The organism is Kitasatospora sp. NPDC033851, assembly GCF_055576085.1.
In genome coordinates this window covers 1-52,249 of record NZ_JBVIRL010000037.1, presented here as the reverse complement: position 1 = coordinate 52,249, position 52,249 = coordinate 1, and the positions used below count along the sequence as shown (strand labels likewise).

72 protein-coding genes, 2 pseudogenes and 1 riboswitch (1 of these 75 cut by a window edge) are annotated in these 52,249 nt (G+C 70.3%); of the genes and pseudogenes, 60 read left to right on the top strand and 14 right to left on the bottom strand.

The window, feature by feature from the left end:
- Window positions 1-8: the final stretch of a M56 family metallopeptidase gene (locus ACZ51D_RS39130; RefSeq protein ID WP_465665056.1), read on the top strand. Its footprint begins 940 nt before the window's first position; the window shows 8 of its 948 coding nt (coding positions 941-948); its start codon lies beyond the left edge, outside the window; it ends in the stop codon at window positions 6-8.
- 56 nt (window positions 9-64) lie between these two features.
- Here ACZ51D_RS39130 and ACZ51D_RS39125 read toward each other — a convergent pair whose 3' ends face one another.
- Complete coding sequence (locus ACZ51D_RS39125; RefSeq protein ID WP_360509738.1) at window positions 65-499, bottom strand: MarR family winged helix-turn-helix transcriptional regulator; 435 nt, start codon at window positions 497-499, stop codon at window positions 65-67.
- 87 nt (window positions 500-586) lie between these two features.
- On the opposite strand from ACZ51D_RS39125, the gene ACZ51D_RS39120 reads away from it, so the two are divergent.
- Window positions 587-2,101: an MFS transporter gene (locus tag ACZ51D_RS39120; RefSeq protein ID WP_465619993.1), complete on the top strand. Its 1,515-nt coding sequence runs from the start codon at window positions 587-589 to the stop codon at window positions 2,099-2,101.
- Window positions 2,102-2,375: 274 nt separating this feature from the next.
- A complete protein-coding gene (locus ACZ51D_RS39115) occupies window positions 2,376-3,041 on the top strand; it encodes a TetR/AcrR family transcriptional regulator (RefSeq protein ID WP_465665054.1) in 666 nt (221 codons plus the stop codon).
- Between the two features lie 85 nt (window positions 3,042-3,126).
- Here ACZ51D_RS39115 and ACZ51D_RS39110 read toward each other — a convergent pair whose 3' ends face one another.
- Window positions 3,127-3,993: a helix-turn-helix domain-containing protein gene (locus ACZ51D_RS39110; RefSeq protein WP_360509744.1), complete on the bottom strand. Its 867-nt coding sequence runs from the start codon at window positions 3,991-3,993 to the stop codon at window positions 3,127-3,129.
- A 419-nt stretch (window positions 3,994-4,412) separates the two neighbouring features.
- Here ACZ51D_RS39110 and ACZ51D_RS39105 point away from each other — a divergent pair.
- Window positions 4,413-4,886 (top strand): annotated as a pseudogene (locus tag ACZ51D_RS39105) (ATP-binding protein); the annotation flags it as partial.
- A gap of 427 nt (window positions 4,887-5,313) precedes the next feature.
- On the opposite strand, the gene ACZ51D_RS39100 reads toward ACZ51D_RS39105, so the two are convergent.
- Window positions 5,314-5,586, bottom strand: a complete 273-nt coding sequence (locus tag ACZ51D_RS39100) for a DUF397 domain-containing protein (protein WP_360509746.1) — start codon at window positions 5,584-5,586, stop codon at window positions 5,314-5,316.
- A gap of 557 nt (window positions 5,587-6,143) precedes the next feature.
- On the opposite strand from ACZ51D_RS39100, the gene ACZ51D_RS39095 reads away from it, so the two are divergent.
- From ACZ51D_RS39095 to ACZ51D_RS39085, 3 genes are all read left to right on the top strand, one after another.
- Window positions 6,144-7,103 carry a sirohydrochlorin chelatase family protein gene (locus ACZ51D_RS39095; protein ID WP_465619990.1) on the top strand — a complete coding sequence of 320 codons (960 nt, stop codon included), beginning with the start codon at window positions 6,144-6,146 and terminating at the stop codon, window positions 7,101-7,103.
- Between the two features lie 497 nt (window positions 7,104-7,600).
- A riboswitch (cyclic di-AMP (ydaO/yuaA leader) is annotated at window positions 7,601-7,769 on the top strand.
- Window positions 7,770-7,776: 7 nt separating this feature from the next.
- Entirely contained in the window at window positions 7,777-9,075 is a 1,299-nt protein-coding gene (locus ACZ51D_RS39090) for a transglycosylase family protein (protein WP_465665068.1), read from the top strand.
- A 221-nt stretch (window positions 9,076-9,296) separates the two neighbouring features.
- On the top strand, window positions 9,297-9,497 hold the full coding sequence (locus ACZ51D_RS39085) for a hypothetical protein (RefSeq protein ID WP_465619988.1): 201 nt from the start codon (window positions 9,297-9,299) through the stop codon (window positions 9,495-9,497).
- Window positions 9,498-9,569: 72 nt separating this feature from the next.
- Here ACZ51D_RS39085 and ACZ51D_RS39080 read toward each other — a convergent pair whose 3' ends face one another.
- The 5 genes from ACZ51D_RS39080 to ACZ51D_RS39060 all read right to left on the bottom strand — a co-directional run bounded on the left by ACZ51D_RS39080 (window position 9,570) and on the right by ACZ51D_RS39060 (window position 15,806).
- A complete protein-coding gene (locus tag ACZ51D_RS39080; protein WP_360489696.1) occupies window positions 9,570-10,589 on the bottom strand; it encodes a LacI family DNA-binding transcriptional regulator in 1,020 nt (339 codons plus the stop codon).
- 25 nt (window positions 10,590-10,614) lie between these two features.
- Window positions 10,615-12,330 carry a glycoside hydrolase family 13 protein gene (locus ACZ51D_RS39075; RefSeq protein WP_465665052.1) on the bottom strand — a complete coding sequence of 572 codons (1,716 nt, stop codon included), beginning with the start codon at window positions 12,328-12,330 and terminating at the stop codon, window positions 10,615-10,617.
- 65 nt (window positions 12,331-12,395) lie between these two features.
- Window positions 12,396-13,301, bottom strand: a complete 906-nt coding sequence (locus tag ACZ51D_RS39070) for a sugar ABC transporter permease (RefSeq protein WP_360489700.1) — start codon at window positions 13,299-13,301, stop codon at window positions 12,396-12,398.
- 40 nt (window positions 13,302-13,341) lie between these two features.
- Window positions 13,342-14,343: a carbohydrate ABC transporter permease gene (locus ACZ51D_RS39065; protein ID WP_360489702.1), complete on the bottom strand. Its 1,002-nt coding sequence runs from the start codon at window positions 14,341-14,343 to the stop codon at window positions 13,342-13,344.
- Window positions 14,344-14,528: 185 nt separating this feature from the next.
- Complete coding sequence (locus ACZ51D_RS39060; protein WP_465665050.1) at window positions 14,529-15,806, bottom strand: extracellular solute-binding protein; 1,278 nt, start codon at window positions 15,804-15,806, stop codon at window positions 14,529-14,531.
- Between the two features lie 310 nt (window positions 15,807-16,116).
- Here ACZ51D_RS39060 and ACZ51D_RS39055 point away from each other — a divergent pair, with 310 nt between their 5' ends.
- Window positions 16,117-16,635, top strand: a complete 519-nt coding sequence (locus ACZ51D_RS39055; protein WP_465665048.1) for a GNAT family N-acetyltransferase — start codon at window positions 16,117-16,119, stop codon at window positions 16,633-16,635.
- A 64-nt stretch (window positions 16,636-16,699) separates the two neighbouring features.
- Here ACZ51D_RS39055 and ACZ51D_RS39050 read toward each other — a convergent pair whose 3' ends face one another.
- Window positions 16,700-17,779: an aldose epimerase family protein gene (locus tag ACZ51D_RS39050; protein ID WP_465665046.1), complete on the bottom strand. Its 1,080-nt coding sequence runs from the start codon at window positions 17,777-17,779 to the stop codon at window positions 16,700-16,702.
- Between the two features lie 267 nt (window positions 17,780-18,046).
- On the bottom strand, window positions 18,047-21,058 hold the full coding sequence (locus tag ACZ51D_RS39045; protein ID WP_465665045.1) for an ATP-binding protein: 3,012 nt from the start codon (window positions 21,056-21,058) through the stop codon (window positions 18,047-18,049).
- Between the two features lie 310 nt (window positions 21,059-21,368).
- Between ACZ51D_RS39045 and ACZ51D_RS39040 the strand changes: the two genes are divergently transcribed.
- From ACZ51D_RS39040 to ACZ51D_RS38940, 21 genes and pseudogenes are all read left to right on the top strand, one after another.
- Window positions 21,369-22,316, top strand: a complete 948-nt coding sequence (locus tag ACZ51D_RS39040) for a terpene synthase family protein (RefSeq protein WP_465619973.1) — start codon at window positions 21,369-21,371, stop codon at window positions 22,314-22,316.
- A gap of 393 nt (window positions 22,317-22,709) precedes the next feature.
- A pseudogene (locus tag ACZ51D_RS39035) lies at window positions 22,710-24,116 on the top strand (aldehyde dehydrogenase family protein); the annotation flags it as partial.
- A 47-nt stretch (window positions 24,117-24,163) separates the two neighbouring features.
- Entirely contained in the window at window positions 24,164-25,756 is a 1,593-nt protein-coding gene (locus tag ACZ51D_RS39030; RefSeq protein ID WP_465665043.1) for a recombinase family protein, read from the top strand.
- Window positions 25,757-26,858: 1,102 nt separating this feature from the next.
- Window positions 26,859-27,116, top strand: coding sequence for a helix-turn-helix domain-containing protein (locus ACZ51D_RS39025; protein ID WP_465665041.1), 258 nt, complete (start codon window positions 26,859-26,861; stop codon window positions 27,114-27,116).
- Window positions 27,117-27,405: 289 nt separating this feature from the next.
- Window positions 27,406-27,861: a hypothetical protein gene (locus tag ACZ51D_RS39020; protein WP_465665039.1), complete on the top strand. Its 456-nt coding sequence runs from the start codon at window positions 27,406-27,408 to the stop codon at window positions 27,859-27,861.
- On the top strand, window positions 27,858-28,301 hold the full coding sequence (locus tag ACZ51D_RS39015) for a hypothetical protein (protein ID WP_465665037.1): 444 nt from the start codon (window positions 27,858-27,860) through the stop codon (window positions 28,299-28,301). Before ACZ51D_RS39020 ends, ACZ51D_RS39015 begins: the two co-directional genes overlap by 4 nt.
- Window positions 28,298-29,182: a PD-(D/E)XK nuclease-like domain-containing protein gene (locus tag ACZ51D_RS39010; protein ID WP_465665035.1), complete on the top strand. Its 885-nt coding sequence runs from the start codon at window positions 28,298-28,300 to the stop codon at window positions 29,180-29,182. Before ACZ51D_RS39015 ends, ACZ51D_RS39010 begins: the two co-directional genes overlap by 4 nt.
- A gap of 31 nt (window positions 29,183-29,213) precedes the next feature.
- Window positions 29,214-30,113 carry a hypothetical protein gene (locus tag ACZ51D_RS39005; RefSeq protein ID WP_465665033.1) on the top strand — a complete coding sequence of 300 codons (900 nt, stop codon included), beginning with the start codon at window positions 29,214-29,216 and terminating at the stop codon, window positions 30,111-30,113.
- The gene (locus ACZ51D_RS39000) at window positions 30,110-30,697 is read left to right on the top strand and encodes a phiSA1p31-related protein (protein ID WP_465665031.1); all 588 of its coding nucleotides are present in this window, start codon (window positions 30,110-30,112) and stop codon (window positions 30,695-30,697) included. The genes ACZ51D_RS39005 and ACZ51D_RS39000 overlap by 4 nt, the downstream gene beginning before the upstream one ends.
- Before the next feature lie 80 nt (window positions 30,698-30,777).
- Window positions 30,778-31,527, top strand: a complete 750-nt coding sequence (locus ACZ51D_RS38995) for an exonuclease domain-containing protein (RefSeq protein WP_465665029.1) — start codon at window positions 30,778-30,780, stop codon at window positions 31,525-31,527.
- Window positions 31,524-31,790, top strand: a complete 267-nt coding sequence (locus tag ACZ51D_RS38990) for a helix-turn-helix transcriptional regulator (RefSeq protein ID WP_465665027.1) — start codon at window positions 31,524-31,526, stop codon at window positions 31,788-31,790. Before ACZ51D_RS38995 ends, ACZ51D_RS38990 begins: the two co-directional genes overlap by 4 nt.
- A complete protein-coding gene (locus tag ACZ51D_RS38985) occupies window positions 31,780-32,229 on the top strand; it encodes a hypothetical protein (protein ID WP_465665025.1) in 450 nt (149 codons plus the stop codon). The genes ACZ51D_RS38990 and ACZ51D_RS38985 overlap by 11 nt, the downstream gene beginning before the upstream one ends.
- Window positions 32,226-32,414 (top strand): hypothetical protein, encoded by a 189-nt coding sequence (locus ACZ51D_RS38980; protein ID WP_465665024.1) that lies wholly within the window; start codon window positions 32,226-32,228, stop codon window positions 32,412-32,414. The genes ACZ51D_RS38985 and ACZ51D_RS38980 overlap by 4 nt, the downstream gene beginning before the upstream one ends.
- Window positions 32,407-32,868, top strand: a complete 462-nt coding sequence (locus ACZ51D_RS38975; protein WP_465665023.1) for a RusA family crossover junction endodeoxyribonuclease — start codon at window positions 32,407-32,409, stop codon at window positions 32,866-32,868. Before ACZ51D_RS38980 ends, ACZ51D_RS38975 begins: the two co-directional genes overlap by 8 nt.
- Window positions 32,865-33,134 (top strand): WhiB family transcriptional regulator, encoded by a 270-nt coding sequence (locus tag ACZ51D_RS38970; protein ID WP_465665021.1) that lies wholly within the window; start codon window positions 32,865-32,867, stop codon window positions 33,132-33,134. The genes ACZ51D_RS38975 and ACZ51D_RS38970 overlap by 4 nt, the downstream gene beginning before the upstream one ends.
- A gap of 120 nt (window positions 33,135-33,254) precedes the next feature.
- Window positions 33,255-33,725, top strand: a complete 471-nt coding sequence (locus tag ACZ51D_RS38965) for a single-stranded DNA-binding protein (protein ID WP_465665019.1) — start codon at window positions 33,255-33,257, stop codon at window positions 33,723-33,725.
- Between the two features lie 56 nt (window positions 33,726-33,781).
- Complete coding sequence (locus ACZ51D_RS38960; RefSeq protein WP_465665017.1) at window positions 33,782-34,753, top strand: hypothetical protein; 972 nt, start codon at window positions 33,782-33,784, stop codon at window positions 34,751-34,753.
- Complete coding sequence (locus ACZ51D_RS38955; protein ID WP_465665015.1) at window positions 34,753-36,090, top strand: AAA family ATPase; 1,338 nt, start codon at window positions 34,753-34,755, stop codon at window positions 36,088-36,090. Before ACZ51D_RS38960 ends, ACZ51D_RS38955 begins: the two co-directional genes overlap by 1 nt.
- A gap of 424 nt (window positions 36,091-36,514) precedes the next feature.
- Window positions 36,515-36,829 (top strand): hypothetical protein, encoded by a 315-nt coding sequence (locus ACZ51D_RS38950; RefSeq protein WP_465665013.1) that lies wholly within the window; start codon window positions 36,515-36,517, stop codon window positions 36,827-36,829.
- Window positions 36,826-37,146 (top strand): helix-turn-helix domain-containing protein, encoded by a 321-nt coding sequence (locus tag ACZ51D_RS38945; protein ID WP_465665011.1) that lies wholly within the window; start codon window positions 36,826-36,828, stop codon window positions 37,144-37,146. The genes ACZ51D_RS38950 and ACZ51D_RS38945 overlap by 4 nt, the downstream gene beginning before the upstream one ends.
- Window positions 37,143-37,487 carry an SLOG family protein gene (locus tag ACZ51D_RS38940; RefSeq protein WP_465665009.1) on the top strand — a complete coding sequence of 115 codons (345 nt, stop codon included), beginning with the start codon at window positions 37,143-37,145 and terminating at the stop codon, window positions 37,485-37,487. Before ACZ51D_RS38945 ends, ACZ51D_RS38940 begins: the two co-directional genes overlap by 4 nt.
- A 62-nt stretch (window positions 37,488-37,549) precedes the next feature.
- Here ACZ51D_RS38940 and ACZ51D_RS38935 read toward each other — a convergent pair whose 3' ends face one another.
- A complete protein-coding gene (locus ACZ51D_RS38935) occupies window positions 37,550-37,768 on the bottom strand; it encodes a prevent-host-death family protein (RefSeq protein WP_465665008.1) in 219 nt (72 codons plus the stop codon).
- A 57-nt stretch (window positions 37,769-37,825) separates the two neighbouring features.
- On the opposite strand from ACZ51D_RS38935, the gene ACZ51D_RS38930 reads away from it, so the two are divergent.
- The 12 genes from ACZ51D_RS38930 (at window position 37,826) to ACZ51D_RS38875 (ending at window position 42,561) form a co-directional block, all read left to right on the top strand.
- Window positions 37,826-38,245: an endonuclease domain-containing protein gene (locus ACZ51D_RS38930; RefSeq protein WP_465665006.1), complete on the top strand. Its 420-nt coding sequence runs from the start codon at window positions 37,826-37,828 to the stop codon at window positions 38,243-38,245.
- Between the two features lie 87 nt (window positions 38,246-38,332).
- Window positions 38,333-38,683 (top strand): hypothetical protein, encoded by a 351-nt coding sequence (locus tag ACZ51D_RS38925; RefSeq protein WP_465665004.1) that lies wholly within the window; start codon window positions 38,333-38,335, stop codon window positions 38,681-38,683.
- 60 nt (window positions 38,684-38,743) lie between these two features.
- Window positions 38,744-38,983 carry a hypothetical protein gene (locus tag ACZ51D_RS38920; RefSeq protein ID WP_465665002.1) on the top strand — a complete coding sequence of 80 codons (240 nt, stop codon included), beginning with the start codon at window positions 38,744-38,746 and terminating at the stop codon, window positions 38,981-38,983.
- A 379-nt stretch (window positions 38,984-39,362) separates the two neighbouring features.
- Window positions 39,363-39,704 (top strand): hypothetical protein, encoded by a 342-nt coding sequence (locus tag ACZ51D_RS38915; protein WP_465665000.1) that lies wholly within the window; start codon window positions 39,363-39,365, stop codon window positions 39,702-39,704.
- A gap of 12 nt (window positions 39,705-39,716) precedes the next feature.
- The gene (locus tag ACZ51D_RS38910; protein ID WP_465664998.1) at window positions 39,717-39,920 is read left to right on the top strand and encodes a hypothetical protein; all 204 of its coding nucleotides are present in this window, start codon (window positions 39,717-39,719) and stop codon (window positions 39,918-39,920) included.
- A 39-nt stretch (window positions 39,921-39,959) separates the two neighbouring features.
- The gene (locus ACZ51D_RS38905; RefSeq protein WP_465664996.1) at window positions 39,960-40,364 is read left to right on the top strand and encodes a hypothetical protein; all 405 of its coding nucleotides are present in this window, start codon (window positions 39,960-39,962) and stop codon (window positions 40,362-40,364) included.
- Window positions 40,361-40,534, top strand: a complete 174-nt coding sequence (locus ACZ51D_RS38900; protein WP_465664994.1) for a hypothetical protein — start codon at window positions 40,361-40,363, stop codon at window positions 40,532-40,534. The genes ACZ51D_RS38905 and ACZ51D_RS38900 overlap by 4 nt, the downstream gene beginning before the upstream one ends.
- Entirely contained in the window at window positions 40,531-40,719 is a 189-nt protein-coding gene (locus tag ACZ51D_RS38895; RefSeq protein ID WP_465664992.1) for a hypothetical protein, read from the top strand. Before ACZ51D_RS38900 ends, ACZ51D_RS38895 begins: the two co-directional genes overlap by 4 nt.
- On the top strand, window positions 40,716-41,054 hold the full coding sequence (locus ACZ51D_RS38890) for a hypothetical protein (protein WP_465664990.1): 339 nt from the start codon (window positions 40,716-40,718) through the stop codon (window positions 41,052-41,054). Before ACZ51D_RS38895 ends, ACZ51D_RS38890 begins: the two co-directional genes overlap by 4 nt.
- A gap of 19 nt (window positions 41,055-41,073) precedes the next feature.
- The gene (locus ACZ51D_RS38885; protein WP_465664988.1) at window positions 41,074-41,532 is read left to right on the top strand and encodes a hypothetical protein; all 459 of its coding nucleotides are present in this window, start codon (window positions 41,074-41,076) and stop codon (window positions 41,530-41,532) included.
- Window positions 41,533-41,535: 3 nt separating this feature from the next.
- Complete coding sequence (locus ACZ51D_RS38880) at window positions 41,536-41,820, top strand: hypothetical protein (protein WP_465664986.1); 285 nt, start codon at window positions 41,536-41,538, stop codon at window positions 41,818-41,820.
- Between the two features lie 3 nt (window positions 41,821-41,823).
- Complete coding sequence (locus ACZ51D_RS38875; RefSeq protein ID WP_465664984.1) at window positions 41,824-42,561, top strand: hypothetical protein; 738 nt, start codon at window positions 41,824-41,826, stop codon at window positions 42,559-42,561.
- 201 nt (window positions 42,562-42,762) lie between these two features.
- Here ACZ51D_RS38875 and ACZ51D_RS38870 read toward each other — a convergent pair whose 3' ends face one another.
- Window positions 42,763-42,951 (bottom strand): hypothetical protein, encoded by a 189-nt coding sequence (locus ACZ51D_RS38870; protein ID WP_465664982.1) that lies wholly within the window; start codon window positions 42,949-42,951, stop codon window positions 42,763-42,765.
- An 85-nt stretch (window positions 42,952-43,036) separates the two neighbouring features.
- On the opposite strand from ACZ51D_RS38870, the gene ACZ51D_RS38865 reads away from it, so the two are divergent.
- From ACZ51D_RS38865 to ACZ51D_RS38785, 17 genes are all read left to right on the top strand, one after another.
- Window positions 43,037-43,630: a hypothetical protein gene (locus ACZ51D_RS38865; RefSeq protein WP_465664980.1), complete on the top strand. Its 594-nt coding sequence runs from the start codon at window positions 43,037-43,039 to the stop codon at window positions 43,628-43,630.
- Between the two features lie 59 nt (window positions 43,631-43,689).
- Entirely contained in the window at window positions 43,690-43,845 is a 156-nt protein-coding gene (locus ACZ51D_RS38860; RefSeq protein ID WP_465664978.1) for a hypothetical protein, read from the top strand.
- Window positions 43,842-44,027 (top strand): hypothetical protein, encoded by a 186-nt coding sequence (locus ACZ51D_RS38855; protein WP_465664976.1) that lies wholly within the window; start codon window positions 43,842-43,844, stop codon window positions 44,025-44,027. The genes ACZ51D_RS38860 and ACZ51D_RS38855 overlap by 4 nt, the downstream gene beginning before the upstream one ends.
- A 9-nt stretch (window positions 44,028-44,036) precedes the next feature.
- On the top strand, window positions 44,037-44,213 hold the full coding sequence (locus ACZ51D_RS38850) for a hypothetical protein (RefSeq protein ID WP_465664974.1): 177 nt from the start codon (window positions 44,037-44,039) through the stop codon (window positions 44,211-44,213).
- A gap of 5 nt (window positions 44,214-44,218) precedes the next feature.
- Window positions 44,219-44,584 carry a helix-turn-helix domain-containing protein gene (locus tag ACZ51D_RS38845; RefSeq protein ID WP_465664972.1) on the top strand — a complete coding sequence of 122 codons (366 nt, stop codon included), beginning with the start codon at window positions 44,219-44,221 and terminating at the stop codon, window positions 44,582-44,584.
- A 50-nt stretch (window positions 44,585-44,634) separates the two neighbouring features.
- Window positions 44,635-44,895 carry a hypothetical protein gene (locus ACZ51D_RS38840; protein WP_465664970.1) on the top strand — a complete coding sequence of 87 codons (261 nt, stop codon included), beginning with the start codon at window positions 44,635-44,637 and terminating at the stop codon, window positions 44,893-44,895.
- A gap of 58 nt (window positions 44,896-44,953) precedes the next feature.
- Window positions 44,954-45,118: a hypothetical protein gene (locus ACZ51D_RS38835; RefSeq protein ID WP_465664969.1), complete on the top strand. Its 165-nt coding sequence runs from the start codon at window positions 44,954-44,956 to the stop codon at window positions 45,116-45,118.
- Window positions 45,119-45,148: 30 nt separating this feature from the next.
- On the top strand, window positions 45,149-45,796 hold the full coding sequence (locus tag ACZ51D_RS38830; protein WP_465664967.1) for a hypothetical protein: 648 nt from the start codon (window positions 45,149-45,151) through the stop codon (window positions 45,794-45,796).
- Window positions 45,797-45,799: 3 nt separating this feature from the next.
- Complete coding sequence (locus tag ACZ51D_RS38825) at window positions 45,800-46,147, top strand: hypothetical protein (protein ID WP_465664965.1); 348 nt, start codon at window positions 45,800-45,802, stop codon at window positions 46,145-46,147.
- On the top strand, window positions 46,144-46,377 hold the full coding sequence (locus tag ACZ51D_RS38820) for a hypothetical protein (RefSeq protein WP_465664963.1): 234 nt from the start codon (window positions 46,144-46,146) through the stop codon (window positions 46,375-46,377). Before ACZ51D_RS38825 ends, ACZ51D_RS38820 begins: the two co-directional genes overlap by 4 nt.
- Window positions 46,374-46,778 carry a hypothetical protein gene (locus ACZ51D_RS38815; protein ID WP_465664961.1) on the top strand — a complete coding sequence of 135 codons (405 nt, stop codon included), beginning with the start codon at window positions 46,374-46,376 and terminating at the stop codon, window positions 46,776-46,778. Before ACZ51D_RS38820 ends, ACZ51D_RS38815 begins: the two co-directional genes overlap by 4 nt.
- Entirely contained in the window at window positions 46,775-47,005 is a 231-nt protein-coding gene (locus ACZ51D_RS38810; protein WP_465664959.1) for a hypothetical protein, read from the top strand. Before ACZ51D_RS38815 ends, ACZ51D_RS38810 begins: the two co-directional genes overlap by 4 nt.
- Complete coding sequence (locus ACZ51D_RS38805; protein ID WP_465664957.1) at window positions 47,002-47,253, top strand: hypothetical protein; 252 nt, start codon at window positions 47,002-47,004, stop codon at window positions 47,251-47,253. The genes ACZ51D_RS38810 and ACZ51D_RS38805 overlap by 4 nt, the downstream gene beginning before the upstream one ends.
- The gene (locus ACZ51D_RS38800; protein WP_465664955.1) at window positions 47,250-47,627 is read left to right on the top strand and encodes a response regulator transcription factor; all 378 of its coding nucleotides are present in this window, start codon (window positions 47,250-47,252) and stop codon (window positions 47,625-47,627) included. The genes ACZ51D_RS38805 and ACZ51D_RS38800 overlap by 4 nt, the downstream gene beginning before the upstream one ends.
- On the top strand, window positions 47,624-48,358 hold the full coding sequence (locus ACZ51D_RS38795) for a hypothetical protein (RefSeq protein ID WP_465664953.1): 735 nt from the start codon (window positions 47,624-47,626) through the stop codon (window positions 48,356-48,358). Before ACZ51D_RS38800 ends, ACZ51D_RS38795 begins: the two co-directional genes overlap by 4 nt.
- On the top strand, window positions 48,355-48,519 hold the full coding sequence (locus tag ACZ51D_RS38790; RefSeq protein WP_465664951.1) for a hypothetical protein: 165 nt from the start codon (window positions 48,355-48,357) through the stop codon (window positions 48,517-48,519). The genes ACZ51D_RS38795 and ACZ51D_RS38790 overlap by 4 nt, the downstream gene beginning before the upstream one ends.
- 130 nt (window positions 48,520-48,649) lie before the next feature.
- Window positions 48,650-48,847 (top strand): hypothetical protein, encoded by a 198-nt coding sequence (locus ACZ51D_RS38785; RefSeq protein WP_465664949.1) that lies wholly within the window; start codon window positions 48,650-48,652, stop codon window positions 48,845-48,847.
- 353 nt (window positions 48,848-49,200) lie between these two features.
- Here ACZ51D_RS38785 and ACZ51D_RS38780 read toward each other — a convergent pair whose 3' ends face one another.
- Window positions 49,201-49,713 carry a hypothetical protein gene (locus tag ACZ51D_RS38780; RefSeq protein WP_465664947.1) on the bottom strand — a complete coding sequence of 171 codons (513 nt, stop codon included), beginning with the start codon at window positions 49,711-49,713 and terminating at the stop codon, window positions 49,201-49,203.
- A 147-nt stretch (window positions 49,714-49,860) separates the two neighbouring features.
- On the opposite strand from ACZ51D_RS38780, the gene ACZ51D_RS38775 reads away from it, so the two are divergent.
- Window positions 49,861-50,151 carry a hypothetical protein gene (locus ACZ51D_RS38775; RefSeq protein WP_465664945.1) on the top strand — a complete coding sequence of 97 codons (291 nt, stop codon included), beginning with the start codon at window positions 49,861-49,863 and terminating at the stop codon, window positions 50,149-50,151.
- Between the two features lie 26 nt (window positions 50,152-50,177).
- On the opposite strand, the gene ku is transcribed toward ACZ51D_RS38775, so the two are convergent.
- Window positions 50,178-51,080, bottom strand: coding sequence for a non-homologous end joining protein Ku (gene ku / locus ACZ51D_RS38770; RefSeq protein WP_465664943.1), 903 nt, complete (start codon window positions 51,078-51,080; stop codon window positions 50,178-50,180).
- Window positions 51,081-51,293: 213 nt separating this feature from the next.
- Here ku and ACZ51D_RS38765 point away from each other — a divergent pair, with 213 nt between their 5' ends.
- Window positions 51,294-51,737 (top strand): GIY-YIG nuclease family protein, encoded by a 444-nt coding sequence (locus ACZ51D_RS38765; RefSeq protein ID WP_465664941.1) that lies wholly within the window; start codon window positions 51,294-51,296, stop codon window positions 51,735-51,737.
- Window positions 51,738-52,249 lie beyond the last annotated feature (512 nt).

Here is a 52,249-nt window from a genome sequence, read left to right as displayed (position 1 = left end):
TCCTCTGAGCCAACCCGGGCCGGGCAGAAGGAATGTGACGCAAAGTCAGCCAAGCGCGGCCAGGTCAGGCCGACGGGACTTCGCCGGCGTTGCCGAGCTCGCCGCCGAGGGTCAGCTCCAGCACCTCGCGGTGGAGCGGCCTGGCCTGCTCGTAGCGTTCCCGGCCGGCCTCGGTGAGGGTGAGCACGATGCCCCGCCGGTCGCTCTCGCACATCGCCCGGGTGACCAGTCCGGCCTTCTCCAGGCGGGCGATCAGCCGGGAGAGGGCGCTCTGGCTGAGGTGGACGGTGGGCGCCAGCTCGCTCACCCGTAGCGCGTGACCGTCACCGGCGTCGCAGCCCTCGACGAGGCGCTCCAGCACCTCGAACTCGCTCATGCCCAGCCCGAACCGGTCGCCCAGCTCGCGGTCGAGCAAGCAGGCGGCCGCAGCGTGCCGGGCCAGCAGCTCGCGCCACTGCGCAACGAGACCGGCCTCCGCCGGGGAGTCGAGTTCAGCCACGCCGCCACCCTAGCACCTGCATCGTCAATTATTGCGTTCACATCTAATTCATTTGCATTGAATGCACGTGCATGTACTGTCCTCCCCATGACCACCGCGACCGTCACGTCACCCGACGCCCCGTCAACCAGCGGCCCGCACTGGACACCCCGCCTCTGGGGCACCCTGATCGTGCTCTGCGCCGCCATGTTCCTGGACGCCCTGGACGTCTCGATGGTGGGCGTCGCCCTTCCGTCCATCGGCTCCGAGCTGCACCTGTCCACCTCCACCCTGCAGTGGGTGGTCTCCGGCTACGTGCTCGGCTACGGCGGCCTGCTGCTGCTCGGCGGCCGCGCCGCCGACCTGCTCGGCCGTCGCCGGGTCTTCCTGGTCGCCCTGGCCGTCTTCGCCGCCGCCTCACTGCTCGGCGGCCTGGTCGACAACGGCGGCCTGCTGATCGCGGCCCGCTTCCTCAAGGGCGTCAGCGCCGCCTTCACCGCCCCGGCCGGCCTGTCGATCATCACCACCACCTTCGCCGAGGGCCCGGCCCGCAACCGCGCGCTGTCGATCTACACCACCTGCGGCGCCAGCGGCTTCTCGCTCGGCCTGGTGCTGAGCGGTCTGCTCACCTCGGTCGGCTGGCGCTGGACCTTCCTGATGCCCGTCCCGGTCGCGCTGCTCGCCCTGGTCTTCGCGATCCGCCTGCTCCCCCGCCCGGTCGAGGAGCCCGCCAAGGGCGGCTACGACGTACTGGGCGCGATCACCGGAACCGCCACCGTGCTGCTGCTGGTCTTCACCGTCACCGAGGCGCAGGGCGCCGGCTGGCTGAGCCTGCGCACGCTCGGTTCGATGGTCGTGGTCGCCGCGCTGGCCGCCGCCTTCCTGCTGGTCGAGAGCCGCACCGCCCACCCGTTGGTCCGGCTCGGCATCTTCCGCAACGGTTCGGTCGCCAGGGCCAACCTGGTCGCCTTCGCGATGACCGGCGCGTACGGCGGCTTCCAGTTCGTGGTCACCCTCTACCTGCAGCACCTGCTCGGCTGGTCGGCCCTGCAGATGGCCCTCGGACTGCTGCCGGCCGGCGCGTTCATCGCCCTCTCGGCGCCGTTCATGGGTCCGATCGTGGACCGCTTCGGCACCGGGCGGCTGCTGCCGATCGGCCTGCTCGCCCTGGTCGGCGCCTTCGCCCTCTTCCTGCGACTGGACGAGCACAGTTCCTACGTCGCCCTGGTGCTGCCCTCGATGCTGCTGCTCGGCGTGGGCTTCGCGCTCGCCTTCCCCTCGGTGAACATCGCCGCCACCGACGGCGTGGCCGACGAGGAGCAGGGCCTGGCCTCGGGTCTGGTGAACACCGCGATCCAGGTCGGCACCGCGGTGGTGCTGGCCGGGGCGACCGCGATGATCACGGCCGGCAGTGCGGGCGGGGACAGCCCGCAGGCCCAACTTGACGGCTACCGCCCGGCGTTGGTGTTCGTCACCGCGGTCGCACTGGTCGGGCTGGTGGTCGCGACGGTCGGAGCGCTGGTGGACCGACGCCGCGCCGCGATCCCTTCGCCGGTGCCCGACTATGATTACCCGTCAGCGGGTCCGACAGTGGCCCGGACCGGAGCCCTCACCGAGCACTGAGATTGAGTGCCGAGCACCGGGTACCAAGTGCCGAGTACTGGGCACTGACCCCATGGGCCCCGCCCGCGGCCGATTCCAGGCCCTCGGGCAATGGCGCCGGCTCCACCAAACCCCCGTGTTGGTGGAGCCGGCCGTCTTCGTACCGGCCGCCGGGGGGGCACCCGTCGGGGCACGGTGCGGGGCGGCTGTCGGCTTCGCAAGTATATTGGCCCGGAGCCAACGAACGTTCGGAGCAGACACGATGGCACCTCGCGGTGATTCGGTCAATGAGGAGATGCGGCAGCGCTCCCGCCGACGCATCATGCGGGCCACCGTCGAGCTGGTTGACCAGCGTGGTTACGCGGGCACCACACTGACCGACATCGCCGAGCGGGCCGGGCTCGCCCGCGGGCTGCTCTCCTACTACTTCGACGGCAAACGGTTGCTGATGCAGGCCGCGACGCACCGGATGATGCACCAGTCGCTGTCCGGTGCGCTGGCGGAACTGGCGCCCGGCTCCTCCCCCGAGGCCCGGCTGGCCCGCGCCATCGACGCCGTCCTCGGGCTGGCGATGGACCACCCCCGGGTGATGCGCTCGCACCTGGCGCTGATCCTCGACCCGGACACCGGCGCCTTCGTCCAGGACCCGGAGCAGCAGCAACTCGGCGCCATCCTGCAGGGACTGCTGCGCGACTGGGGCGCGCCGGACCCGGTCGCCGAGCACGCGGTGCTGCGCAGCGCGTTGATGGGCGGCTGCATCGGGGTGCTGCTGCCGGGCGCCGAGATCCCGCTGGCCCCGATCCGGGCCGACCTCTTCCGCCGCTACGGCCTGGCCTGGCGCCTCGGCTGCCCACCCCAGGCCGACCCGCCGCAGACCGACTCACCGCAGATCGACCGACCGAAGACCGACTCACCGCAGACCGATCCGCCGGAACACGAAAGGCCGCCGGCCCGCGGTTGACGGCGGGTGGGCGGCCTACCGGTCGCGACCCGCTGCCGAGGGGATCCGCGAAGAAAGGTCCTCACGGATCCCGGACGGCAGCGGGTCAGCGCTCCTTCAGGATCGAGGCGAGCAGGTCTATGGTGCGCTCCGGCGTGAGGCTGTCCACGCAGAGCCGCTCCATGACCTGGATGTACGCGTCGACGTCGTCCCGCTTGTCCAGGTACAGCGCGCTGGTGAGCTGCTCCAGGTAGACCACGTCCGCGAGGTCCTGCTCCGGGAAGCGCAGGATCGTGAACGCCCCGGACTCGCCCGCGTGCGCGCCAAAACGGAACGGCATGACCTGGATCACCACGTTGGTCTGCTCGGCGACGTCGATCAGGTACTGCACCTGACCGCGCATCACCTTCGGCCCGCCGACCGGCCGGCGCAGCGCGGCCTCGTCGATGACCGCCCACAGGCGCGGGCTGGCGCCCTCCGCCAGCAGCTTCTGGCGGCGCAGGCGGAGGCTGACCCGCCGTTCGACCTCCTCCTCGCTGATGACCGGCCGACTCTGGCCGAAAACCGCCCGTGCGTACTCCTCGGACTGCAGCAGCCCGGGGATGAACTGCACCTCGTAGGTGCGGATCAGCTGGGCGGCCTCCTCCAGTCCGACGTAGGTCTGGAACCAGCCCGGCAGCACGTCGTTGAAGCTGTGCCACCAGCCGGACTTGTTGGCCTCGCGGACCAGGCCGAGCAGGGCTTCCCGCTCCATGCCGTCGTCGACGCCGTACAGGCTGAGCAGGTCGGCGACGTCGCGCTCCTTGAAGCTGACGCGACCGAGTTCCATGCGGCTGATCTTGGACTCGGAGGCTCGGATCGCGTAGCCCGCGTCTTCGCGGGTGATGCCGCGCGCCTCACGCAGGCGACGCAGCTGCGAGCCGAGGAGGATCCGGCGGACCATCGAGCCGCCGCCCGGCTGAACTGTGGTCATGCGGTCGAAACCTCCACCTAGGGCAAACAGCGCACAGTCTGCCATCAGTTGAGCGCTCACGGTGCCGATACTGACGGATGTTCCTATCAGTTCTGCACTCCGCACACCAGGATGCACGTGCATCCGGCGCTTGCATATGCCAATAGTGCGACTGCACGTGAATCGACTCTTGCATCTGCAGTGAGCGCACACCACCATGGTGCACGTGCACCTGCACATCCCTGGCAATCCCGCGGGCTCCGCGTCGACCCCACGCGCGACTCCGTGCACCGGTCCGACGGCGTCCCCCCGCGCCATCGGGCGGCCGAGTGCGCGCGCGTCTGGTCGAGGGGGCGGCCGAGCGGCCGAGCGAGTCGGAGGTGACCGGCATGACCCCGGCGGGTCCAGCCGTGTCCGCCCCCTTATGGGAGGAGCTCTTCATGAGCACCGGTACGGCTTTGGCGGTTGACCCCCATGTGGTCACCTGTACGCTCGCTCCTCGCTTCGAAGCCGTCAGAACCGCGCGCGACTTCGCCCGGACCACGCTCCGGCGCTGGAGCCTGCCGGAGCTGTTCGACGACGTCGCGCTGGTGGCCTCGGAACTCGTGACGAACGCGCTCCGGCATGCGATCGGCGCACGGCCCGACCCTGCGGGCGGCGCCCAGGGCGAGTACGACTTTCCCACACGGGCGACCCCGGACGGGCGGCTGCCGATCCGAATAAGCCTGGTGCACCGCGCACCCCAGGTGGTCTGCGCGGTGAGCGACCCGAGCAGCATCGGCCCGGCGGCCAGGGAAGCGGACTTCGTCGCCGAATCCGGCCGCGGGCTGCACCTGGTGGAGTCCTTCAGCCGCTCCTGGGGCTGGCACCCGCTGGGCAGCGGCAAGGTGGTCTGGGCCATGTTCGAGGCGGAGCCGGCGGGCGGCACGCTCGACGGACACCCGGAGATCGGCGGGCACGCGGAGATCGGTGCACGCTCGGCGCTCGACGCGCTCGGCGGACCGGTCGACGTCGGTGGACGGCACCGGCGCTCGGCCTAGCGCCGAGCGGCGCGTGGCCGGTCGAACAGCGGGCCGAGGGCCCGCTCCCATGCCAGCTCGGACGTTGGGCAGGGCGTCGGGCAGGACGTCCGGCAGGACGTCGGGTACGGCAGCCGGCCGAGTGGCCGGTCGAGGGAAGCCCCGGGAGGACCACGCCCCGGGCCCTTCCGCCAGGCCCCGTCGGCGGTTCGCCCCGGCCGGTGGCCGGGAAGGCAACAGCGGAGAAGACGGCAGGAAAGTCAAAGGCCGTCGTGGTGTCGGCACCCACGACGGCCCCCCGATGGTGAAGCACGGCAGCCGGTCAGACCGCCAGGTGGTCGAACTCCCCGTCCTTGGCCCCCAACAGCAGGGCGGCGATCTCGGCCCGGGTGTAGATGAGCGCCGGACCGTCCGGGAAGCGCGAGTTGCGCATCGCCACATCACCGCCCGGCAGGGCCGCGAACTCGACGCAGTTGCCCTGGGAGTTGCTGTGCCGGCTCTTCTGCCAGACCACCCCCGTGAGATCGGCCGCGGCCATCCCGTTGTGGGTGTCGTACGAGCCGTGCGTGTCCTGCGAGTCGTGCGAGTCGTGCATAGAAATCTCCCGAAGAGCTCCGGAGTTGTCGTCCAGCGCGGCGCCCCCGGCACCGCCGAACGAACGGACCGGCCCCGTACCGGCCCGGCACAACGCCTCACTTGACGCGATGATAGCTGCAGTGCACGTGCATCAGCACGGGACGTTGCAGGTGCACGAGGCCTTTTACCCGCGGCCCCGAACTCTTCACGGGGTCTCCCCTGACGGTACGTAAACGGACATAGTCGACTGAATCACCGGAGCCGCGATAACCCGCCGTGAGCGGCTCCCCGCTGAATGTTGATCTTCGAATGCCGGGAGTCGCGCCGCCGTGACCCTCCGTCAGACGACCTCCGGACTGTGAGACATCTCACGCACCACAGTCGCAACGCCGCACCACGTGGGGCACGTCAAAGCAATGGCCCGTGCTCGCACGGGGGTTGGGTGAGGAATGTCCGGATTGTGGGCAAACCACCCGGACCGGCACGGCGGACACACCGGGTCCGCACCGCGACCGCGCCAAACCCGTACGGCAGCCGACTGCAGGCCGGACGGGCCGATGTCCTACGATCTCCGGCATGAGCACCGCAGCCATTCCGGGCGCGCCACTGCCCGTCCGCACTCCAGGCTCCCGTGCGCGGGGGCGCCACCGTCGTCCCGAGCGCCCCGCGATCCCGGCCAACGCGCCGGCCCTGGTGCTCGCCGTGCCCGCGACCGCCGGGCCCGAGTCCCGCTCGGTCGTCGAGGAGCTGCTCTCCATCGTCCGCAGCGAGCAGAACGGCGTCCAGGCCGCGGTCGGCTACCTCCCCGGCGACTACGCCGAGGGCGCCGGCGGCGAGGACCGCACCGTCGCCGAGCTCCTGGCCATGGCCGCCGAGGCCGGGCTGCCGACGCCCGTCCTGGTGCCGCTGGTGCCCGGTCCGCACGGTTTCCTGGCCGAACTCCACGCGCTCGCCGCCGAGTACGGCGCGCCGGTCACCGACGCGCTGGGCCCGCACCCGCTGCTCGCCGAGGCCGTGCACGTGCGACTCTCCGAGGCGGGGCTGGCCCGCGCCGACCGGGCCCGGCTGTTCGCCATCGCGACCGCCGCGGACGGCGTGGTCCTGACCACCGTCGGCGGCGAGGACGCCGCCGCCGCAGCCGGCATCACCGGCGTACTGCTGGCCGCCCGACTGGCCGTCCCGGTCGTCGCCGCCGCGCTCGACGTGCCCGGCTCGGTGGCCGCGGCCGTCAACCACCTCAAGGAGTCCGGCTCGCAGCGCCCGGCGCTGGCCCCGCTGGTGATCGGGCCGGAGGCCGACTCCGAGCTGCTCGCCACGGCCGCCGAGGAGACCGGCTGCCCGTCGGCGGCGCCGCTGGGCGCGTACCCGACCGTCGGCCAGCTGATCGCCTCCACCTACCTGGCCGCGCTGCCCACGCCGTCCCCGGAGGAGCTGGCGCAGGCCGAGGCGGAGGCGGCGGCCGCCGCCGAGGCCGAGGGGGTCGTGGAGGGCGCCCGGCGCGCTCACGCGGCCGCCGAGGCGCCTGCCGGACAGTAAGGACACCACGCGCCGGTCGGCGCGCACACAGGGCCCGGAACGGCTTGCGTTCCGGGCCCTTCGCTTTGCCTCTCTCGTTGCCCCTCCTGTTGCCTCTCCTGCTGCCCCTCCTGCTGCTTTCCTGTGCCGTACGGGAGTTACAGGAGTTAAGCGAGCAATGAAGGGAATGTCCGTTCTGGCGCCATTTGCTAGGAAATGGTGAGCGCACTCTCCGGCGCTCGAATCGCGGCCACCCCCCTGGCTCGGACGGCGCGCCGCTTCGCGCTTCAACACACCGTCACGTCACTCCTGAGGCGAAGACAGTTGTGGGCATCCGCAACAGCATTGCCGAAAAACGATCATTTACGATCATGATTACCTGACATTTTGGCAGTTCCCACTAAACCGTGATGCGCGTCACAGCTATTTGCAGTTTGAACTTAAGTCTGCTTAACGTGCTCCCCGTTCGTGGCCACACGGACCCAGTTCATCCGCAACGCCGAGTCCTGCCGTCGGATGTCCTGGAAGCGCGAAAACGCACCACGGCAGGAGCGGGGGACCCACAGGTAAGTCGCCCCGGACCGTTCCCCGGAACGTCCAGGGCTAGGGGTGAAGCCGCGCTCACGCGCGGCCGGGCAACTCCAGCCCGAATCCGACAGCTCACCTCGCAGGCGTGGGAGAGGACCGCGTCTTCATGCTGCCCACCAACGGCACCCGTCTGTCCAGCCGCACCCGCCGCGTGATCGCCGCCATCGGCGTCGCGGGCGTCGGCCTCACCGTCCCGTGCCTCGTCTCCGGCACCGCCTCCGCGGCCTCCGTCGCCACCTGGGACAAGGTCGCCCAGTGCGAGAGCACCGGCAACTGGAGCATCAACACCGGCAACGGCTTCTACGGCGGCCTCCAGTTCACCCAGAGCACCTGGTCCGCCTTCGGCGGCACCGCCTACGCCGCGCGCGCCGACCTGGCCACCAAGGACCAGCAGATCGCCGTCGCCGAGAAGGTCCTCGCCTCGCAGGGCCCCGGCGCCTGGCCGGTGTGCTCGGTCCAGGCCGGCCTCACCAAGGGTGGCGCCCCGGCGTCCGTCGACACCTCGACCGCCGCCAAGCCCGCCGCGCCCGCCGCCCCGGTCGCCAAGCCCGCCGCCAAGCCGGCGCAGACCCAGGCCCCGGCCGCCAAGCCGGCCGCGCCCGCCCAGGACGCTGCCCAGGCCGCCACCGACTCCGCCACCGGCAACTGGACGCAGAAGCACCAGCAGCAGGCCCAGAGCGGCGACTACACCGTGGTCGAGGGCGACTGGCTGTCCTCGATCGCCGACAAGCACAACGTCCAGGGCGGCTGGCAGCGGCTGTACGACCTCAACCGCGGCACCCTGACCGACGGTCCGAACACCATCTACCCGGGCCAGCACCTGTCCTTCGGCGACGGCGGCCAGGCCCAGCAGTCGGCCTCCACCGACCAGTCCGCCTCCTCGGACAAGTCCGGCTCGGACTTCACCTGGTTCAACCGCTCGCAGAAGTCCGGTCAGTCCGCGAACGGCGGTGCCGTGAACGCCAAGCCGGCGGCCCAGACCCAGACCCCGGCCGCCAAGCCGGCCGCCCAGGCGCAGACCCAGGCCCCGGCCCAGGCCGCCACCGGCAGCATGGCCGCCGCGGTCGCCTTCGCCGAGTCCAAGGTCGGCCAGGCCTACGTCTACGGCGGCACCGGCAACGGCGGCTGGGACTGCTCCGGCCTGACCCAGGCCGCGCTGCGCGCCGCGGGCATCTCCGTCCCGCGCGTCGCCGCCGACCAGGCCGCCGCCAGCACCCACGTCTCGCTGGACAGCCTGCAGCCGGGCGACCTGCTGTTCTGGTCCAACAACGGCCAGGACTCGGGCGTCTACCACGTCGCGATCTACGTCGGCGGCGGCAAGTACGTCGAGGCCGCCAACCCGAGCTCGGGCGTGCGCGAGCAGACCGTCGCCAACTGGGCCCCGGACTTCGCCGGCCGGGTCTGAGCACGGCGAACGGCTGACAGCCGACGGATTTCGACTGACGGACAACAGATAACAGATAACAGATTTCAACATCTGTCAGCTGTCAGTCGTCCTCCGAACGCTGACCACCCGCCACCCCCGGGGAGAGTCTGGTCGCTCCTCCCCGGGGGTTCCGGCGTATCCCCGTGGTGAAACCCCGCCCCAACGGGCAAGCTGCTGCTCCGCACCCGAGGAGGAGTCACATGGCCCAGGTCACCGTCACCATCGACGCGAACCTCGCGATCGACGCGATGATGCTCTCCGGTACCACGAACCCGCAGGACGCCGTCGAACTGGTCCTGCGCGACTACCTGGCCCGCGGCCGCCGCACCGAGACCCGTACCGGCGACGCGGCCGACGGCCGACGCCTCACCGCCGACCGTCCCACCGCCCAGGAGGGCTGACCCGGCGCACGCCGAAGGGCCCCGGAGAGCAACTGCCCTCCGGGGCCCTTCCCTTGCCCCTACGGCCGACGCTCAGCGCGCGCAGGCCCCGGTGGACCCGCGCATCACCAGCTCCGGCTGGAACATGAACTCGCCGCGCTGGGCCGCGTTTCCGCCGACCTCCTCCAGCAGCGCGTCCACCGCCGCCGTGGCCATCGCCTCGACCGGCTGGCGGATCGTGGTCAACGGCGGCTCGGTGAAGGCGATCAGCGGCGAGTCGTCGAAGCCGACCACCGACACGTCCTGCGGCACCGACAGCCCGCGCTGGCGCACCGCCCGGATCGCCCCGAGCGCCATCATGTCGCTCCCGCAGACGATCGCCGTGCAGCCCTTGTCGAGCAGCGCGCCGGCTGCCGCGTGTCCGCCCTCCACGCTGAACAGCGTGTGGTGGACGAGGTTCTCGGCCTCCTCCTGGGTGCGCCCGAGCACCTCCCGCATCGCCGCCGTGAAGCCTTCTATCTTGCGCAGCACGGGCACGTACCGGCGCTGCCCGACGGCCAGCCCGATCCGCTCGTGCCCGAGTTCGGCCAGGTGCTGGACGGCCATCCACATCGCGGCCCGGTCGTCCGGCGAGATGAACGGCGCGTCGACCTTGTCGCTGAACCCGTTGATCAGCACGAACGGCACCCCGCGCCCGGACAGCCGCGCGTAGCGGTCGTGGTCGGCCGTGGTGTCGGCGTGCAGCCCGGAGACGAAGACGATGCCAGCCACGCCCCGGTCCACCAGCATCTCCACCAGTTCGTCCTCGGTGGATCCGCCCGGAGTCTGGGTGCACAGCACCGGCGTGTAGCCGTGCCGGCTGAGCGTCTGCTCGATCACCTGCGCCAGCGCGGGGAAGATCGGGTTGCTCAACTCCGGTGTGATCAGGCCGATCAGCCCGGCGCTGCGCTGGCGCAGCCGGGTCGGCCGCTCGTACCCGAGCACGTCGAGCGCCGCCAGCACCGTCTGCCGGGTGGCGGCGGAGACGTTCGCCTTGCCGTTGAGCACGCGGGAGACGGTGGCTTCGCTGACCCCCGCCTGTGCCGCGATGTCTGAGAGTCGCGCCGTAGTCACGGTCCCAGAGCCTATTGCAACCACGTCAGACCGCCCACCAGCCGGTGCTGTCCGGAGCGAGCACCGTCTCGCCGCCGTCCACCACGAGGTCGGCCGAGGCGAGCAGCAGTGTGCCCGGGGCCGCGATCCGCACCGGCTCGCCGGTGGTGTTCACGGTGCAGATGAAGGAGCCGCGGCGGAAGGCGAGGGTGCCCTCGGGGCCGTCCAGCCACTCGACCTCGGTGCCGGCGCCGAGGTCGGCCTGCGCCCGGCGGACGGCCAGCGCGCCGCGGTAGAGCTCCAGGGTGGAGGACGGGTCGCCGGTCTGCGCCTCGACGCTCAGCTCGGCCCAGGCGGCCGGCTGGGGCAGCCAGGACGGCCCGCCGGCCACCGGTCCGAAGCCGTACGGGGCCTCGGTGCCGGACCAGGGGATCGGGACGCGGCAGCCGTCGCGGTAGCCGTCCTGTCCGGCCTGGCGGAAGAACGACGGGTCCTGGCGCACCTCGTCGGGCAGGTCGGTGACGTCCGGCAGGCCGAGTTCCTCGCCCTGGTAGACGTACGCGGAGCCGGGCAGCGCGAGCATCAGCAGGGTGGCGGCGCGGGCGCGGCGCAAGCCGAGTTCGCGGTCGCCGGCGGTGCGGATCTGGGTGCCGAGACCGGGCTCGTTGGCGAAGCGGGTGGCGTGCCGGGTGACGTCGTGGTTGGACAGCACCCAGGTGGTGGGGGCGTCGACCGGGCGCATCGAGTCGAGCGAGACGTCGATCACCTCGCGCAGCGCGGCGGCGTCCCAATCGGTGCCCAGGTACTGGAAGTTGAAGGCCTGGTGCAGCTCGTCGGGGCGGACGTAGTTGGCGGTGCGCTGGACGGTGGGGGTCCAGGCCTCGGCGACGCCGATCCGCTCGCCAGGGTACTCGTCGAGGATCTTGCGCCAGCTGCGGTAGATCTCGTGCACACCGTCCTGGTCGAAGAACGGCATGACGTCGTTGCCGAGCAGCTTGAGCTGGTCGGCGCCGCCGAGGTCGGGCAGGCCGGGGGCCTTGACCAGGCCGTGGGCGACGTCGATGCGGAAGCCGTCCACGCCCATGTCGAGCCAGAATCGCAGGATCGAGCGGAACTCGTCGGCGACGGCCCGGTTCTCCCAGTTGAAGTCGGGCTGCTCGGGGGCGAACAGGTGCAGGTACCAGTCGCCGGGGGTGCCGTCCGGGTTCTCGGTGCGGGTCCAGGCCGGGCCGCCGAAGATGGACTCCCAGTCGTTGGGCGGCAGTTCGCCCTTCTCGCCCTTGCCGGGGCGGAAGTGGTAGCGGTCGCGCAGCGGCGAGCCGGGGCCCTCGCGCAGGGCGCGCTGGAACCACTCGTGCTGGTCCGAGGAGTGGTTGGGGACCAGGTCGGTGATGATCCGCAGCCCCAGCTCGTGGGCGTCCCGGATGAGGGCGTCGGCGTCCAGCAGGGTGCCGAACATGGGGTCCACCGCGCGGTAGTCGGCGACGTCGTAGCCGGCGTCCGCCTGCGGCGAGGCGTAGAACGGGGAGAGCCAGACGGCGTCCACGCCGAGATCCCGCAGGTAGGGCAGGCGGCTGCGGATGCCGGGCAGGTCGCCCATGCCGTCGCCGTTGGAGTCGGCGAAGCTGCGCGGGTACACCTGGTAGATGACCGCGTCCCGCCACCAGTCTCTGGACGCGACGCCGGTCACAGGAGCCGGGGTGGCCGCCTCGTGAGCGGTCTCGGCGGCAGGCCGGGAGGTGTCGGCCAGGTTCTGGGTCATGGACGGTATCCCTTGGGGATCGGAGGAGCGGGGAGCCTTGCGCGCGAGGTTTTCCGCGTCAGGCGTCACGACTTGGAGGCACCGGCGGTCAGTCCGGTGACCAGGTGGCGCTGCACCAGGTAGAAGAAGGCCGCGGACGGGATCGCGATCAGCACCGCGGTCGCGGCCATCAGGTTCCACTGGGCGTCGTGCTCGCTGACGAAGGTCTGCAGGCCGACGGCCAGCGTGTACTTGTCGGAGCTGAGCATGAACGTCGAGGCGAACGGCACCTCGGCCCAGTAGGTGAGGAAGGAGTAGAAGGCGGCGACCGCCAGGCCCGGACGGGCGAGCGGCAGCACCAGCCGCCAGAAGGTGCCGAACGGGCTGAGCCCGTCGACCCGGCCGGCCTCGTCGATCTCCACCGGGATGGTGTCGAAGTAGCCCTTCAGCAGCCAGGCGCAGTACGGCACGGTGGTGGTCGAGTACACCAGGATCAGACCGGAGTAGCTGTCCAGCAGGCCGAGTTCGGAGAGCATCGTGTACATCGGCACGATCAGCACCGCGATCGGGAACATCTGGGTGACCAGCAGCGACCACATCAGCGGCTTGTGCCCGGGGAACTTCATCCGGGAGACGGCGTAGCCGGTGGTGGCGGCGAGCAGGACGCCGAACACGGTGGTGACGCCGGAGACCAGCAGGGCGTTGCCGAACCAGGTGAAGAAGTCGGTGTCGGACAGCACGTGCTGGTAGTTCGACAGCGTGAGCTTGTCGAGGATCTGGCCGGGGTGGAGGTAGTCGGTCTTGTCCGGGCCGAGCGAGACGAAGAGGATCCACGCGACCGGGAACAGCGCGATCAGGCTGGCCACGATCAGGGTGCCGTGGGACAGCGCCCGGGCCAGCGGGCTGCTCTCGCCGCGGCGGCGGACCTTGGCCGGCCGGGCAGTCGGGGCCGCAGTCGCCGCGGGGGCCGGGCGTTCGGTGGTGGTGCTCATCGGGGTTACCTGCCTTCGTGGGTCAACTGGGTCCGGGGCCTCAGCCGTTGGCCTGCTCGTTGCGGGCGAGCCAGCGCCGGTAGAAGGCGGTGAAGACGATCAGGATGGACAGCAGGATCACGCCGTACGCGGCGGACCCCGCGTAGTCCCGGGGGATCTGGCCGAAGCCGAGGCGGTAGGCCCAGGTGACCAGCAGCTGGGCGTCGGGCGCACCGGTGCCGAACAGCAGGAAGATGACGTTGAACTGGTTGAACGTCCAGATCACGCCGAGCAGGACGACGGTGGAGGACACGGTGCGCAGCCCGGGCATGGTGACGTACCGGAAGCGCTGCCAGGGCGTGGCGCCGTCCATCTCGGCGGCCTCGTACAGCTCGGCCGGGATCGACTGCAGGCCGCCGAGCAGCGAGATCATCATGAACGGCACACCGGCCCAGGTGTTCACCAGGATCGCGGCCGCCTTCTGCGCCCACGGGTCGGTGAGCCAGCCGGGCTCGGGCAGGTGCAGGGCGGACAGGATGCCGTTGACGACGCCGCCGTCGGCGAGCATCAGGCGCCAGGAGAAGACGGTGACGAAGGTCGGCACGGCCCAGGGCAGGATGAGCAGCAGCCGGTAGGCGGCGCGCCCGCGCAGCTTCTTGTTGAGCAGCAGGGCGAGGCCCAGGCCGAGGGTGTAGTGCAGGAAGACGCAGATCGCCGTCCAGGCGATGGTCCAGACGAAGTGCGACCAGAAGCGGTCGTACGAGCCGGGGCCCCACAGGATGTCGGCGTAGTTGTGGAAGCCGACGAAGTTGTAGCTGGCCGGGATCTCGTTGACGCCGATCGTGCGGGCGACGTTGAGGCTGTTGGCGTCGGTGAGGGTGAGCCAGACGCCCTCGACGAGCGGGTAGAGCACCAGCGCGCCGAGCACCAGTACGACCGGGGCGATCATCGCGTAGGCGTACCAGTGCTTGGCGTAGGAGCGCTTGACGCGTTCCAGCAGGCCCGGACGCTGCTCGCGTTCCCGGTTGCCCTTGCCGGTGGCGCCCTGCACGGCGACTGACATCGTTTGCACCTTCTCGGGGGGATTCTCGGGGGAGCCGACGGGCCCGGCCTGCCGGGGCGACGAATGACGGCGAACAGCAGACAACTGACAGATGATGAAATCTGTTCGCTGTTATCCGTTCGCCGTCATTCGTTCACTGTCATTCGTTCACTGTCATCCGTCGGCCGGCAGGCCGGGCGCGGGGACTACTTGGCGAAGCCCGGCAGGAGCTTGGCGTAGTCGGTGGCGACGGTGTTCAGCGCGTCCTGGGTACCGGTGCCCTGGACGGCCTTGCCCAGGTTGGTGCCGAGCGAGGCGAACAGCGAGCTGTACTCGGGCAGTTCGGGGCGCGGCTTGGCGCTGTTCAGGATGCCCTGGAAGCCGGCGATGCCCGGGTCGGCCTTGACGTCGACGGTGAAGGCGTCGGAGCGGGTCGGCAGGGTGGAGTTCTTCTGCGCGATGAACGCCTGGCTCTCGGCCGAGGTCATGAAGGCGGCGAACTTCTCGGCGGCGGTCTTGTGGGCCTTGTCGGCACCGGCGTAGACGGAGATGTTGTGGCCGCCGGTGGGGGCGCCGGCCTTGCCCGCGGAGCCGCCGGGGACGGCGGCGATGCCGAGGTTGGCCTTGTCGGCGAAGGCCGAGCCCTTGTAGATGTTGGTGATCTCCCAGGGACCCTGGATGATCGCCGCGACCTTGCCGCTGTTGAAGGCGTCCATCATGTGCGCGTAGGCGTCGGTGGTGATGTCGGCCTTGGCGGTGCCGGGCGAGGTGAACATCGTCTTGTAGGTCTCGACGGCCTTGGCGGCCTCCGGCGAGGTGACGGTGATCTTCTTGCCGGCGGCGTCGACGGTGTCGGTGCCCTCGCCGAACAGGAACGGCATCGCGTAGTAGCCGTCGGCGGCCTTCAGCCAGAAGCCGTCCACGCCGGCCTTGTCCTTGACGGCGGCGGCGTCGGCCTTCAGCTCGTCCCAGGTCTTGGGCGCCTCGGTGATACCGGCCTTGGTGAACAGCTCCTTGTTGTAGAGCAGGCCGAGGGTGTCGGTCACCAGCGGAACGCCGTACAGCTTGCCCTCGTACTTGGCCTGCTGGATCAGGCTGGACTGGAAGGCGGAGGTGTCGGCGGCGGCCGGGGAGCCGTCCAGCGGCTCGAGGTAGCCAGCCTTGGCGAAGGCGGCGGTCCAGCCGACCTCGGAGCGGAACACGTCCGGAGCGCCCTTGGCCCCCATGGCGGTCTGGAGCTTGTTCTGCGCCTGGTCGAACGGGACGTTGACGAAGTCGACCTTGATGTTCGGGTTGGCGGCCTCGAACTTCTTGACGAGCTCCTGGTAGTTCGGCGCCTCGTTGGTGGCGTTCGACGTGTCCCAGTACGTGAGGGTGACCGGCCCGTCGGCCTTGCCGTTCGAGCTGGAGCCGCTGCTGCCACAGGCAGCCATCGAGACCGCGAGGGCCACAACGAGGGCAGAGGCCGCGATGCCACGCCGCATGAGAACTCCTTGGGAGGGTGGGGGTGCCCGAGATGTTCGGAGACAGGCGCATAATGGCTGCCTCGTGCCGACCGCACCTTTGCTGCCGTCGGGCTCGGGAAGGAAGTTAACAGCGGTGAAAGATCCACGGAAAGTCCTTGCAGAAAGTTTCTGCAAGAAACCGCGATCGTTACACCCGCGTGTCCTGGACGTTGCCGCACGGTAGTTGATGACCGCACCGATTGACCCTGTTCGTCCGATTCACCCCACCCCCGGATGACCGACGGAACCACCGTGCGTGGCTGAAAGCCGTTTGCAGCAGACTGGACGCATGCGTATCCGAGCCGTCACCAGCGACGAACTTCCGCTGCTCGCCGAGCTGGAACGGGCCGCCGGTGCTCCCTTCGCCGCGATCGGCATGCCGGAGATCGCCGAGGACGAACCCCCGACCCCGCAGGAGCTGGCGTCCTACCTGGAACGGGGCGTCGCCCTGGCCGCCGAGGCCCCCGACGGCTCGATCGCCGCCTACCTGCTGGCCGAGCCGGTGGACGGCGCGCTGCACATCGAGCAGGTCTCCGTCCACCCCGACCACGCCCGCCGCGGCATCGGCCGGGCACTGATCGAGCACCTCGCCGCGACCACCGACGCCCCGGCACTCACCCTGACCACCTTCGCCGAGGTGCCCTGGAACGCCCCCTACTACGCGCGCTGCGGCTTCCGCCCGCTGAGCGACGCCGAGGTCACCCCGGGCCTGCGCGGGATCCGCCGCAAGGAGGCCGAGCACGGCCTGGACCGCTGGCCCCGGCTCTGCATGCGCCGGGACCTGCGACCGCGACCCGCCCAGCCGTGACCCGCCCAGCCGCGATCCGCCCAGCCGCGATCCGCGCAGCCATGAGCCGCCAGGCCGTGACCCGCTAGGCCGTGACCCCCTGGTTCGTCCCCAGCCGCAGCACCGTCGTCGAGCGGAACTCCTCCCCCGGCCGCAGCACCGTGCTCGGGAACGCCGGGTGGTGCGGGGAGTCCGGGAAGTGCTGGGTCTCCAGCGCGATCCCGGCGAACGGCCCGTACGGGACGCCGCTCGCGCCGGTGACCGCGCCCTGGAACTTGTTCGCCGTGTAGACCTGGATGCCCGGCTCGGTGGTCAGCACCTCCAGGGTGCGGCCGCTGACCGGGTCCTCCAGCAGCGCCGCCCGCGCCGGACTGCCGTCGGCGGGCCGGGGGCGCAGCACCCAGTTGTGGTCGTAGCCGCCGGGCCCGACCAGCTGCGGGTGCCGGTCGTGCACCGACTTGCCGATCGGGCTGGCCACCGTGAAGTCGAACGGCGTGCCGGCCACCGGCTCGGTCCGCCCGTACGGGATCTGCCGCTCGTCGGCCGGGGTGTACTCGTCGGCGTCCAGGGTGAGCAGGTGGCCGAGGACGTCGCCGACGCCTTCACCCGCAAGGTTGATGTACGCGTGGTTCGTCAGGTTGACGACGGTCGGTTTGTTGGTGACCGCGCGGTAGGCGATCACCAGCTCGCCGGAGGCGTCCAGCGTGTAGTCGACGGTGACGTCCAGCGCGCCCGGGAAGCCCTGGTCCCCGTCCGGGCTGTGCAGCCGCAGCCGCACCCCGCCCTCGACCGGCTCGGCCGCCCAGATCCGGTGCGCGAAGCCGTCCGGCCCGCCGTGGATGGTCATGCCGCCGCCGGTCCGGGCGAGCCGGTGCTCCTCGCCGTCGATGGTGACCGACGAGCGGTCGATCCGGTTGGCGTACCGGCCCACCACCGTGCCGTAGTGCCGGGCCGGGCCCAGGATCTGCGCCAACTCGTCCGTGGCGAGCAGCAGTTGGGCGGGACGACCGGAACGGTCCGGCGCGCTCAGGGTGTGCAGGGTGGCACCGAGGGTGAGCACGCTCGCCTCGTACGGGCCGGCCGTGAGCGTCCAGCGCCCGATCGCGGCACCCGCGCCCGAGGGGTCGAGGGGTTCGTGCCGAACGCTGGTGGCCTCGCTCGCCATGGCCTGCTCCTCACTGTCGGCCCGCCTGGGGCGCCCGCCGCTTCCTGGTCCGTCGAGGGGTCACCGCGGCAGCCCCGTGCCCGTCAGCCTAGCGACGGAGGCACCGGCGAGGGCGCTCCCTCGCCAACGCGCGCCGCCCGTACGCGACGGCCGCCCTGACCGATCGCCGCCACCGCCACCACCACCGCAACCGCCACGCGCCAGACGACCGGCCACCTCACGTGTGAGACGACCGGCCGCCCCGGGCGAGACCGCCGACTCCGACTCCTACTCCTCGCCCTCCGGCCGGGTCGCCTCCCGCTGCTGCGGCGGCAGCCCGAGCGCCGAGGCCAGCCCCTCCGGCCCGCTGCCCGCCTTGCGGTAGACCGCCGCCAGCCGCCGGTTGACCAGGCTGATGTGCAGTCCGAGCTCGTCGGCGATCCGCTGCGGCGGCAGGCCCTGCACCGCCCGCTGGGCGATCTCCAGCTCCGGGCCGCTGAGCGTGTCCAGCGTGTCCCGGAAGTCTCGCAGTCCCAACCGGTTGGGCCGCAGGCCGTAGTTGGCCAGCTCCCGCCGGGCCTGGTCGACCAGGCCCTCCGCGGAGCAGTGCTGGGCCAGCTCGATGCCCTGGTACAGGTACTCCTGGGCGTCCTCCAGTCGCCCGACCCGGCGCAGCGCGGCGCCGAGGTCGACCAGCGCGACGGCGTGCTCGTAGCCGGCCGGGGACTGCCCGAGGTGCAGCACGGCCTGCTCCAGCAGCTCGACCGCCTGCTGGCCGTCCTCGACCTGGGCCTGCAGTCGCAGGGCGGTGCCGATCGCGGAGGCGGTGCCGAAGGCGCGCGCGTCCCGGACGGCCTTCTGGGAGTACTCGCGGGCGCGCTCGGGCTCGTCGTCCGCGAGCGCGATGGCGAGGTGGCCCGCCCAGGGCGCCCAGACGGTGTTGTGCCAGCCGCGGACCTCCAGCCAGGCGCCGGCCTCGGTGAGCGCGGCGGCGGCGCCCGCGTGCCGGTTCTTGGCGATCAGCAGCTTGCCGTACAGCGAGGCCGCGTCCGGCAGCACCATGGCGGTCGCGTGGTAGGGCGGGTGGAAGCCGAAGTCGTTGGCCAGCTCCCAGGCCTCGTCGACGCGGCCGCGGGCGATCAGGGTGTCCACCAGCACGCCGACCGCGTCCCAGGCCAGCGGCAACTTCTCCCCGATCCGCTCGGAGATGCGGTACGCCCGGCGCAGGAAGTCCTCGGCCTCGGCGAGCAGGCCGCGGCGGAACCGGGCCAGCCCCATCAGGAAGTACGCGAAGCCCCGGTGGGCGCCGCTCCAACCGGCCACCTCGAACTGGATGATGGCGTCGGCGGCCAGCCGCTCGGCCTGGGCGACGCGGTCGTTGTAGATGTACGTGAGGCCGAGCATCGAGGGCAGCTCGAAGCCCCAGGTGGTGTCGGTCCAGCCGAGTCCCTTGGGCAGCCGGCCACCGTCGAGGACCTCGTCGGCGAGGGCGAGCGCCTCGTTGGAGGGCGCGCCGCGCAGGGTGAGGTCCCAGGCCCGCATGGCGAGCACGGCCCGGTCGGCGGCCTCCCGGCCGGTGAGGCCGCTGCACATCTCGCCGAGCCGGGCGGAGCGGCCGGGGCCGTCCTCCTCGGACTTGCGGAAGGCGTGCCACATGAAGGAGGCGGCCTGCAGCCGCTGGCGCCCCGCCGGGTCGTGGGTCTTCTGCGCCTCGTCCTGGCAGACCAGCGCGGCCTGGCGCAGCTCGCCGCTGTGCGCGAGCACCTCGGAGAGCCGGAAGGTGGCGTCCACCCGCAGTTCGGGGCGCAGCGGCACCTCGTCGGGGTCGAGGGCGAGCTTGAGCTGGTTGACGGTGGCGACGGGGTCGGTGAGCAGGGCGGAGCAGCCGAGTTCGTACAGCACCTCGGCCTTGATCTCGTCGGCGGGCGGCTCGTTGAGTGCGCGGTTCAGGCAGCGCTGGGCGGCCTCGGGGGCGCCGATCAGCTGGTGTTCGACGGCGGCGCGGCGCAGCTTCTTGACGATCCGGTCGTCGCCCTCGCCGGAGTGGGTCTCGACGAGGTGGCGGGAGGCGGCGAGCAGGCCGAGTCCGGCGTTCTCGATCTCGACGGCGGCGATGCCGTGCATGCCGAGGCGGGTGGCGTCCGGCATGGTGTTGTAGATCGAGCTGGCGATCAGCGGGTGGACGAACTCGAGGTTCCCGTTGGGGGCCTGGGTGAGCACGCGCTGTTTGCGCAGTTGCTTGATGGAGTCGCGGGCGCCCTCGGTGCTCTGGGTGGAGATCCGGGTGGCGAGGTCGATCCGGATGTCGGTGCCCAGCATGGCGCAGGCCCAGGCGAAGCGCAGGGTGGCGGCGCCGAGCTGGTCCAGCCAGCTCTTGAGGGTCATCCCGGTGGCGTCGACGGCGAGTTCGCGCAGTTGCCGCGAGTTCTCCTCGACCGGTTCGAGCTCCTGGTCGCGGACCTGGTCGAGCAGGCGACCGGCCTCGAAGGGGTTGCCGTTGACGACGTTCCAGAACTCGTAGCAGAAGGCGTCCTCGGCCTTGTCGCCGAGTTCGGCGCGGATCATGTCGGTGACGGAGCTGAGGTTGAGTCGGTTGAGCTCGTGCTTGCGGCCCTTGAGGCCGATGATGTCCCGGCGGAACTCCTCGGTCGCGGCGGGCCAGTCGCTCTCGTCCTCGCGGAAGGCGAAGACGAGCAGGACGGGCAGTTCGCCGGAGCGGACGGCGAACTTGGCGAGCCAGGAGAGGGATTCCGCGTCGGCCCAGTGCAGGTCGTCGACGATCATCACCATCGGTGCTCGGCGCGGTGCGAGCTGGGTGAGGACGTAGTCGAGGCCGTCGCGCACGCCCTGCGGGTCGAGGCGGCGGGCGCCGGCCTTGGGCTGCTTGAGGCCCATGGCCGGTCCGACGACCTCCTCCCAGGTGCCCATGACCTGGCGGAACACGTCCGGCGGGAGGTTGGTGAGCACCGGCTGGAGCAGCTGGCGCAGTACGTGGTAGGGCTCCTTGAACTGGCGTTCGCCGCCTCGGGCGAACAGGACGGTGGCGCCCTCGCGTAGCCTTGCGATCCGTCGGACCTCCTGCAGCAGGGTGGTCTTGCCGATGCCGGGCCGGCCGGAGAAGGCGAGCAGGTCGCCGATCTCGGTGCCGCCGGCGGCGAATTCGCGGCAGAGCCGGTCGACGGCGGTTTCCACCGAGCGCAGTTCGGCGTCGCGGTCGCGCAGCCGGACCCGGGACGCGGTGCCGTCGCCGTCCCGGCCGGAACCGGATCCCGTCCGAACGTCGTTCTCCTGCTCGGTCACCGTCGCGCCTCCGCCTCGCCCGATCGCGTCACAGCTCCATCACTGCGTGGAGCCGAGGGTAGCGCTGCGCGGGCCTCACCGTGTGGCGTTCGTGCAGGCTGGGGCGGACGGTGAGGGTTCGGACGGCTTGCCAAGGGCAATTGCCCTATATCCCTAACGTCCGATCATTACATCCGATACCCTACGGCCCTCGAGGCGCAGATGATCTTGCCGGACCCACCCGCACCACCTCCGCCTCGCCGCGTCAACTCCCCCCACGGTCAATGATCGAACCACAAGCGCCCCCACCCTCCGCTGCACCGGGAGTCCGATGTCTGACGACAACTCACTTCAGATCCCGTTCCCGCACCGCCGCAGTCCGCACGGCCCGCAGGCCACCGCGCTGCACCGCGACTGGCTGATCCGCCACCCCCTGCTGCCCGACGCCGACCACCCCGGCTACGCGCACTGGGAGGTAGTGGACCTCGCCGCGCTGGGCTACCCGGACGCCGGACCGGACGAACTCGCCCTGGCCGCCGACCTGATGGGCTTCTACTTCCTCTTCGACGACCAGTTCGACGGCCCGCTCGGTCGCCGCCCTTCGGAAGTCGCTCCGATCTGCGAACGCCTGATCGCCGTCCTGCACGGCGCCCGTCCCGACCAGGGCTCCGCGATCGAGACCGCCTTCGCCGACCTCTGGAACCGCAGCGCACACGGCATGCCCGCGCGCTGGCAGGCCCGCGCCGCGTACAACTGGGAGTACTACCTGGCCAGCCACCCGGCCGAGGCGGCCGGCCGGATCTCCGCCCGCCCCCCGGACCGGGACGGCTACCTGCAGCTCAGACGGGGCACCGCGGCGATGGAGACCATCTTCGACATGGTCGAACGCATCGGCCAGTTCGAGGTCCCCGCCGCCGTCCTGCACCACCCGGTGCTCCGTCAACTCCGCCAGCTGGCCGCCGACATACCGTCACTCAGCAACGACGTGCGCTCCTACCCGCTGGAGGCACCGCGCGGCGACGTCAACAACCTGGTGATGATCGTCCAGCGCGAGCGCCGCTGCTCGGCCGAGGAAGCCTGCGCGGCGGTCATCGCGGAGGCCCAGCTGATGGTCGAGCGCTGCGCCGACCTGCACGAGCGACTTCCCGACGTCTACCGCGAGTTGGGCCTGTCCCGGATCGAACGCGCGATCGCCCAGCGGTACGCGGACGGGCTGCTCACCTGGCTGGCGGGCTACCTCAGCTGGGAGGCCCGCACCGGCCGGTACCACGCGGTCTGACGTCCGCCCGCCGGGCCCCCGGCCGCCGCGCGCCGACCCGCAGCCGACCGGGGCAGCCGGCCGACGAAGCCGACGCGCCGACGCGCCGGACCGCGCCACAGTGACCGACGGTGGCGCGGTGACCGACCGTGCCGACCTGCCCGACCGTGCCGACCTGCCCGACCGAGCCCGCGAGAACGGCCGGAACGCGCACCCTCCGTACGGACCGGGCGCACGGACCGTAGCCGCGCCCCGCGCCCGGCGGCTATCGTGCTCGACGGCGGGCGCCCCGGGCGTCCGGCCCATGTGCGTGTCCTTACCCTCCCGCCGGGCCGCCCCGACCGGGCGGTCCGGCGCGCCGCCTCCGGCCGCACGGCCCGGGCGGCGCCCGACGTCGCGAGGAGACACCAGAGCATGACGGTCTACCAGCCCCCCGGCACGCCCGGCAGCATCGTCGCCTACCGCTCCCGGTACGAGCACTGGATCGGCGGCGGATGGACGCCCCCGGTGCGCGGCGCGTACTTCGGCGACCCGACCCCGGTCACCGGCGAGGTGTTCACCGAGGTCGCCCGCGGCACCGCCGAGGACATCGAGGCCGCCCTGGACTCGGCCCACGCCGCCGCCCCCGTCTGGGGCCGCACCCCGGCCGCCGAGCGGGCCCAGGTGCTGCTGCGGATCGCCGACCGGATGGAGGCCAACCTGGAGCAGCTGGCGGTCGCGGAGAGCTGGGAGAACGGCAAGCCGGTGCGCGAGACGCTGGCCGCCGACCTCCCCCTCGCCGTCGACCACCTGCGCTACTTCGCCGGCGCGCTGCGCGCCCAGGAGGGCAGCCTCTCCCAGCTGGACGAGGACACGGTGGCGTACCACTTCCACGAGCCGCTGGGCGTGGTCGGCCAGATCATCCCGTGGAACTTCCCGATCCTGATGGCGATCTGGAAGCTCGCCCCGGCGCTCGCGGCCGGCAACGCGGTGGTACTCAAGCCCGCCGAGCAGACCCCGGCCTCGGTGCTGCTGCTCGCCGAGCTGACCGCCGACCTGCTGCCGCCCGGCGTGCTCAACATCGTCACCGGCTTCGGCGAGGAGGCCGGCGCCCCGCTCTCCGCCAGCCCGCGGATCCGCAAGCTCGCCTTCACCGGCGAGACCTCCACCGGCCGGCTGATCGCCCGCGCGGCGGCCGACAACCTGATCCCGGTCTCCCTGGAGCTCGGCGGCAAGAGCCCCAACGTGTTCTTCGCGGACGTCGCCGCCGCCTCGGACGCCTTCTACGACAAGGCCGTCGAGGGCTTCGCGATGTTCGCCCTCAACCAGGGCGAGGTCTGCACCTGCCCCAGCCGCGCGCTGATCGACTCCTCGATCTACGAGCGGCTGCTCGCCGACGGCCTGCAGCGGGTGCGCGCGATGCGCCAGGGCGACCCGCTGGACACCGACACCCAGGTCGGCGCCCAGGCCAGCGCCGAACAGCTGAAGAAGATCCTCTCCTACTTCGAGATAGGCCAGGCCGAGGGCGCCAAGGTCCTCACCGGCGGCGAGCGGGCCGACCTCGGCGGCGCCCTGGCCGGCGGGTACTACGTCACGCCGACGGTCTTCGAGGGCGACAACTCGATGCGGGTCTTCCAGGAGGAGATCTTCGGCCCGGTCGTCTCGGTGACCCGTTTCGACGGCTTCGACCAGGCGGTCGCGCTCGCCAACGACACCCAGTACGGGCTCGGCGCGGGCGTGTGGACCCGCAGCCTCAACACCGCCCACCGGGCCGGACGCGCCATCCAGGCGGGCCGGGTCTGGACCAACTGCTACCACGCCTACCCCGCGCACGCGGCATTTGCATAAGGGGGTACATCTGACAGTGCTAAGACCTATGCTGCCGAGCTATGAGCAACGTGATCCCGCTGCCTCGATCCGAAGCCTTGAGTCAACCGCCCTTGAGGGCTGTTCTCTACGGCCGAGCCTCCAAAGATCGCCACAAACGAGGCAGGTCGATCAAGGATCAGTTCACCGTCGGTGAGATGGAGTCCGCCGACCGAGGATGGCAGGTCATCGATCGGTACGAGGACCGCGACCGCTCGGCGACTCGACGGGCGACGAAGGTCCGTGAGCGCTTCGAGGACATGATCGCGGACGCCGAGGCGGGCAAGTTCGACGTCATCGTGTATGCCGAGCGCTCTCGAATTTCCCGCAACCTGAGCGTCTCAGTTGCCCTGCGCGACCTCTGTCACCGCACTGGCGTTCTCCTGTGCTACGACGGTCGCGTCTACGACATGCGCATCCCTTCGGATTTCAAAGAGTTCACTCGCGACTCCGTCCAATCCGAGGAGGAAGGCGAATCGATCATCGGGCGGAACGAGCGAACCGCCCGACTCACCGCCCGCCGTGGTGGTGTTTGGGGCTGGGTGCCGTTTGGCTTCAAACGCGTGTATGACACTGACACCGGAGAGCTTATCGACCAGGTCGGCCACCCCGTCGAAGGCCCTGTTCTGGTAGAGCTGTTCGAGCTGGCCGATGCCCGGAAGAGTCTCAGATCGCTGGTCCCCCTGGTGCGCCCGTTCCGGCCGAGGATCACCGAGGTCGGCATCAGGGCGATCCTGCGCAACAAGGCCTACATCGGCATCCGCGCGCACCGCGGAGCCGAGCACAAGGCCGCCTGGAAGGGCCTGGTGGACGAGGCCGTCTTCTGGCGGGTCCAGGCCATGTTGGAAGACCCGAGCCGGCGGACGACGCATGAGACTGGTATTAAGCATCTACTCACTGGGGACGCCCTCTGCTCAGTCTGCCGTAGCGAGCGCGAGTTCACGCAGGCTCGACTCTCGCCGCGCGGAGCGCAGCCCCAGCATCGTCGCCGCCCCCAATACCGCTGCCGCGTTGACCATGTGTCGGTCATGGAACACAACCTGGATGCATATGTTGAGGAGGCCGCCCTGAGCTGGCTGAGCTCGCCTGCGGCCCAAACCGCCTTCCAGGCCGCGGCGTCGGACGGGGAGAGAGAGCGGGAGCGGGAGCGCGCCCGCATCATGTCCGAGCAACTGGCGGAGGCGCGCCAGCAGGCTACCGAGTTCGATCCTCAGACCGGCCTCCCGCGGCTCTCGGTGGCGTCACTCGCCACCCTTGAGCAGGCTCTCATTCCGGCAATTCAGGCTGCGGAAACCCGGGTGCGAGCATTGCTGTCTGCTGCTGACCCATTGATTGATCGGCTTCTGACTGCGACCCCGGATGAGATCGACGAGATCTGGAATCTGGAACTCGACTTGACGCAGAAGCGGCACGTCCTGCGACAGATCGTGCGCGTGGAGCTCAGGCCGGCGGCTGTCCGACGGAGCCGGTACCAGGACATGACGCAGCGCGTGGGTCTGATCTTTGCCGGAGAGCCGGGCTTCGCAGAGTGGCCGGGCTCTCCCGGCGCGCCGGCCGTCAGTTCGGACTATCAGTCCCACCCTGCGGATGAGGGCGCCGGGCAGCCAGCGAGATGATCTCGGCCTCAGCCCCCATGGGGGTTCCGGGCAGTCGGCCCCCGAGGGCTGCAAGAGCACCCTCGACGTAGCCGTCCGCTTTGGCTCGGACGCAGGCGCCTCGATGCTGGGCTTCCATAGCCGCCAGTCGGTCGGACAGTTCGGCTTCCAGGGCAGAGCGAAGTCGCTCTCGCTGGCCGGCCAGGGCCGCGAAGGCCGCGTCGTACCTGGCTTGGGTCGCAGCCAGTTCGTCTTCCCGCTTGGCGAGTTGGCTGAATCGACGATCTACGATGGCCACGCAGGCGACGCCGGAGAGTGTCGCTCCGGTCAGGACACCAGCAAGGGGCGGCTCCGTCCAGATGGACAGGAGCGATATTCCCGCGATGCCCACTGCCACGGCTATGACATTCCGACGCCGCGCCCTGATGGCCATTCATGCCCCCGCTCAGCTGTTGGCGGCGCGACCTCCGCTCCCGCTGCTGCCGGTCGATCGGCGTGCGAGAGCGCGGAGTCGTTCGAGTGAGTCACGAACGTACTCGCGGTCGGCCTCGTCGGTTACACCCCACTGGTCAGCTAGCGCATCAGCAGTGATGGGCTCTGATGCTACTGGCGCGCTTGGCATATGCGCGACCGACTCGGCGGGGATTGTTCCGCTTTCTACGAGCAGCTCCAGGTAGGGGCGTCCGAGCGCCTCGGCAAGTGGCCACAGGGCTGCGGGCTTAGGCAGTCGTCCGCCGCTGAGGATTCGGGCCAGCACGTCTGTTCCCATGTCGGCGGCTCGTGCCAGGCGCGACTGTTCGCCGTAAGCGTCGAGGTCATAGCCGGCGGCGGGTGCATGCCGGCGCACGTAGGCGGCAAGTGCCGCGGGTCCTGCGTCCATGAAGGGGGCCCCGTTCGACATGAGGCGGAGATTAGCGCCACAAGGGGTTGCTGTCAGCTGACAACAGTACCGGTCGGGCCATGAGTCCTCATGCACACATCCAGGACATCTCAACCTCAAGCGCCCCGACAGTCCTCCTTCTGGGAAATCAACCTCGGCAAAGTGCTGTCAATGCGCAGCAACTAGGGTTATGGTTGCTGTCAGAGCGCAGCGACCAGCAGGGCAACGCCGAGGAGGTGACCCGTGCCCAGCACCGATAGCGCCGCATTCGATTTCAACATCGATGCCTTCCGTAATACCGCCGACGCAGCCGGCGACACCAGTACCAGCCGGATCGCCGTTCGCACTGGTCTTAACCGGGGCCTTGTCGCCCGGCTTCGCAATGGCAGCCGGCAGCCCAACCTTCGTACGGCGGCGCGTATCGCCGCCGCATACAAGGTGAGCCTCGACGATCTTGTCGTGGGCCTCGACGATCTCGCTGTCAGTGGACAGGCCGCATGACCCGGGCCGAACGCCTAGCGATTCTCGGCGCCGCAACTGTGGCCGAAATTCACCGCCGAGTCGACGATGCACCCCCGCCGACACCCGAACTGATTGCCGAGCTACGGCCGGTCCTCGCACCCGCATTCCAGAGGGTGCGCGCTCGCCGCACTGCTCCGGAGCAGCAGATCCCGCCGCTAGCGGCCTGATCCCGGCCTGCTGTCCATCTACGGCCTAAGGCCGCCCCTCTGGCGCCAACCAGGGACGGCCCCGGCCCACCGATCAACTCATCACACCAAGGAGGCAGGCCGTGATCACACAGCCTACCCAATCCGTCGTCGACTTCCGGCGCCCGCAGCTGACGGACGCCCTCTCCCTCGCGGGATTCTTGCTCGCCGAGCACACCCCGACGCCGAACGGGATCAGCATCACCGCACCCTACTCGGTCGGGGGCAAGGCGACCGTGGAGATCTACCACCACCACGACCTTGACGCCCTGATCGCCTGGCAGCGGGCCTTCGGCGGGGAGATCAAGCACCAGCTCTACGACAACTACCAGATCTACTCCTGCCTCAGCGCCGAGGCCTTCGACGGGGTGTTCCGCGTCTGGACGCTCCGGGAGCTCAACAGCGAACAGCAGGTGACGGAGCGGCAGATGACCGCGCAGTGGTGCGCTGAGCACGACGTGCCGGCGGACTGGTGCGCGGAGACCCGGGACATGTACCGGCAGGTGCTGCTCGACTACCGCGTGGCGGTGGCGCTGTGACCGATTTCCCGGACCCGGTTGCCCGACGGGCGGCCCGCTTGCTGGCCGAGCGCTACGGCGCCCCACTCGCCCGCAGCGTCACGGCCCTGCTCGACCGTGAGGGCCTCCTGGCCCGGGCGGCGGACCGAATCAACGCCGCCTTCCCGGTGTGGGTGCGGCGCCGGCCGCTGGGCGTGGAGCTGGATGTGACGCCGCTGGTTTCGGGGCTGATCCTCTCGCTCGCCGCCGAGGCCGCAGAGGAGCCGGAGAACGTCGGCCAGGAGCTGGCGGATCTCTATGCGGCATCGGGGCCGGAGCGCGACGAGCGCGTGCAGAAGCTGGTGGACCGTCTGGGCGGCGCGAACATGCTGCTGGCGACCGTGGACGCCGAGGATCTCGCAGCGAGGCTGTTGGTTGCGTCGGGGAACCACGTCCCGCAGCAGCGCAAGGGGGCGGCGTGACGACCACCGTGCCGGCCGGGGTTCAGGCCCCGGCCGGCGGGCCCATCGTCACCAGGCCTGGCGTCTACGACATCACCGCCGAGGCCTACCACGCCGACCGCAGCTCGCTGTCTTCAACCGGCGCCCGGAAGATCCTCAACTCGACGCCGGCCAAGTTCAAGCACGAGCTCGACCACCCTGAGCCGCCGAAGAAGGCGTTCGACATCGGCACTGCCGCTCACCGTTTGGTGCTTGGCGACGGCCCCGACCTGGTGTTGGTCGACCACCTGGTCTGGAACACCAAGCAGGCCAAGGCGGAGGTTGCCGAGGCTCGCGAGGCCGGGGCTGTGCCGCTGAAACGCGACGAATGGGAGCAGGTACACGCGATGGCTGCGGCCCTGCGCCGTCACCCGCTGGCCGCCGCCCTGTTCGACCCGGACTTCGGGAAGCCCGAGCAGTCGCTCTTTTGGACCGACAAGGCCACCGGAGTCCCCTGCCGGGCCCGTCTGGACTGGCTCGACAACGCCCGCGGCGGCCGGCTGCTCCTCCCCGACCTGAAGACCGCGAACGACGCCTCGACGACGAAGTTTGAGAAGTCCGTCCTCGACTTCCGCTACGACCAGCAGGCCGACTTCTACATGGACGCCGTCCTGCAGCTCGAACTCGCAGACGACGTGAGCTTCGTGTTCGTGGTCCAGGAAAAGCAGCCTCCCTACCTGGTGAACGTCATTGAGCTCGCCACACCGTGGCTACTGATGGCCGCCGACCGCAACAAGCGGGCCCGCGAGATCTACGCCGAGTGCACCGCAACGGGCATCTGGCCCGGCTACGGACACGAGGTCTCAATGGCCTCCGCCCCGGAGTGGCTGCAAGCCCTGCACGAACGCGGGTACCGCTCGTGACCGCCCCCAAGACCCTCAGAGGACTCGTTCCATGACTGACCTCGCCATCCCCGAACCCCGGCCCGCTGCCGTCGCCGTCCAGCCGACGGCCGCCGCGGTCCCCGGGAAGTCCATCGCCGACTGGGCCCACGAGGCAGACCTCGCCTACCAGCTCGCCGACCGCCTGTCGACGACGTCGTTCATCCCCTCGACGATGCGCGGCAAGGTCGGCGACATCACCGCCTGCCTACTGGCAGGCAACGAGCTCGGCCTGCCGCCCATGGCCGCGCTGAAGTCCATGGATGTCATCCATGGGACACCGGGCCTTCGGGCCCACGCCATGCGGGCACTCGTGCAGTCCCGTGGCCACGAGATCGAGCTGATCGAGTCGTCCGACACGGTGTGCCGGATGCGCGGTCGCCGAAACGGTTCGGAGGCGTGGCAGGAGGTCGTGTGGACGATTGCCCGGGCTCAGCTGGCCGGGTTCGTGGCGAAGAACTCGAACTACAAATCGCAGCCGACGAACATGCTGGTTGCCCGTGCGACGGGCGAAATCTGTCGGCTGGTCGCATCCGACGCCCTTCACGGCGTTCCTTACACCGTGGAAGAGCTGCGGGACTCGCAGCTGCAGATCACGGCGGTGCAGGCAGGCGCGCCGGTGACGGCAGCGGAGATCCTGTCGCGTCGCGGGCCGGCCCCGCAGGAGATCGCGCCCGCGGATGGCACTGACGCCGAGGCAACCGGCGACACCGACCCGGTTGACGGCGAGGTGTATGACGAGGCCGCGAAGCTGTGGGACGACATCCTCGACGCTGCCGACGACAAGCACGGCTGGTCGCCGGAGCAGACGGAGCGTGAGTTCCTCAATGGCTCCATGGGAGTCCCGGCCGCCCTGGCACCCCTCGAAACCCTCCGGGCCTTCCACGCGCACCTGACAGGCGGTGCGTCATGACCATCGATCACGCCAAGGAGGCTTCCCGGCTGCTGTCGCAGGCGTCGTACCGGGCCAGCGACCAGTCGGGTGCCCGGTTCGCCGACCCGCAGACCGCTGCGATCCTCGCCTCAATGGCCCAGGCGCACGCCACGCTGGCGCACCTGCCACAGCAGCAGGTCGACGCGCAGGAGCAGCTGCACAGGTTGCTCAGGGTCGTTGTCGAGCACGCAGTGAGGCTGGCAACCCATTGGCAGCCCGAACTGCGCCAGGCCTCCAAGGAATTCATGCGCGACCTCGATGGCGCCGGCATCGAGATCGACCGGCTGGTCGACGAACGCTCCGAGAAGACGGGTCACGGTCCGTACCTGTGCGACATCTTCGGACAGCGATACGACCTGACGAAGCAGTGGATCGACCGGAACGGTAAGCGGTGGGAACACGTCAACGACTGGTCCGACGTGGGAGGCCCCATCATGCGTCGCGATGAGCCGAACGGCGACGCGATGGTCCTGTCCGAACTCATCCGCGAGTACGGACCGCTCAACACGGTCGTCGTGCCCCCGCTGGCGCCCGTTGTTGAGCCCGAAGACCCCCCGTTCTAACCGGCTGGCGGGACCGCGCCCGCTCGTAACAGGCGCGGTCCCGTCTCCCCAGCATCCCCTACTTTCCAGCGGAGGATTCCATGTACTTCCTCAAGGTCCGCCGCGGCGGATTCGACACCGAGACCACCGGCCCGATCCCCGAGGACGCGCGCATCGTCACCGCCGCACTCGTCCTCCGGGGCGGACACAACCAGGCGAGCGAGACCCGCGCCTGGCTCATCAACCCCGGCGTGCCGATCCCCGCCGAGGCCACTGCCGTCCACGGCATCAGCACCGAGCAGGTCGAGGCCGAGGGGCAGGATCCGAAAGCTGCGCTGGAGGAGATCGCCGACCTCCTCGCCCGGTCCCTGAACGCCAGCGTGCCCATCGTCGCGTTCAACCTGTCGTTCGACTGGAGCGTGCTCCACGCCGAGCTGATCCGCCACGGTCTCGCCCCGATGAGTGAGCGCGTCACCGCGACGCATCCTGCGCTGATCGACCCGCACGTCATCGACAAGCACGTCGACCGGTACCGCCGCGGCAGCGGCATGCGGAAGCTGAAGCCGACGGCCGAGGTCTACGGCGTGCGCATCACCGACTGGCACACCGCCGAGGCCGACGCGCTCGCCGCCCTCTTCATCGCCGAGGCCCAGTTCCAGAAGTACACCTGGCTGAACGCCCTGGGCCCGGCCGGCCTCCACGGGGCTCAGCAAGGCTGGCGGGCTGAGCAGCAGGCCGGCCTTCAGGAGTGGTTCCGGACGAAGGCTTCGCCGGAGCAGGGCGGGGCGCCGGACAAGGTCATCGACGGGTCGTGGCCGCTCCTCCCCCTGCCCGTGGCGGTGATGTCGTGACCGTAACCACTAAGGTCACCGAGCTCACCAGCGTCGAGGCCGACCTGATGGCGCACATCGCCCAGGGTCACGACTTCCCGCAGATCGCCCGAGAGATGGGCATCACCGTGTACGCGGCCCGCTTGATCAACCGGGACCTCTTCGAGCGGCTTGGGGCCCGCAACGCCGCGCACGCCGTCGGAATCGTCGTCGGCCTCGGGTTGATCCCGGCCGATGTCGCCACCAGCTCCACCACCCAGACCGGAGGGCACGATGTTCGGTAGACGCCGCATAGCCGAGCAAGCCGAGCGAATCGCCTGGCTGGAGAGTCGGGTGGCCGAGCTCAACAAGGCGCTCCGCATCAGCTGCAACGAGGAGGCGGTGAGCTTCCGCAGGTCGGAGCGGTTCGCCGACGACATCATCGCCGCCGAGAAGAAGCTCACGGCCGCGAAGATCGAAAACGCCACGCTGATCTTCCGGGCGGACGACTGGGCCGAGACCGCGGTCAACCACGCCGAACGCCTCGGCCGCGCCCTCCGAGCCTGTGCCCGGTACCGGGCCGAAATCCAGGACTTGCGCCGCAAACTGCGCGACCAGCGCCGCGACTTCGCCGAACGGCAAATCGCCCTCGAAGACCGGCTCCACGCACTCCAGGACGCCACCGAGAACCACTACCGCGCATCGGCCGCCACCGCAGCACCGGCCGCTCCGATCGCCGCGTGACCACCGCCTTCTGCCTGGCCCTCCTCTGGTGCACCCACACCGGCGTCAGCACCGTCCAGGCCTACCACCACCTCGACCAGAAACGACCCGTGCTCACCCGATACGCGCTCGCACTGGCCCTCCTGGCCGGCACCGCCCTCGCCCTCATCGCCTACGCCCTCACCGCATGGAGCACCCGTGACTGACACCCTTCTCTCCGCGCCCCCTGACCTCACCATCACCGTGCTGGGCCACCGGCCCGCCCCCCAGGGCAGCAAGAAGAAGAGCCGCACCGGCGCCATCATCGACGACAACCCCCGCACCAAGCCCTGGCGGAAGGCCGTTCACGAAGCAGCACTTGAGGCGATGGAGAACCGTCTCATCCTCGATGGCCCGCTGTCGGTCGAGGTCGCTCTCACCGTCCGCAAGCCGGCCTCCGCCCCGAAGACCCGCATCACGTGGCCGACCACGCGGGACAGCGGCGACATCGACAAGCTGCTCCGCTCCACCTTCGACGCGCTCACCACCGCCGGTGCAATCGCCGACGACTCCCGCATCGTCGAGGTCGCCGCCCGCAAGATGCACCCCGGCGAAGGCATCGACGCCCTCGACCAGCCCGGCGCAGTCATCCGCGTGTGGAAGCTCGGGGAGCAGCGATGAGCTGGGAGTCCGAGGGCGCCTGCGTCACCCGCAAGGTCAACCCCGACCTGTTCTACCCCAAGTCGTTTGTCAAGGACCGCGACCAGGTGGAAGTAGCTCGTTGGGTCTGCCAGCGGCGCTGCCCCGTCACCGCCCAGTGCCTTGCCGACGCCCTCGCAAAAGAGGGCCGAAAGAGCGCGAAGGAGCGCTCCGGCATCCGGGGCGCGCTCACCCCTGGCGAACGGGCCGCCCTCAGTGAGCGGACCCGCCTCGCTGAAGCGGCATGACCACGGTCCTGACCTGAACCAGCTGCGCCCCAGCTGGGCCAGGCCAGGCCCGCCCTACGGCGGCCTCACGCACCTTCACGGGCGAAGGCCGCCGCCCCACCCCACACCCAAAGGACAGCCATGGCCGGAGAAACCAACATCACACTCGTCGGCAACCTGGTCGACGATCCGGAGCTGCGCTTCACCCCGTCCGGCGTTGCCATCGCCAAGTTCCGCATCGCGTCCACCCCCCGCACCTTCGACCGTCAGACGAACGAGTGGAAGGACGGCGAGAGCCTCTTCCTCACGTGCAACGTCTGGCGGCAGCCGGCGGAAAACGTGGCCGAGTCCCTGCAGCGCGGCATGCGCGTCATCGTGCAAGGCCGACTCGGGCAGCGCTCGTACGAGAAGGACGGGCAGAAGCGGACCGTCTTCGAGGTCGAGGTCGACGAGGTCGGCCCGTCGCTGAGGAACGCAACAGTGAAGGTCACCAGGGCCAACCGCACACAGGGCGGGCCGCAGCAGGGGGCCCAGAGCGCGGACCCGTGGTCCCAGTCAAAGGGGCCGTCGCAGTCCGGCTGGGGCGCGCCGCAACAGGAGCCTCCCTTCTGAGCCGTCACGGCATCTGACCAGCACATCATCCAGCACTGTTAAGGGAGCACGTCAGCATGGCACGCGGTCACGGACGGGTTCTCACCCGCATCTGGGACGACCCCGACTTCACCGTTCTGCCCGGGGACGTTCAGCGGCTCTACCTGTTTCTCATCAGCCAGCCGAACCTCAACCACGCGGGCCTGCTGCCGCTGACGCTGAAGCGCTGGAGCTCACGGGCGCACGGTCTGAGCCCGGCGGTCCTGCGGGAGCAGCTCGCGGTGTTGTCGGCACGCCGGTTCGTTGTGGTCGACGAGGACACCGAGGAGCTTCTCGTTCGCTCGTTCGTGCGCAACGACGGCGTGTGGAAGCAGCCGCAGGTGATGGGCGCAATGGTGTCGGGGGCGCTGGAGATCACGTCTAGGCCGTTGCGGGCCGCCCTTCTTGCGGAGGTGGAGCGGATCCCACTGGACGAGCTGAGCGATGAGCCCGGCCGGAAGGGTCTGTCGCCGCTGCAGGAGGTGTCTCGGCACATCGCGGCGCTGCGGGTGGCGTTCAGGGAGCCGGACCCGAAGCCTCCTGCGGCAGTCCTTCCGGAAGGGGTTGGGGAAGGGGTTGCGGAACCCCTTCCCGAAGGGGTGGATGCAGGCTCAACGCGCGCGCGCGGGCGTTTTCCCCTACCCCATTCCCCTTCTCTTCTCGTCGCGGATGTCGTCGACATCCGGTCCGCCCGCCAAGAGCGGCCGGACGTGGAAGAGGCTTGCGCGCTCCTCGCGGACCTGATCGCCGAGAACGGCACCAAACGCCCGAACATCACCAAGCGGTGGCGAGACGCAGCCCGGCTCATGATCGACGCCGACCACGTCACCCTCCCGGACGTCCTGGGGGCCATTCGCTGGTGCCAGGCCGACGAGTTCTGGCGAAGCGTCATCCTCTCGATGCCGAAACTGCGCCAGAAGTACCCCCAGCTCAAGCTTCGCGCCCAAGCCCAGCAGCAGCGCAAGCAACCCACCAGCTACCAGACCTACGCAGACCAAGGGGTCTTCTGATGACGGCCACCATGCCTGTCGAGGTCGACGATCTCGCAGACCTGGAGCGGCCCCGACCCAACGACCTCGAAGCTGAACAGGCCTACCTCGGCCGCGTCATAACCGCCGCGAACGGCCGCCTCCTGCTCCGCGACCACCCCGTCGCCGGCAGCGACTTCTACCGCCCCGCCCACGCGGCAATCCACAGTGCCATCAACGCCGTCGGCGAGCGCGGAGAACCGATCGACCTGTACACGGTCACCGCTGAACTCCAGGGCCGTAAGGCTCTCAGCCGGGTCGGTGGGGGCTCCTACCTCGCCACCTGCGTTCAGGCCGCGTACTACGGAGGCGACGCCGAATGGCTCGCCTGGCGCATCCGCGACCTCGCCCAACGGCGCGCCCTCATCGAAACCGGTCAGCGCATCGCCCAGCTCGGCTGGATCCCCGACACCGATGCCGACGCCGGAGACCTTGCCGAGACCGCCGTCGGCCTCACCCGCACGGTCCGGGACGCCGGCCGCGCCGCCGAGGACTCCCCCGTCGTCGACATGCTCGACTTCCTCGACGGCCCGGACCCCGGCTACGACTGGGTCAGCCCCGGCTACATGGAGCGCGGCGAAAGGTGCATCTGGACTGCGGGCGAAGGCGGCGGCAAGTCGGTGCTGCTGCGGCAGATCGCCGTGTGTATCGCCGCCGGGATCCTGCCGTTCGACGGCCGGCCGTCCGAGCACGGGGCGAAGAAGGTCCTGGTGCTGGACTGCGAGAACAACGTCCGCCAGTCCCGCCGGCACTACAGCCGGCTCTTCGACATCGCGGAACAGCACGGCATGGCGGTGCGCCGCGGACAATTCCATTTCGACCTGCGCCCCGAAGGCGTCGACCTGACGAGGGCCGCCGGCCGCGCGTGGCTGATGCGGCGCGTCGAAGCCGTCCAGCCCGACCTGCTCGTCGTCGGGCCGATCTACAGGTTGCACGAAGGCGACCCCAACGACGAACGGCACGCCCGCGCCGTCACCGTCGCCCTCGACCAGGCCCGGCTCGTCGCCGACTCGGCGATGGTCCTGGAGGCTCACGCGGCCAAGGGCAACGGGCAAGGCCCCCGGCCCCTGGCCCCGGTCGGCTCCGGCCTGTGGCTGCGCTGGCCCGAGTACGGCATGGGACTGCGCCCGGTCGAGGACGCCCGCTCCGCCCAGGAGGACCGGGCCCGGCGGGTCGTCCTGTGGCGCGGGGCGCGCGAGGAACGGCAGTGGCCGGCCTTCGTGTGCCAGGGCGCCGACGGCTCGTGGCCGTGGCGCTCGTACAAGCCCATCGACGCAGACCCGTTCACCGGCCACTCCCCCACCGGAGCGCTCTCATGACGCTTACCGAGCACTGCCCTTCCTGCCTGTCCGCGGCGCGGATTGTCCATCGCGTCGACGACGGCTCGCACATCTGCACCGAGTGGCTGTGCGGTCGGTGCGGGCGCAGCTGGCGGACGGAGTACCTGTCGGACGCGTACGCGGATGAGGAGTCCTACGGAACGTCGTGACTGTCGGGCTTCCTGGCTGAGCGTCATGACGTGGCGCCGGTAAGGGCTCTTTCGGGGCCAACTCCGACATCGAAGCCCCCGGGCGGCCCTTCAGGCTCCCCCGAAAGCCGCCCCGCCCGATCACCCCAACCCAACCCCAGCAGGCCACACACGCCCCCTTCTCTCCCCGATTTGAGGCCATCATGGCGAACAGAGCCACCGTGCTCCTTGAAGAACCCGTCCGCACGAGCGCTCCCCCGCCGACCGCGGGTCGCGTGGCGCAGCTTGTCGACGCCGCCGAGCGCCGCCGTCTGACGCCGGTCGAAGCGGCGGAGCTGCGCCGTGGCATCGAGCACCTGGAGGCCTGCCTGACGGACGCGGGGGCGCAGCTGCGCCGGGCGGCCGATGCCGCGGAGCGGGCGCGGGACGACCACGCGAGGGATCTGCTGACGGTGCATCACCCGGCGATGGGTGTGGAGTGTCGGCGGTGCGGCGCGGCGGCGGGCACGTGGTGTCGGCCGGTGGTGGGCCTGGCGATGCCGCGAACGCTGCATGTGGCGCGCCTCGTGGATGCGGGGGTGCTGTCGTGAAGCCGATTCCCCTCGGACCTACCACTAAGGCGGTCGCGGCCAAGATCCGCCAGCTCCGTCGCAAGCGCGGCCTGAACCAGGAGGCCCTCGCCGAACGCCTATCTGCGGCCGGCCGGCCGATGTGGCCGACAACGCTGTCGAAGCTGGAGCGCGGCCAACGACGCATCGACGTGGACGACCTGGTCTCGATTGCGGAAGCCCTCGGGATCGGTCCCGCGCAGCTGTTGGAACCGCCGGAGGCGTGCTCGATGTGCGAAGGCACGCCCCCGCCCGGCTTCACGTGCCAGGCGTGCGGAGCCGAGGGGGCCCGGCCGTGATCGAGGTCTCTCGGATTCTGGTGACGGGTTCGCGGGCTTGGTCGGATCGGGCCGCGGTGGAGCACGCGCTGGGCGTGGCGTTCGGGCTGTGGCGGCCCATTGTGCTGGTGCATGGGGCTTGCCCTACCGGGGCGGACTGGTTCGCGGCTGAGTGGGCGCAGCCGGCTGACTGGGATCGGCACGGGCGGGCTGCGGGGCCTATTCGGAACGCGCAGATGGTGGCGGCTGGGGCGCGGTACGTGCTCGCCTTCCTGCTGCCGAACAGTCGCGGGACCGAGGACTGCGTGCGGCGGGCGGAGGCTGCGGGGATTCCGGTGCGGCGTTTCGAGGCGGAGCGGTGACCGGGCACGGGCAGCACAAATGGCCGCACGGCATAGGCCGGCGGCTGGCGGGGCGGGGTTGCTCAGTCCCGCGGGACGTGCCCGGTGAGGATCGCGGCGGCCGCGTCGACGCCGCCGACCTTGCGAATGAGTTCGCCCAGTTCGACGGGTACGACGGCGGCCTGTGGCTTATCCCGGCGGGTGAGGAAGACGCAGCGGCGCAGCAGGCGCACCGAGGCGATGACATCGGTGATGTTGGCACGGGCTTCAGAGATCGGGATGTCGTCGGTGTTGTGATCCATGCGTCGATGATACCCAAATCACTGCTTGCACAAAAGGGCGGGTTGTACAATAAGACGGTGCGCTACATAGAGCGGCCCATGCCGCATCGACTGACCCAGAATCGCCACTCCAAGAGTGGACTGCCCTGCCATCACTTCGACTTGCACGGCCTGACATGCGATGAGTACGACGACATGCGGAGACGTGCCGGTGATCGCTGCGAGATCTGCCACACCCCCGAGGCAGAGACGGGTGGTCGCCGGCTGGTCATCGATCACTTTCAGGCGCGGCGGATGTGGATCGTCCGCGGCCTGCTCTGCGATGGCTGCAACTCCCTGATGTCGAAGTTCGATGGAACAAAGAACTGGGGGCCACGCCGCGCTGAGCGCGAGCCGCTGGCCAGGGCCTACCAGGACCGCTGCTGGCAGCAGATCTCAGGCGAGGAGCGGTCCCGAATGGAAGCGATCCAGGAGAGGCTACGAAGTCGTCGCCCTTAGCGTCTTGTTGTACAACTCGCCGTGTTGTACATTTGGAGCACAAGGAACGGCGCCGGGCCGGACCAAGCAGCTGAGCTGGAGCGCAACATGCGCCGCACGATCACCGCCATCCGCCGCACCATCCAGGCCGCCCGCACGGTCCACTACCTCGACCTCAACGACCCGCGGCTCACCACCATCAGCAACTACCTGACCAGCCTCGGCGCCGACGAGAAGCTCATCCGCTCCACCAAGTCCGTCCTCGGCGGCCGCATCAAGAAGGCGTTCGCCAACGCCGGCATCACCCGCCCCGGCCTGCTGACCCGCATCAAGCCCCGCAAGGCGCACCGTTCCTGGCTGAAGGTGACCCCGGGCTACCTGCCGGAGCAGCTGCCGATCCTCGACCGGGTCATCGCCTGCTACCCGAAGACCGCCCACCTCGTCCCGGAGGTCGGCTGAACCAACTTCGCCGCCAACCAGCCCGCCCACCCGCACGCCAACTGCACGGAAGGCGCACAGATGACCGCCGAGAAGTGGGAGCCCGCCGCCTTCAAGGACTTCCAGCCCGGAGACACCATCCAGTTCTGGACCAACGACAACGGATACGGCGGCCTCGGCGAGGTATGGCGCACCGGCACTGTCACCAAGGTGACCGCCAAGACGATCGTCATCGACTGCGAGAGCAACCTGCTCGGCAAGCGGGCCGTCATCCGCTTGGCCGACTGGTCGCGCCGCTGCCCCATGAAGGGCATCTCGTGAACTCGAACCCGTCCGACGCCGAGATCGAACTCCTCCTCGCCGCATGCGGCCTGCGGCTCCCCCGCGAGTTGAAGCCCTGCGGAACAGTGGCCGCCTATCACCGGCACCTCGACCACGGCGAGAAGCCGTGCGAGGCGTGCACGACCGCGAACCGCGAGTACGGCAGGCAGCTGCGGACCCGACCGCACACCCGGCTGCGCCCCATCAAGCATGGAACGCCTGGCGGCGCCGACGCTCACCGCTATCGCGGTGAGGGAGCCTGCGGGGCCTGCGCAGAGGCGTACCGGGCGGATCGTCGGCGCCGGGCTGCTGTTCGCCGCACGGCTTGAAGCCCTCGCCAGCTGGCTCCCCCCGCGCCATTCACCCCTGAGGAGATCTGATGAACACCCAGTCAGTCACTGACGCCACCCGCACCCGCCACGAGATCTTCCTTCGTCAGACCATCGCTCATGCCGTGGGCATCGCCCGCGGTCCGCGCGGGACGACCGGCGCCCACGCCGACGCGTCCGTGAACGCCTGGTGGGCGCACCGCCTTCTGGGTGCTCTCGCCGACGTGATCCCGGCGGCCGAGCTCGCGGTGTTGCTGAGCGACATCAGCGAGGAGCTGGAGATGGGTGGCGCGCATGAGGCCGCGTACGTCGACGCGGTTGCGATCGGGATCGACGTGGACGCGTTGACCGCGCACGTCGAGGCCAAGTTCACCACCCAACCCGCCGCCTGAGGAGACCACCCGATGCGAGCCACTCACACCGTTCAGTTCGGCCTCGACGCGGTCGATGCTCTCGGCCCCGCACCCACCACCGCGCCCACTCCGGCCAAGAAGCCGGCCACAAACCCGTTCGGGGCTGTCATCCGCTACCCGATGCCCGAAGGTGCGGCCGAACCGTACGCCGAGATGTACGTCCGCCGCCGCAACCACCTCGGCCACTGGTACTGACCAGCCGTCTCCACCAACCCGCCGTCTGAGGAGACCACCGTGACCACCGCCTTCGTCATCAGCGGCAGCAGCCGCTACCACGCCGACGCCTCCTGCCAGGCCCTCGACAGTGCCCGCCTCAACCACGGTGGCGGCACAGTCCTCCAGACCCACGACACCGCCGGCCACACGCCGTGCCTCGTGTGCGTCGACACCGACCGCACCGAGTGGGCCGTCACGCCGAAGACGCTCGGCGAACTGCTGGAGATCGTCGGCCCGTCGAAGCCCCACTGGGCTCCGCTCCCGGCCGGAGCCGTCGGGGTCAGCACGCGGGTCGACGGCCTCACCGTCCTCGCCCACCGCCGGCAGCCCCGCACCGTGGCCCGCTTCGGCGACACCATCCGCCGCCACGCCGACGGCACCTGGACCGTCCAGACCACCAAGGCCTCCGAGGAGCGCCCGTGATCGCCTGCCCGCACCCCAACTGCCCGCTCGACCTCGGCGACGACTTCGAGGTCAACACCCTGTACGGCACGACCGGGCCCCGCATGTACGTCGAGTGCCCGGACGGCCACCGCTTCGAGGTCGACGTCATCCCCATGCCCGAGCCCATCACCGAGGAGACCACCCGATGAGCACCCTGACCGCCGCACTGTCCGCCTGGGAGCGGGCCGCGGCCCTCGCCGCCGGAAGCCACGGAACCCTCAGCCACGAGATCACCATCCGGGACCTCGCCACCGGCCACACCGTCACCTACCCGATCACCCCCGGCCAGGCCGCCGACCTCACCCAGCGACTCACGCAGGCGCCCAGCCGATGAGCACCCACGTGACACCTGTGCCCGAAGCCACGCACTACGGCATCGACGTCACCGCGATCGGTGAGGACGGCGACCTGCTGGCGTTCGGCCACCACGACCCGCGTCGCGTGCTGGCCGCGTTCAACCGCCATGCCCGAATCGAGTGGGGACTGGCCAACCTCGCGGACTGCCGGTCCGCCTGCGCCAGCGACGCCATCGTCCAGATCGCCACCGGATGGGGCCGATTTCGCAAGCCGGCACCGGGGACGGGCGAGGACCCCGACTGGGAGTGGGTCATGGACGAATGCGCAGCCAGCGTCGAGCACGCCGTTCCGTACACCCGATACCGCGCCTGACCGCCGAGGAGACCACCCGATGAGCCCCGACGACATCCCGACCGAGATCACCAAGCTCGTCTACAGCGACCCGTCCGGCATCGCGCTCAGCCAGAACCAGCTCGCCGTGTTCCTCGCCCACTACTGGCCCGACATCAAGGCCCACATCCTGCGAGAAGCCGCCACTCAGCAGCGCGAGGTCGCGGACCGGCTCCCGGACCACCTCGACGCCGTCCGCCCGCTGATCAACCGGCTCGCCGACCTGATCGACCCGGATGCCCTGGTCTGGTTCGCCCCGGCCCGAGTCCGTGACGCCGCTACCGACCTGCTCGCCGCCACTGAGGCCGCTCGTGTCCGCTTGTGGCTCATTGAGCAGGCTCTCCAGGACATCGACGCCAGCCAGGACCCGGCCGGGATCGTCGGCAACGTCGGCCCGTACCTCGACGGCCCCCTCCATCCCGACTGGATCGCCGCCTACCACGCCACCCAGGAGGGCTGAGCCATGACCGTGCCCCAGGCCGACCTCCCCGATGCCCTGGTCGCCTACTTCGCCCAGCGGGAGACCGCCCGCCTCGACGCCGTCGCCGACCTCCTCACGGGCCTCACCGAACGCGAACGCCTGCTGGTCAAGGAGGCGGCCGTCATGGGCTGGGTGCAGGGCATGCGGCACCACGACATGGAGTACCCCGGCGACCGGCAGGCCCTGATCACCGTCATGGACGCCTGCATCACCTTCCCGGACCTCTACCCGACGATCACCAACCACACCTCTGAGCAGGAGGCCTGAGCCATGACCGAGCCCGCCGACCGCAGCGACCCGACCCGGTGCATCTCAACCCACTGGTTCCTCCTCCTCGGGTGCGAGTTGCCCCGCGGCCACCGCGACAACTGGCACCAGGGCCGTGACGCCGCCAACACCACGATCCGCTACCGGCGCACCATCGGCGTCACCGAGGCGTACCGCGACGGCGAATGGCAGCCCACCGACGTGCCCACACCCGACGGCCTGGACTGGCAAGCCACCGAGTCCGTCCTCAACTTCGCCGGCCAGCGCGGCGACACCGACACCATCACCGTCGTCGACGGCCTCACCCGGCAGAACGACGCGCTGCTCGCCCGGGTCCGGGAGCTGGAGGCCGAGAACCAGCGGCTCGCCAAGGACTACGCCGCCGAGGAGCGACTGCACACGCAGACCATCACGGAGCGCGACACGTACCACGACATGGCCGACGCTCTCGCTGCCGCCATCGCCCCGGTCGAGATCATCGGCGAGCACTCCTCCGACAACTGCCCCTGGCAGAACGCCCTCGACCACGCCGCCGAGCAGCAGCCCGATGGACCCGCCCTCACCGGCTGGGCCGCCGACATGGCCGACGCCAGCCTCACCCCCTACGACGGTGCCCTCACCCTCGACGCCGACGACGCTCCGTTCGTCCGGCTGCACTTCGCCTTTGCCGAGGACATGCCGGACGCGGACCGCCTGCGCTTCCTCACCCAGCTCGGCCGGATCATCCTCGCCAAGCTCTGACGGCCGCGCACGGCCCGCAGACAGCCGCCTGACGGCCCCGCAGCCCCGCACCGGACCACCAGCCCACCCGGCGCCCCGAACAGGCGTCCACGGGCCGCCCCGCCGACCACAGGAGCCACCGATGCAGCAGCCGACCGACACCGCGTCAGGGCAGCACGAAACGCCGCGCGGCGTCGACCGGCGGCTACGGGGCGGTGCGACTCAGGCCTTCGGCGGCTCAGGGCGCTTCGGGAGTCCGGCGTCGGGCCGGCCGGTGTGCCACTCCATGAACTGGCGGAGCAGGGCGGAGCGGTCGGAGCCGACGGCCTTTGCGGACTGTTCGAAGTCGTCCCAGAGGTCGCCGGGGATGCCACGGAGTCCGCGGACGGGGTGCTTGTGCATGTTGGCCATGACCAGATCATCGCAGGGTGGTTGACCACCTGTCCAGGGTGTGCTTATCTAAAGGTGGTCAACCACCCGTGAACTGGAGAAACCGATGGAACTCACCCACATCCGCACCGAGAACGGCACCACCACCCTCACCACCACCCTCATCACCACCCGCGCCGCCCTCGACGAGATCAACGCCGGACAGATGGATCCGGCGGTGCGGCGCACGATTCGCGAGATGTCGTACGGCCCCCGTAGCGGCGCGATCATCAAGTACCGCGACGGCCGGGACGTCCGCATCCGCCGCGCGACCCCGGAGGAGATCGCCGAGCACACCACGCCGGCCAAGTTCCAGCCCGGCCAGCACATCGTGGTTGGCAACGGCACCGTCCAGACCGTGGTGAAGATGGCCGACCGCATCGGCAACGAGCCCCAGCGCGTCGAGGTCGAAGGCGGCCTCCAGTGGCTCGCCGACGACTGCGAGCCCGCCCCGGCCGCCCCCGAGTACCGCACCCTCAAGGGCGCCAAGGTCGGCGACGTCATCACCCTCTGGACCCGCGGCGGCAACAAGGGCCCCGCCGGTGACCTGATCACCGTCACCATCGCTGGCACCAGCGGCGGCTGGCGCGTCACCAGCCCCGACAGCGACCGCCCCTGGTTCCTCGGCGGCACCGGTTCCAAGTACTGGGTCGTCGCCTGACCCGCCACCGGGCGGCCGGCACCTACCGGCCGCCCACCACACCCACCACGGAGACCCACATGGCCACCGCCGCCGAAACCCGCGCCATCCTCACCGCCGCAGCTGAGCGAGTCCGCGCCCTGCTGATTCGCGAGCCGATCGACGACACCGAGCACGCCATCAACGCCGTCATCGACACCGCCGCCCGCGCCGTTCTGGACGGCGGCGACCGGTGACCGACACCCCGCCCGACGACACCGACCTCGATGAGCGTGAGCGCCGCCTCCGCGCCGACATCCAGGACGCCCGCGAGGCCTTGAACCGCGCCCGGGGCCGGTTCGACCAGCTCTGCGAGGAACTGCTCGTCCTGCGCTATGAGCGCCAGCAGCGGGCCGCCGCCCGCGCCACGACCAGCTGAGGAACCGCCATGGACCCGCTCATCATCCGCTGGAACCGCACCGTCATCCACCCCAACCTGCACAACCCCGACGGCCACACCATCGTCTGCTGCCTCACCGACGACGGCCGGCCCGTCGCCCTCCTCCTCGACGACGAACACCGCGAGGCCCTCGGTCTGCTCCTGGTCGACCCCGAAGGCGAGTGAGCGCCATGCAGCCCACCGACACCGACACTGACAACCTCAACCACGTTGCCATCGACCGCGTCGTCACCGGCCGGCGTCGCGGAGGCGACCTCACCCCCGCCGAGAAGCGCCACGCCGCCGCCCTGATGCGCGAGCACGGCCTCACGTACGCCGCGATCGGAGCCCGACTCCGCGTCCACAAGGACACCGTCCGCACGTGGCTCCGCCCTGCTGGCGGCTACGAGCCCCGCGATCTGATCCCCTGCCCGTCCCGCGCCGCCTACCACCGGCACCTCGCGGCCGGTGAGGACTGCCCGCCCTGCCGGCGCGCCAACGCCATCGCCGACGCCCGCTACCGCCGCACCGGCACCACCCGCCAGCTGACCCCCTGACGCCCGACGCCGCCCGCGGGCGGCCCCAACCACCCGCCCAGGAGGACACCGTGACCAGCATCCCGATCAAGCCGATCACTCTCACCGCCGGAACCATCACCGAGATCGAATGGCTCGACCCCAACCGGCCCCACACAAGCCCCGACGAACGCGGCTGCCCTGACTGCGGCCAGGACGCCTATGACTCGGGCTGCACCGCCGAGGACTGCAACGGCTGGGGCTGCCCCGACTGCGGCACCGGCTGCGACCTCGACTTCGTGGACGCCAACGAGGGCGGCCGCTGCGCCGCTGCCATCGCCGACGAGGACTAGCCCGCCCGGGCCTGCCGTCACCCGGCGGGCAGGCCCCAACCCGACCCGAGGAGCACCCGTGACCCTTGACCCAGACCTCGTCGCCAGTCTGTGCTCCGGCCGGTGCGCCACAGTCAGCCCCGAGCTGCCGGCCGAGCATGACGACGACTGCCCCGTCTCGGCGTTCGCCGGGCCTGAGGCCAGCTGGCCCGACGGCTACCGCCGCGACTACTGGCCGTACTGACCACCCCCACCTCCTAACCGAGGAGCCCCCGTGCCCCATCAGACCCCCGCCCAGATCGCCTACGAGGCGTACGGCGCCGCCACCGGCGGTCTCACCCACGACGGCCGCCCCATGCCCACCTGGGACCAGCTCGGCGACCGCATCCAGCGCGCCTGGGCCGCAGCAGCACTCGCCCTCGGCCTGGAACGCACCGTGCCACAGCCCACGTACAGCGAGGCCTGGGCCGAACTGACCGGCTACGTGCAGGAGGCCGTCGAAGACGGCGGCACCATCGCCCCCGCCGACCTCGCCGCCTACATGCGCGAGCTCAGGCACGACGCGCTCGCCGACGTCCGTGAGTGGGTGACGCGCACCGCCACCGGCGTCGCGGGCAAGCCGACCAATCAACGCCCGCTGCTCGACACCAACGCCATCCAGACCAGGTACGACAACAACCTGGCCAATCTCACCCTGCCGAGCGCCTGCCCTGCCCACCCCATCGCCGACGACGTGCCCGCCATGCTCGCCGAGATCGCCCGCCTCCGCGACCACATCCGCACCCTGCAGGTCACCTGCGCCGTGTGCGCCGGGCCGGTCGGCTACGTTGACTGCCCGACTGGCGGCTGGTGGGCCCACCAGAACCACCCTGCCGACGACCACGACGCCGAACCCGTCCAGCGCGGCAGTCAGGAGGCCTGAACCGTGACCGACCGCCCCGCCGACCTGCTCGCCGCCGCAGCCAACCGGCTCCGCGAAGCCGCCAACGAGGCCGTCCACAACGGCCGCACCACCTGGATGCTCGGCAACACCCTCGGCACCAAGACCGCCGTCGTCCTCGACGACCCGGACAAGCCCACTGTGCTGATCGAGACCTACGCCGAGCGCCTGGAGCGCGTGAACGCCTACCTGGCGCTCGTCGGGCCCGCCACCAGCCTCGCCGTCGCCGACTGGCTCGACGACGCTGCAGAAGGCGACGCCCACGGCGAGCACAATCCGTACGCCCTCGCGGTGGCCCGCGCGGTGCTCGGCCAGGACGGCGGCCAGCAGTGACCGACCACACTGTCCGCCCCGGCCAGGTCTGGGCCAACAGGTACGACAGCGGCAGCAAGTTCCGCATCGAGTCGGTCGACGACACCCACGCCACCGTTGTCCCCGTCACCATCACCCCGCAGAACGCCGTCGTGCTGCGGCCCGGCCGACAGACCCGCATCCGGCTCGCCCGGCTCCGCACCGGCACCGGCTACCGGCTCATCCGCGACGCCCAGGAAGGCCAGCAGTGACCCTCGAACCCCACGTCCAGGCCACCCGCTACACCGTCAACTGCATGCCCCCGGACTCGGCGCCGGACGCCCACCTCTGGGCCCTGCACGTCGAACTCGGACGCGATGGCTACTGGTCCGTGACCGACGGACACCAGTACCTCGACGACAACTCCATCTGGCACCACACCCGCTGGGAGGCCGGACCGCTGACCCTCGGCAACGCCCTGGCGATCGCCGAGGCAACCGCCCCATACCTGGCGGTGAACGGATTCTCCGGATCAGGCGCTTGCGCGCATCGCCCGCCTCCAGGCCGAGCCCACCGCGTGACCGGGTCCCCCTGGCTGGTCCAGGCCGGCGCCCTCTACGGCGCCGGCCTCGCGGCAGCCCTCCTCGCACTCCACCCCCGGAGACGCACATGAACCCCGACCTCGCCGCCCTGCTCGCCTGCAGCCCCCTCGCAGCCTGGTGGGCCTACCGCATCCACACCGACCGGAGGACCCCTATGCCCGACCTGCCCGACGACATCGGCATCACCCCCGCCACCGGCAACCGGCCCGCCATCCTCTGGGCCCGCTACGGCAACACCACCGAGTTCTACGCCGTCCGCGACACCATGCCCGCCGACGGCGAGGAGCCGCAGCCGTGACCCGCGCCGAAGCCCTTGCCCGGGCAGCCGAGTGGGCCCACGGCGCCGAAAAGGCCCTGGAGGACTCCACCCAGGCCCACGAGGATGCCCGGCGCCTCATGGCCGAACCCGGCGGCTACTCCACCCCCGAGGTCTCGCGTCTCATCTCGCTTGCAGACAAACGATCCGACGATGTCCACATCCTGCTGGCGATAGCCCAGACCTGGGCCGCAATCGCCGCAGCCACACCCGAGGAGCCGCAGCCGTGACCACGTGGCAGCCCACCACCGGCGCCGCACTCACCGACCGTGAACTGCAGTACCTACGACTCATGGCCGACGGCCACACACGCGACAGTGCCGCACGGGCCATGGGCATCAGCGAGGGCGGCGCCAACCACCACGCCCGCCACGTGCTCATCAAGCTCGGCGCCGCGTCCATGGCCCAGGCCGTCTGGAAAGGCCGCCGACTCCTCACCCGCCGCCCACCGGACGACGTCCCCGCCGCCTGTCCGACCGGATGCGCAGGCGACCGCGGCGCCTACCGCCAGCACCTGCGCCGCAAGGAGACGGCGTGTGCCGCCAGCCGCCGCGCAAACGCCGCCCACACCCAGCAGTACCGCCAGAACAGGAGAGCCGCATGATCCCCGAGCAGGAGACCTACCAGCAGCAGCTCACCCGCATGCGCGACGAGGCACTCACCCGGGCCGTCCGAGCCGAGCGCGATGTCCGGGCCGCCGAGGACGAACTCGGCAAGCACCGGCGCCAACGCGGTGATCTCATCGAACGAACCCGCGTCGCCGAAGCCCGCGCTAACGCACTCGCCACCACCCTCGATGACGTCCTGGGCACGTTCATCCACAAGGTCCACCCCGGGTATGCCGGACTCCAGTCGATGATGATCCCGGCAGCCGAGGTCGACAGGTGGCGCCAGGTCCTGGCGAGCGCCCGTACCGGCCGCCCCGACCCGATCGAGCGCGACCACAAAGCGCGGGCCGAGCAGGCTGACGCCGAGATCACGCCGCCCCACCGCGGCCACCTCGACCAGGACGCCCGGTCGATGCTGCTGAACCTCCTTGCCCAGTGGGGGATGCAGAGCGGCCACGGAGCACGAGCCATCGTGGACGAGGCGCTGAGCAGGCATGCTGCCGAGCTGGACCGTGCAGCCGCCACCGCGCCGCTCATCTGCTGCGACGAACGCCACCAGGAACGCGTGGCCGCGCTCACTGCCCGCGCCGAGCAGGCCGAGGCCCGCATCGACGCCGTCCGGGCGCTCGCCGACGAGCTGGACACCGCCGAGGCCTACGGCGGCCTGGCCGACGGCTACCAGGACGCCGCGGACCGGATCCGCGCGGCCCTCGAAGCCCGGCCGTGACCGGCGACATTGAGGCGTTCGTCGACTGGTGGCTCGACGCCAGCGACGAAGACCGCCAACAGTTCATCGCAGACAGCCTGCCGGCCTCCGCCGAACGTCCATCGGTGGTTGACGTCATCCGCGACCTCGCCGACTGCCGGCCGGGAAGCGCCACCTGCTGACCGGCCGCTCCGCACCGTGACGGCCCCGGCGCTCTTGCGTGAGCGCACGAATCGTTCCAGCTGGCCGGGCCATTTTCGGTGACCCGTTCGGGCTCTGGCTGGCGATTTTCGGGGCCGCTACAAAGGATCCATGAGCAATCCCGAGTACGTCCCGGTCAGCGCCGCGCACCTCCGCAACTTCTTCGATGCCGACGGCAAGCCGCTGGAAGGCAGGAGCAAGTGCCCGACGTGTGGCCGGACCGATCTGTTCCAGCTGGACTTCTCGAACGGCCAGGTGATGCGGTTCTCCAGCCCGTGTCACGCGTTCGAGGTGCCGACCCCCAGCTGACCAGTGTCCTGCCCGCTGCGCCCGGCCGATTGGTCGGGCGCTTTCGTGTGTTCGATGGGCTGGTCGTCGCCGCGGAGGTTGGCGAGGGCGTCGGCGATGAGCCAGGCGAGGGGTTCGGCCTGGGCGATGGGGAGGTGTCCGACGGGTTCCCCGTCGATGACCCACTTGAGGAAGACGCCGGCACGGGGCTTCGCGGACTGGGAGAGGCCGGCGTAGACCCAGCCCTGTTCGCCGCGGGCCGCGAGGTTGGCTTGCTGGTTGGGGACGTCGCAGTGGGCGGGGTCGCACCAGGTGGGGTGGAGCGGGGGGCCACATCCCCAATCCTATCGAATACAGGTTCGATTTAATGCCAGCTATGCGAGACTCTCGCGCGCGACGTCATCGAGCGCATCGAGCAGCTGGCCTCGCAGCTCACCCCGGCTTCCGTACTCACCCACAAGACCGATCTTCTCCAGCCGATCCCGCAGCTGGTCCACGGCGCCAAGATCCTGTGCGAACTTGCTCGCATCCCGCCGGCTGACCCTTCGCTGGCAGAAGTACGTGAGCACCCGCTTGCCAGCCGTCCGGAACTGTTCCAGCTCGTGGACTGTCCCGGAGTCTCCGTCGACAGAGCCGCCGATCTTCATCCAGAACAGGGCGATGCAGATGTCCGAGGCGCGCACGAGCTTCTCGTCGATCATCTTTTGGCCTGGCTTGCGCAGGTCGGGGAACACGTTGGTTTCCCACCGCACTGGCACGAACACGACGCTTGTCGTCTCGGACGATCTCCTGGCGGACCACTGGGCCAGCACATCTCTCACGAGCTCTCGTTCTTCAACATCGCTGGGGGATCCGATGAAGGCCCGGATGACTTTGGCGTTGTACATAGCCACAGCCTCAGGCTGGAGCTGCCGCAGCCGCGATGTTTGCTAGCCCATCGGAATGTGTCTCTTTGATGCGGCGGGGGACTGCCGGAACCATTGACTCCGCATGATCGCGGGCAGATCCTGGCCACCTCTCAGGGAGGAGCCCTCATGCCCGATCCCGCCCCGAATCCCACCGTGACCGTCAGAGTCGGCACAGACCCTTGCCCGCGGTGTAGCCGGACCGTTGTCCTCACTGCACACATCACGCTCGGCGACGGCTTCGACCTGCACCTGTGCCGCCGCTGCGACGCCGGGGCCACGGCCGGTGGCCGACTCCTCGCTGTTCTCGGGCTGCCGGACGGCCAGCGGCCGATGGACCTGTTCAGGGAGTTCACCGCGGCATGGCTCCGCGACGGCGCAGCAGTCTACGGATGGCACCAGGTGCCGCCAGCGGACTGAACAGGTGGGACGGTGCCGGACGCCTGTCAAGACGCGAGTCGGCTCTTGCCCGGATCTCCCCCGCCCGGACGCCGGCGGCTGGTTCCGCCAGTGGTCCTTTTCGCTGCCGTGGTCTTCTTCGCAGGGCGGGCCGCCGGGGTCTTCGGATGCTCCTGTGCAGCCCGATCCAGCGCCTCCTGCAGCAGTGCAGTCAGGTCGAGCACCTGGGCCTGCTCCAACACCTTGGCGTCCGGAGCGTGCGGGGCCGGCAGCCCGGCGGCCTTCGCCTCCACGACCTGGGTCAGGGCGAGCGTGTACTCGTCCTCCTCGGCGTCGGGTTCGAATCCCTCGCTGTAGGTGTCCATGAGCTGCCTGGCCAGCGCAATCTCTTCCGGGCGCAGCTCGGCGGTCTTCGGGGCGAGTCCGGCGGGGCTCTTCACTTCGTCGGGCCACAGGAGGGTCACCATCGTGAGGACGTCGCCGCGGGTGCCGATCGCAACGAGGTTGTCGCGGGTGCGGATGGCGGTGCGGGCGATGGCGACCTGGTTGCTTTGGGTGAGGGCTTCGCGGAGTAGGGCGTAGGGCCGTGCTGCGCCTGGTGTGGAGGTGGTGAGGTAGTAGGCGCGGTTGTAGTGCATGGGGTCGACGCGTTCGGCGGGGAGGAAGCCGAGGATGCGGATTTCGTTGGTGTCGGGCATGGGGAGGGAGTCGAGGTCTTCGCGGGTGAGGACGAGTGTGCGGCCGTCGGGCAGCTCGTAGCCGTGTTCGATCTCGTGCTCGGGGACCTCGATGCCTTCGTGTTCGCAGACCTTGCGGTAGCGGATGCGGGCGCCGTCTTGGGCGTGGACCAGATGGAGCGGGACCTTGTGCTCTGTGGTGGCTGTGACGATGCTGACGGGCACGCTGACCAGGGAGAACGTGAGGACTTTCTTGGCGATCACTGTTGGCACGGCGCGCTCCAGGTGTACCCCCTGCTGGTCGTCTTCTCAGTCCATCGGTGCCGCCCGGTGATCGCATCCCGGCCGGGGTGTGTCAGGCACGGGTGGGATAGTGCGCAGATGATCCCTGTAGATGTCGGGAGCGGCAGTTCTGGTGCGTGCCGTGACTGCGGCCGGCACTCCCCCGGCCGCTGGCCCGGCGGCCGCTGCCGCCCCTGCTGGAACGTGCAGCTCGAACTCCGTCGTGAAACGCGCGCCGCCGGCCCGACGGCCTTGTACCGCTGCTACGACCAGGACGGCTGGCTGCTGTACATCGGCACCAGCCTCGACCCGAAGCGCCGGTTCCGGGAGCACGCGACGTGGTTCGGCTGGTGGCCTGCGGTCGCACGGATCGATGTCGAGTGGCTGCCGTACGGGTTCCCGCGGTCGATGAAGACGGAGCATGCGGCAATCTGGCGGGAACGGCCGGCGTGTAATGCCGAGCCGGGGGTGGTGGTGGAGGAGTGCGGGCCGCCGATGGAGGGCGGGGCGTGGTTCGACCGTGGGGCGCAGTTGCGGGAGTGGCGGCGCTGGTTCGCGGTGTGGCGGGACTGCCAGCTGCAACCTGCGGAGTTCGCGGCCCGAATCTCCGCCGCGCAGCATCTGGACGACCGCATTCCGCAGGCGTAGCGTTCCCCGCCACGAGGGGTGGCACCTGGGTACCCGGCAGTTGGGTGTCCAGGCCCTGGCGGTGGTATCGGACTGCCGTGCATCGCTGCGCCCTGTCGCTTCCCAAGGGCGGCGGGGCGCAGTCATGCACGAAGACGACAGTCGCCGTCGCGGCCCCACAGGGCCCGTTCCGCCCTCCTGTCCACCCGGGTGCTTGCGGGCCGCAGGCCGGTTCCTGGCCTGCGCAGGAGTCATATCTGCCGCAGGATCAGCTGCCGGCGCACACGCCGCGGGGACAGCCTCCGCAGCAGTGCCTGCAGCGCAACATCTGGACTCTCCCGTCTCGCCGAACACCACTGCGCCCCGCCGAGGCTCAAGCTCGGCGGGGCGCAGTTCTGTTCCACCTGGGGCCTGGACTCGCAGCGGAACGCGGTCTACTGATTTTGTCGGGTCATATGAGAGCCACTGCTCCGGGGTGAACGGGAGCCAGGTCTAGGCCGTTCGTGGTGGAGACGTACTCGACCATGGCGGGT

What these genes read in the sequence shown, in the direction of transcription:
- ACZ51D_RS39120 (WP_465619993.1), top strand. Translation starts at nt 587, where the DNA reads ATGACCACCGCGACCGTCACGTCACCCGACGCCCCGTCAACCAGCGGC.
- ACZ51D_RS39115 (WP_465665054.1), top strand. Translation starts at nt 2,376, where the DNA reads ATGCGGCAGCGCTCCCGCCGACGCATCATGCGGGCCACCGTCGAGCTG.
- ACZ51D_RS39110 (WP_360509744.1), bottom strand. Translation starts at nt 3,993, where the DNA reads ATGACCACAGTTCAGCCGGGCGGCGGCTCGATGGTCCGCCGGATCCTC.
- ACZ51D_RS39100 (WP_360509746.1), bottom strand. Translation starts at nt 5,586, where the DNA reads ATGCACGACTCGCACGACTCGCAGGACACGCACGGCTCGTACGACACC.
- ACZ51D_RS39095 (WP_465619990.1), top strand. Translation starts at nt 6,144, where the DNA reads ATGAGCACCGCAGCCATTCCGGGCGCGCCACTGCCCGTCCGCACTCCA.
- ACZ51D_RS39090 (WP_465665068.1), top strand. Translation starts at nt 7,777, where the DNA reads ATGCTGCCCACCAACGGCACCCGTCTGTCCAGCCGCACCCGCCGCGTG.
- ACZ51D_RS39085 (WP_465619988.1), top strand. Translation starts at nt 9,297, where the DNA reads ATGGCCCAGGTCACCGTCACCATCGACGCGAACCTCGCGATCGACGCG.
- ACZ51D_RS39075 (WP_465665052.1), bottom strand. Translation starts at nt 12,330, where the DNA reads ATGACCCAGAACCTGGCCGACACCTCCCGGCCTGCCGCCGAGACCGCT.
- ACZ51D_RS39070 (WP_360489700.1), bottom strand. Translation starts at nt 13,301, where the DNA reads ATGAGCACCACCACCGAACGCCCGGCCCCCGCGGCGACTGCGGCCCCG.
- ACZ51D_RS39065 (WP_360489702.1), bottom strand. Translation starts at nt 14,343, where the DNA reads ATGTCAGTCGCCGTGCAGGGCGCCACCGGCAAGGGCAACCGGGAACGC.
- ACZ51D_RS39060 (WP_465665050.1), bottom strand. Translation starts at nt 15,806, where the DNA reads ATGCGGCGTGGCATCGCGGCCTCTGCCCTCGTTGTGGCCCTCGCGGTC.
- ACZ51D_RS39055 (WP_465665048.1), top strand. Translation starts at nt 16,117, where the DNA reads ATGCGTATCCGAGCCGTCACCAGCGACGAACTTCCGCTGCTCGCCGAG.
- ACZ51D_RS39050 (WP_465665046.1), bottom strand. Translation starts at nt 17,779, where the DNA reads ATGGCGAGCGAGGCCACCAGCGTTCGGCACGAACCCCTCGACCCCTCG.
- ACZ51D_RS39040 (WP_465619973.1), top strand. Translation starts at nt 21,369, where the DNA reads ATGTCTGACGACAACTCACTTCAGATCCCGTTCCCGCACCGCCGCAGT.
- ACZ51D_RS39030 (WP_465665043.1), top strand. Translation starts at nt 24,164, where the DNA reads ATGAGCAACGTGATCCCGCTGCCTCGATCCGAAGCCTTGAGTCAACCG.
- ACZ51D_RS39005 (WP_465665033.1), top strand. Translation starts at nt 29,214, where the DNA reads ATGACTGACCTCGCCATCCCCGAACCCCGGCCCGCTGCCGTCGCCGTC.
- ACZ51D_RS39000 (WP_465665031.1), top strand. Translation starts at nt 30,110, where the DNA reads ATGACCATCGATCACGCCAAGGAGGCTTCCCGGCTGCTGTCGCAGGCG.
- ACZ51D_RS38995 (WP_465665029.1), top strand. Translation starts at nt 30,778, where the DNA reads ATGTACTTCCTCAAGGTCCGCCGCGGCGGATTCGACACCGAGACCACC.
- ACZ51D_RS38985 (WP_465665025.1), top strand. Translation starts at nt 31,780, where the DNA reads ATGTTCGGTAGACGCCGCATAGCCGAGCAAGCCGAGCGAATCGCCTGG.
- ACZ51D_RS38970 (WP_465665021.1), top strand. Translation starts at nt 32,865, where the DNA reads ATGAGCTGGGAGTCCGAGGGCGCCTGCGTCACCCGCAAGGTCAACCCC.
- ACZ51D_RS38965 (WP_465665019.1), top strand. Translation starts at nt 33,255, where the DNA reads ATGGCCGGAGAAACCAACATCACACTCGTCGGCAACCTGGTCGACGAT.
- ACZ51D_RS38960 (WP_465665017.1), top strand. Translation starts at nt 33,782, where the DNA reads ATGGCACGCGGTCACGGACGGGTTCTCACCCGCATCTGGGACGACCCC.
- ACZ51D_RS38955 (WP_465665015.1), top strand. Translation starts at nt 34,753, where the DNA reads ATGACGGCCACCATGCCTGTCGAGGTCGACGATCTCGCAGACCTGGAG.
- ACZ51D_RS38935 (WP_465665008.1), bottom strand. Translation starts at nt 37,768, where the DNA reads ATGGATCACAACACCGACGACATCCCGATCTCTGAAGCCCGTGCCAAC.
- ACZ51D_RS38925 (WP_465665004.1), top strand. Translation starts at nt 38,333, where the DNA reads ATGCGCCGCACGATCACCGCCATCCGCCGCACCATCCAGGCCGCCCGC.
- ACZ51D_RS38920 (WP_465665002.1), top strand. Translation starts at nt 38,744, where the DNA reads ATGACCGCCGAGAAGTGGGAGCCCGCCGCCTTCAAGGACTTCCAGCCC.
- ACZ51D_RS38915 (WP_465665000.1), top strand. Translation starts at nt 39,363, where the DNA reads ATGAACACCCAGTCAGTCACTGACGCCACCCGCACCCGCCACGAGATC.
- ACZ51D_RS38910 (WP_465664998.1), top strand. Translation starts at nt 39,717, where the DNA reads ATGCGAGCCACTCACACCGTTCAGTTCGGCCTCGACGCGGTCGATGCT.
- ACZ51D_RS38895 (WP_465664992.1), top strand. Translation starts at nt 40,531, where the DNA reads ATGAGCACCCTGACCGCCGCACTGTCCGCCTGGGAGCGGGCCGCGGCC.
- ACZ51D_RS38890 (WP_465664990.1), top strand. Translation starts at nt 40,716, where the DNA reads ATGAGCACCCACGTGACACCTGTGCCCGAAGCCACGCACTACGGCATC.
- ACZ51D_RS38885 (WP_465664988.1), top strand. Translation starts at nt 41,074, where the DNA reads ATGAGCCCCGACGACATCCCGACCGAGATCACCAAGCTCGTCTACAGC.
- ACZ51D_RS38880 (WP_465664986.1), top strand. Translation starts at nt 41,536, where the DNA reads ATGACCGTGCCCCAGGCCGACCTCCCCGATGCCCTGGTCGCCTACTTC.
- ACZ51D_RS38875 (WP_465664984.1), top strand. Translation starts at nt 41,824, where the DNA reads ATGACCGAGCCCGCCGACCGCAGCGACCCGACCCGGTGCATCTCAACC.
- ACZ51D_RS38870 (WP_465664982.1), bottom strand. Translation starts at nt 42,951, where the DNA reads ATGGCCAACATGCACAAGCACCCCGTCCGCGGACTCCGTGGCATCCCC.
- ACZ51D_RS38865 (WP_465664980.1), top strand. Translation starts at nt 43,037, where the DNA reads ATGGAACTCACCCACATCCGCACCGAGAACGGCACCACCACCCTCACC.
- ACZ51D_RS38860 (WP_465664978.1), top strand. Translation starts at nt 43,690, where the DNA reads ATGGCCACCGCCGCCGAAACCCGCGCCATCCTCACCGCCGCAGCTGAG.
- ACZ51D_RS38850 (WP_465664974.1), top strand. Translation starts at nt 44,037, where the DNA reads ATGGACCCGCTCATCATCCGCTGGAACCGCACCGTCATCCACCCCAAC.
- ACZ51D_RS38845 (WP_465664972.1), top strand. Translation starts at nt 44,219, where the DNA reads ATGCAGCCCACCGACACCGACACTGACAACCTCAACCACGTTGCCATC.
- ACZ51D_RS38810 (WP_465664959.1), top strand. Translation starts at nt 46,775, where the DNA reads ATGAACCCCGACCTCGCCGCCCTGCTCGCCTGCAGCCCCCTCGCAGCC.
- ACZ51D_RS38795 (WP_465664953.1), top strand. Translation starts at nt 47,624, where the DNA reads ATGATCCCCGAGCAGGAGACCTACCAGCAGCAGCTCACCCGCATGCGC.
- ACZ51D_RS38785 (WP_465664949.1), top strand. Translation starts at nt 48,650, where the DNA reads ATGAGCAATCCCGAGTACGTCCCGGTCAGCGCCGCGCACCTCCGCAAC.
- ACZ51D_RS38780 (WP_465664947.1), bottom strand. Translation starts at nt 49,713, where the DNA reads ATGTACAACGCCAAAGTCATCCGGGCCTTCATCGGATCCCCCAGCGAT.
- ACZ51D_RS38775 (WP_465664945.1), top strand. Translation starts at nt 49,861, where the DNA reads ATGCCCGATCCCGCCCCGAATCCCACCGTGACCGTCAGAGTCGGCACA.